This is a genomic window from Halalkalibacter alkaliphilus (genome assembly GCF_023555415.1).
In the GTDB taxonomy this organism is placed as follows: domain Bacteria; phylum Bacillota; class Bacilli; order Bacillales; family Bacillaceae_D; genus Halalkalibacter; species Halalkalibacter alkaliphilus.
On sequence record NZ_JAKRYL010000014.1, the window covers coordinates 57672 to 115342 of the forward strand.

General features: G+C 36.9%; 58 protein-coding genes and 1 other RNA gene (1 of these 59 only partly in view). 44 read left to right on the top strand and 15 right to left on the bottom strand.

The annotated features are described in order from the left end of the window. Positions 1-855, bottom strand: the 5' portion of a protein-coding gene (locus MF646_RS14080; RefSeq protein ID WP_250097145.1) for a LacI family DNA-binding transcriptional regulator. Its footprint begins 141 nt before the window's first position; only the first 855 of its 996 coding nucleotides appear in the window; it begins with the start codon at positions 853-855; its stop codon lies off the left edge, out of view. Between the two features lie 113 nt (positions 856-968). Between MF646_RS14080 and MF646_RS14085 the strand changes: the two genes are divergently transcribed. The 10 genes from MF646_RS14085 to MF646_RS14130 all read left to right on the top strand — a co-directional run bounded on the left by MF646_RS14085 (position 969) and on the right by MF646_RS14130 (position 10246). Further along, positions 969-1937 (top strand): bile acid:sodium symporter family protein, encoded by a 969-nt coding sequence (locus tag MF646_RS14085; protein WP_250097146.1) that lies wholly within the window; start codon positions 969-971, stop codon positions 1935-1937. 101 nt (positions 1938-2038) lie between these two features. Beyond that, on the top strand, positions 2039-3535 hold the full coding sequence (locus MF646_RS14090) for a UxaA family hydrolase (protein WP_250097147.1): 1497 nt from the start codon (positions 2039-2041) through the stop codon (positions 3533-3535). A gap of 38 nt (positions 3536-3573) precedes the next feature. After that, on the top strand, positions 3574-5100 hold the full coding sequence (locus tag MF646_RS14095) for a tagaturonate reductase (RefSeq protein WP_250097148.1): 1527 nt from the start codon (positions 3574-3576) through the stop codon (positions 5098-5100). A 59-nt stretch (positions 5101-5159) separates the two neighbouring features. After that, a complete protein-coding gene (locus MF646_RS14100; protein WP_250097149.1) occupies positions 5160-5795 on the top strand; it encodes a bifunctional 4-hydroxy-2-oxoglutarate aldolase/2-dehydro-3-deoxy-phosphogluconate aldolase in 636 nt (211 codons plus the stop codon). Positions 5796-5969: 174 nt separating this feature from the next. After that, positions 5970-6407, top strand: a complete 438-nt coding sequence (locus MF646_RS14105) for a peptidylprolyl isomerase (protein WP_250097150.1) — start codon at positions 5970-5972, stop codon at positions 6405-6407. A gap of 271 nt (positions 6408-6678) precedes the next feature. After that, the gene (locus tag MF646_RS14110) at positions 6679-7596 is read left to right on the top strand and encodes an NAD(P)/FAD-dependent oxidoreductase (protein ID WP_250097151.1); all 918 of its coding nucleotides are present in this window, start codon (positions 6679-6681) and stop codon (positions 7594-7596) included. Between the two features lie 120 nt (positions 7597-7716). Beyond that, complete coding sequence (locus MF646_RS14115) at positions 7717-8421, top strand: gamma-glutamyl-gamma-aminobutyrate hydrolase family protein (RefSeq protein WP_250097152.1); 705 nt, start codon at positions 7717-7719, stop codon at positions 8419-8421. Between the two features lie 343 nt (positions 8422-8764). Continuing rightward, positions 8765-9433, top strand: coding sequence for a hypothetical protein (locus tag MF646_RS14120; protein ID WP_250097153.1), 669 nt, complete (start codon positions 8765-8767; stop codon positions 9431-9433). A 108-nt stretch (positions 9434-9541) separates the two neighbouring features. Next, the gene (locus tag MF646_RS14125) at positions 9542-9874 is read left to right on the top strand and encodes a hypothetical protein (RefSeq protein WP_250097154.1); all 333 of its coding nucleotides are present in this window, start codon (positions 9542-9544) and stop codon (positions 9872-9874) included. A 273-nt stretch (positions 9875-10147) separates the two neighbouring features. After that, positions 10148-10246 (top strand): YjcZ family sporulation protein, encoded by a 99-nt coding sequence (locus MF646_RS14130; RefSeq protein WP_250097155.1) that lies wholly within the window; start codon positions 10148-10150, stop codon positions 10244-10246. Positions 10247-10583: 337 nt separating this feature from the next. On the opposite strand, the gene MF646_RS14135 is transcribed toward MF646_RS14130, so the two are convergent. Then, entirely contained in the window at positions 10584-11303 is a 720-nt protein-coding gene (locus MF646_RS14135) for a hypothetical protein (RefSeq protein ID WP_250097156.1), read from the bottom strand. 222 nt (positions 11304-11525) lie between these two features. Between MF646_RS14135 and MF646_RS14140 the strand changes: the two genes are divergently transcribed. The 4 genes from MF646_RS14140 to MF646_RS14155 all read left to right on the top strand — a co-directional run bounded on the left by MF646_RS14140 (position 11526) and on the right by MF646_RS14155 (position 18583). Further along, positions 11526-13259, top strand: a complete 1734-nt coding sequence (locus MF646_RS14140) for a sensor histidine kinase (RefSeq protein WP_250097157.1) — start codon at positions 11526-11528, stop codon at positions 13257-13259. A gap of 17 nt (positions 13260-13276) precedes the next feature. After that, positions 13277-14011, top strand: a complete 735-nt coding sequence (locus MF646_RS14145; protein WP_250097158.1) for a LytR/AlgR family response regulator transcription factor — start codon at positions 13277-13279, stop codon at positions 14009-14011. Between the two features lie 191 nt (positions 14012-14202). Continuing rightward, positions 14203-15645: a carbon starvation CstA family protein gene (locus MF646_RS14150; RefSeq protein WP_250097159.1), complete on the top strand. Its 1443-nt coding sequence runs from the start codon at positions 14203-14205 to the stop codon at positions 15643-15645. A gap of 238 nt (positions 15646-15883) precedes the next feature. After that, on the top strand, positions 15884-18583 hold the full coding sequence (locus tag MF646_RS14155; RefSeq protein ID WP_250097160.1) for a P-loop NTPase family protein: 2700 nt from the start codon (positions 15884-15886) through the stop codon (positions 18581-18583). A gap of 82 nt (positions 18584-18665) precedes the next feature. Here the strand turns inward: MF646_RS14155 and MF646_RS14160 are convergent, their stop codons facing one another. Further along, complete coding sequence (locus MF646_RS14160; RefSeq protein WP_250097161.1) at positions 18666-19016, bottom strand: hypothetical protein; 351 nt, start codon at positions 19014-19016, stop codon at positions 18666-18668. Positions 19017-19248: 232 nt separating this feature from the next. Between MF646_RS14160 and MF646_RS14165 the strand changes: the two genes are divergently transcribed. The 5 genes from MF646_RS14165 (at position 19249) to MF646_RS14185 (ending at position 25566) form a co-directional block, all read left to right on the top strand. Then, entirely contained in the window at positions 19249-19476 is a 228-nt protein-coding gene (locus tag MF646_RS14165; RefSeq protein WP_250097234.1) for a hypothetical protein, read from the top strand. 49 nt (positions 19477-19525) lie between these two features. Next, a complete protein-coding gene (adhE, locus tag MF646_RS14170; protein ID WP_250097162.1) occupies positions 19526-22129 on the top strand; it encodes a bifunctional acetaldehyde-CoA/alcohol dehydrogenase in 2604 nt (867 codons plus the stop codon). Between the two features lie 201 nt (positions 22130-22330). Beyond that, positions 22331-23653 carry a S8 family peptidase gene (locus MF646_RS14175; RefSeq protein WP_250097163.1) on the top strand — a complete coding sequence of 441 codons (1323 nt, stop codon included), beginning with the start codon at positions 22331-22333 and terminating at the stop codon, positions 23651-23653. A gap of 224 nt (positions 23654-23877) precedes the next feature. Next, positions 23878-25224 (top strand): flavin monoamine oxidase family protein, encoded by a 1347-nt coding sequence (locus MF646_RS14180; RefSeq protein ID WP_250097164.1) that lies wholly within the window; start codon positions 23878-23880, stop codon positions 25222-25224. Positions 25225-25317: 93 nt separating this feature from the next. Beyond that, positions 25318-25566, top strand: coding sequence for a hypothetical protein (locus MF646_RS14185; RefSeq protein WP_250097165.1), 249 nt, complete (start codon positions 25318-25320; stop codon positions 25564-25566). A 263-nt stretch (positions 25567-25829) separates the two neighbouring features. Here the strand turns inward: MF646_RS14185 and MF646_RS14190 are convergent, their stop codons facing one another. Continuing rightward, the gene (locus tag MF646_RS14190; RefSeq protein ID WP_250097166.1) at positions 25830-26075 is read right to left on the bottom strand and encodes an HPr family phosphocarrier protein; all 246 of its coding nucleotides are present in this window, start codon (positions 26073-26075) and stop codon (positions 25830-25832) included. 273 nt (positions 26076-26348) lie between these two features. On the opposite strand from MF646_RS14190, the gene MF646_RS14195 reads away from it, so the two are divergent. Then, entirely contained in the window at positions 26349-27095 is a 747-nt protein-coding gene (locus tag MF646_RS14195) for a Cof-type HAD-IIB family hydrolase (protein WP_250097167.1), read from the top strand. A 193-nt stretch (positions 27096-27288) separates the two neighbouring features. Next, entirely contained in the window at positions 27289-27978 is a 690-nt protein-coding gene (locus tag MF646_RS14200; protein WP_250097168.1) for a hypothetical protein, read from the top strand. Between the two features lie 88 nt (positions 27979-28066). On the opposite strand, the gene MF646_RS14205 is transcribed toward MF646_RS14200, so the two are convergent. Further along, complete coding sequence (locus MF646_RS14205) at positions 28067-28840, bottom strand: 3D domain-containing protein (protein WP_250097169.1); 774 nt, start codon at positions 28838-28840, stop codon at positions 28067-28069. A 477-nt stretch (positions 28841-29317) separates the two neighbouring features. Here MF646_RS14205 and MF646_RS14210 point away from each other — a divergent pair, with 477 nt between their 5' ends. After that, positions 29318-29506: a hypothetical protein gene (locus MF646_RS14210; RefSeq protein ID WP_250097170.1), complete on the top strand. Its 189-nt coding sequence runs from the start codon at positions 29318-29320 to the stop codon at positions 29504-29506. A gap of 115 nt (positions 29507-29621) precedes the next feature. Here MF646_RS14210 and MF646_RS14215 read toward each other — a convergent pair whose 3' ends face one another. Further along, positions 29622-30635 carry a DUF3231 family protein gene (locus tag MF646_RS14215; protein ID WP_250097171.1) on the bottom strand — a complete coding sequence of 338 codons (1014 nt, stop codon included), beginning with the start codon at positions 30633-30635 and terminating at the stop codon, positions 29622-29624. A gap of 160 nt (positions 30636-30795) precedes the next feature. Between MF646_RS14215 and MF646_RS14220 the strand changes: the two genes are divergently transcribed. Next, positions 30796-31152, top strand: a complete 357-nt coding sequence (locus tag MF646_RS14220) for a hypothetical protein (protein WP_250097172.1) — start codon at positions 30796-30798, stop codon at positions 31150-31152. 40 nt (positions 31153-31192) lie between these two features. On the opposite strand, the gene MF646_RS14225 is transcribed toward MF646_RS14220, so the two are convergent. Continuing rightward, the gene (locus tag MF646_RS14225) at positions 31193-31882 is read right to left on the bottom strand and encodes a sporulation protein (RefSeq protein WP_250097173.1); all 690 of its coding nucleotides are present in this window, start codon (positions 31880-31882) and stop codon (positions 31193-31195) included. 193 nt (positions 31883-32075) lie between these two features. Here MF646_RS14225 and MF646_RS14230 point away from each other — a divergent pair, with 193 nt between their 5' ends. Both MF646_RS14230 and MF646_RS14235 read left to right on the top strand, forming a co-directional pair. Continuing rightward, positions 32076-32714 (top strand): hypothetical protein, encoded by a 639-nt coding sequence (locus MF646_RS14230; RefSeq protein ID WP_250097174.1) that lies wholly within the window; start codon positions 32076-32078, stop codon positions 32712-32714. Positions 32715-33005: 291 nt separating this feature from the next. Beyond that, on the top strand, positions 33006-34205 hold the full coding sequence (locus MF646_RS14235) for an L-lactate MFS transporter (RefSeq protein WP_250097175.1): 1200 nt from the start codon (positions 33006-33008) through the stop codon (positions 34203-34205). Positions 34206-34249: 44 nt separating this feature from the next. Here MF646_RS14235 and MF646_RS14240 read toward each other — a convergent pair whose 3' ends face one another. Next, positions 34250-34336, bottom strand: a complete 87-nt coding sequence (locus MF646_RS14240) for a YjcZ family sporulation protein (protein WP_250097235.1) — start codon at positions 34334-34336, stop codon at positions 34250-34252. A 232-nt stretch (positions 34337-34568) separates the two neighbouring features. On the opposite strand from MF646_RS14240, the gene MF646_RS14245 reads away from it, so the two are divergent. From MF646_RS14245 to MF646_RS14255, 3 genes are all read left to right on the top strand, one after another. Beyond that, a complete protein-coding gene (locus MF646_RS14245) occupies positions 34569-35687 on the top strand; it encodes an NAD(P)/FAD-dependent oxidoreductase (RefSeq protein WP_250097176.1) in 1119 nt (372 codons plus the stop codon). Positions 35688-35955: 268 nt separating this feature from the next. After that, the gene (locus tag MF646_RS14250; protein WP_250097177.1) at positions 35956-36255 is read left to right on the top strand and encodes a hypothetical protein; all 300 of its coding nucleotides are present in this window, start codon (positions 35956-35958) and stop codon (positions 36253-36255) included. 187 nt (positions 36256-36442) lie between these two features. Continuing rightward, positions 36443-37132, top strand: coding sequence for a hypothetical protein (locus tag MF646_RS14255; protein WP_250097178.1), 690 nt, complete (start codon positions 36443-36445; stop codon positions 37130-37132). Positions 37133-37414: 282 nt separating this feature from the next. Here the strand turns inward: MF646_RS14255 and MF646_RS14260 are convergent, their stop codons facing one another. Beyond that, positions 37415-37858, bottom strand: coding sequence for a universal stress protein (locus tag MF646_RS14260; protein ID WP_250097179.1), 444 nt, complete (start codon positions 37856-37858; stop codon positions 37415-37417). 248 nt (positions 37859-38106) lie between these two features. Here MF646_RS14260 and MF646_RS14265 point away from each other — a divergent pair, with 248 nt between their 5' ends. From MF646_RS14265 to aroD, 7 genes are all read left to right on the top strand, one after another. Beyond that, on the top strand, positions 38107-38622 hold the full coding sequence (locus MF646_RS14265) for a hypothetical protein (protein ID WP_250097180.1): 516 nt from the start codon (positions 38107-38109) through the stop codon (positions 38620-38622). Between the two features lie 92 nt (positions 38623-38714). Next, a complete protein-coding gene (locus tag MF646_RS14270; protein ID WP_250097181.1) occupies positions 38715-39566 on the top strand; it encodes an alpha/beta fold hydrolase in 852 nt (283 codons plus the stop codon). Positions 39567-39638: 72 nt separating this feature from the next. Then, a non-coding RNA gene (ssrS, locus tag MF646_RS14275) (6S RNA) lies at positions 39639-39817 on the top strand. A gap of 136 nt (positions 39818-39953) precedes the next feature. Continuing rightward, complete coding sequence (locus MF646_RS14280; RefSeq protein ID WP_250097182.1) at positions 39954-40745, top strand: Cof-type HAD-IIB family hydrolase; 792 nt, start codon at positions 39954-39956, stop codon at positions 40743-40745. A 150-nt stretch (positions 40746-40895) separates the two neighbouring features. Further along, a complete protein-coding gene (locus MF646_RS14285; RefSeq protein WP_250097183.1) occupies positions 40896-41330 on the top strand; it encodes an SRPBCC family protein in 435 nt (144 codons plus the stop codon). Next, positions 41327-41689: an ArsR/SmtB family transcription factor gene (locus MF646_RS14290; RefSeq protein WP_250097236.1), complete on the top strand. Its 363-nt coding sequence runs from the start codon at positions 41327-41329 to the stop codon at positions 41687-41689. The genes MF646_RS14285 and MF646_RS14290 overlap by 4 nt, the downstream gene beginning before the upstream one ends. Positions 41690-41873: 184 nt before the next feature. Continuing rightward, positions 41874-42638, top strand: coding sequence for a type I 3-dehydroquinate dehydratase (gene aroD, locus MF646_RS14295; protein ID WP_250097184.1), 765 nt, complete (start codon positions 41874-41876; stop codon positions 42636-42638). A 63-nt stretch (positions 42639-42701) separates the two neighbouring features. Here aroD and MF646_RS14300 read toward each other — a convergent pair whose 3' ends face one another. After that, complete coding sequence (locus MF646_RS14300; RefSeq protein ID WP_250097185.1) at positions 42702-42872, bottom strand: hypothetical protein; 171 nt, start codon at positions 42870-42872, stop codon at positions 42702-42704. A gap of 205 nt (positions 42873-43077) precedes the next feature. On the opposite strand from MF646_RS14300, the gene MF646_RS14305 reads away from it, so the two are divergent. Further along, complete coding sequence (locus MF646_RS14305; RefSeq protein WP_250097186.1) at positions 43078-43839, top strand: DNA polymerase beta superfamily protein; 762 nt, start codon at positions 43078-43080, stop codon at positions 43837-43839. A 251-nt stretch (positions 43840-44090) separates the two neighbouring features. Here the strand turns inward: MF646_RS14305 and MF646_RS14310 are convergent, their stop codons facing one another. Continuing rightward, positions 44091-45353, bottom strand: coding sequence for an L-lactate MFS transporter (locus tag MF646_RS14310; protein ID WP_250097187.1), 1263 nt, complete (start codon positions 45351-45353; stop codon positions 44091-44093). A gap of 220 nt (positions 45354-45573) precedes the next feature. Between MF646_RS14310 and MF646_RS14315 the strand changes: the two genes are divergently transcribed. Together MF646_RS14315 and MF646_RS14320 are read left to right on the top strand one after the other, a co-directional pair. After that, positions 45574-46941: an MATE family efflux transporter gene (locus MF646_RS14315; RefSeq protein WP_250097188.1), complete on the top strand. Its 1368-nt coding sequence runs from the start codon at positions 45574-45576 to the stop codon at positions 46939-46941. A 532-nt stretch (positions 46942-47473) separates the two neighbouring features. After that, complete coding sequence (locus MF646_RS14320; protein WP_250097189.1) at positions 47474-48652, top strand: coiled-coil domain-containing protein; 1179 nt, start codon at positions 47474-47476, stop codon at positions 48650-48652. Between the two features lie 61 nt (positions 48653-48713). Here MF646_RS14320 and hxlB read toward each other — a convergent pair whose 3' ends face one another. The 3 genes from hxlB to MF646_RS14335 form a co-directional block, all read right to left on the bottom strand. After that, positions 48714-49271 (bottom strand): 6-phospho-3-hexuloisomerase, encoded by a 558-nt coding sequence (gene hxlB / locus MF646_RS14325; protein WP_250097190.1) that lies wholly within the window; start codon positions 49269-49271, stop codon positions 48714-48716. Positions 49272-49281: 10 nt separating this feature from the next. Beyond that, positions 49282-49923, bottom strand: coding sequence for a 3-hexulose-6-phosphate synthase (hxlA, locus tag MF646_RS14330; RefSeq protein WP_250097191.1), 642 nt, complete (start codon positions 49921-49923; stop codon positions 49282-49284). Positions 49924-50096: 173 nt separating this feature from the next. Next, a complete protein-coding gene (locus MF646_RS14335; protein ID WP_250097192.1) occupies positions 50097-50471 on the bottom strand; it encodes a winged helix-turn-helix transcriptional regulator in 375 nt (124 codons plus the stop codon). 230 nt (positions 50472-50701) lie between these two features. On the opposite strand from MF646_RS14335, the gene MF646_RS14340 reads away from it, so the two are divergent. The 3 genes from MF646_RS14340 (at position 50702) to MF646_RS14350 (ending at position 53071) form a co-directional block, all read left to right on the top strand. Continuing rightward, positions 50702-51103 carry a YusW family protein gene (locus MF646_RS14340; RefSeq protein WP_250097193.1) on the top strand — a complete coding sequence of 134 codons (402 nt, stop codon included), beginning with the start codon at positions 50702-50704 and terminating at the stop codon, positions 51101-51103. A gap of 169 nt (positions 51104-51272) precedes the next feature. Then, positions 51273-52250: an ATP-binding cassette domain-containing protein gene (locus MF646_RS14345; RefSeq protein WP_250097194.1), complete on the top strand. Its 978-nt coding sequence runs from the start codon at positions 51273-51275 to the stop codon at positions 52248-52250. Next, complete coding sequence (locus MF646_RS14350; protein ID WP_250097195.1) at positions 52247-53071, top strand: ABC transporter permease; 825 nt, start codon at positions 52247-52249, stop codon at positions 53069-53071. Before MF646_RS14345 ends, MF646_RS14350 begins: the two co-directional genes overlap by 4 nt. Before the next feature lie 4 nt (positions 53072-53075). On the opposite strand, the gene MF646_RS14355 is transcribed toward MF646_RS14350, so the two are convergent. Further along, entirely contained in the window at positions 53076-54287 is a 1212-nt protein-coding gene (locus tag MF646_RS14355; protein ID WP_250097196.1) for a DUF2515 family protein, read from the bottom strand. Positions 54288-54476: 189 nt separating this feature from the next. Between MF646_RS14355 and MF646_RS14360 the strand changes: the two genes are divergently transcribed. The 3 genes from MF646_RS14360 to MF646_RS14370 all read left to right on the top strand — a co-directional run bounded on the left by MF646_RS14360 (position 54477) and on the right by MF646_RS14370 (position 57644). Further along, positions 54477-55064, top strand: coding sequence for a hypothetical protein (locus MF646_RS14360; RefSeq protein WP_250097197.1), 588 nt, complete (start codon positions 54477-54479; stop codon positions 55062-55064). 215 nt (positions 55065-55279) lie between these two features. Beyond that, on the top strand, positions 55280-56716 hold the full coding sequence (locus MF646_RS14365; RefSeq protein ID WP_250097198.1) for a DHA2 family efflux MFS transporter permease subunit: 1437 nt from the start codon (positions 55280-55282) through the stop codon (positions 56714-56716). 208 nt (positions 56717-56924) lie between these two features. After that, the gene (locus MF646_RS14370; protein ID WP_250097199.1) at positions 56925-57644 is read left to right on the top strand and encodes an HAD family hydrolase; all 720 of its coding nucleotides are present in this window, start codon (positions 56925-56927) and stop codon (positions 57642-57644) included. The last annotated feature ends 27 nt before the right edge of the window (positions 57645-57671 follow it).

Below are 57671 nucleotides of genomic sequence, written 5' to 3' on the forward strand. Positions count from 1 at the left end.
ACCTACAGTAGATAACGTTACCTCTAAGTTGTCTGACTGTGGAATATTGTCATAGCTAATAATAGAGAGATCCTTTGGCACGTAAAGAGCTAGTTCGCTAGTTGCTCGAAGAATCCCGCGTGTTAAATCATAGCTCCCGCTAATTATGGCTGTTATATCCGTATTATTTGATAGTAAAGTTTTTGCAGCATGATATCCGTCATGAACTTCTAGACCATTAGTAGGGATTACTAAGTCAGGTAATTCGGAAGCTTGTTTAACGTTCATCGCTTCAAAAAAACCGATTGCTTTCTCTTTTTGAAGAGGATCAACGTCTGATAAGTCACCTATAAAAGCAATTTTCTTATGACCAATTTCTTGTAAGTAATTCACAGCTAATTTAATTGCCTTTCTTCGATTGACATCAATCGTTGGATACGTTGAGTTTTCTTTCAGTCCGTAATAAAGAATCGGAACGGTTGTCTGAATAGAAGAGTCACTAAGAACGGATTTATTTTCTCCGAAAACTAAGATAGCGTCTACTTGAAACCGGTTGAATGTAGCAATCGCTGATTCAACTTTGTTTATAGACAAAAGTGTTGTATAGGATTTTTCTTCTAAAAGGTCGTTGATTTTTGTAATCAAAATTGACGGGGCGATTCTTTCGACACTTGGCCAAACGACTCCGATTGTATACGACTTTTTTTGCACAAGGCTTCTTGCCGCTACGTTCGGTTGATACCCTAATTCTTCTGCTATTTTCATAATTTTTATTTTCGTCGGTTTTTTCACTAATGGACTGTCTCTTAAAGCCTTTGATACCGTTGAGTAGCTTACTCCTGCATGCTTGGCTATATCCTTTATTGTTACCCCCATAGTCCGCCTCCATTTAAAATTACAACGTTGTTAATCTATTTACTTATTATATCAAAGTAAAGTAAGATTTATAAGTGAAACGTACGAGTGGAATTAAAGTGAGGAGTATGAGTATGATTCAGACTATAAATCAGCATTTAGAAAAAGCGATGCCCTTTATAACACCAAGTAGTGTCGTGTTAGGTTTGGTTTTATCCAATTACATTCAGTCGTGGGTTGCTTTCGTGCCATGGGTTTTTGCCTTTATTACATTATCGAGTAGCATTGGGGTACGAATAGAAAAGATTAAGACTGCGATAATACATCCGAAACCAATTTTTCTCTCACTAGGGATCATTCAACTTCTAATGCCATTTATTGCATTTCTGTTAGGACATTTGTTTTTTCCAAATGATTATTTAACCGTTGTAGGATTAATTATTGCCTTTATCATTCCAACAGGGGTAATCAGTTTGATGTGGGTTTCAATTTATAAAGGAAATTCCTCTGTTTCTTTATTAATTGTCTTAGTGAACACACTTTTAGCCCCATTTGTTATCCCATTTTCTTTGCACCTGTTAGTTGGTGCGAGTATTGACATTAATACATGGAGTTTAATGTCAAATTTGTTTTTAATGATTGTAATTCCATCATTATTAGGAATTGCTTTAAATTATATTCCTGCGCTAAAGACGAAAGATGTGAAAGGGACACTCGCTCCTTTTTCAAAATTTGGCTTGTTTTTTGTTATTGCCGTTAATAGTTCCGTAGCAGCTCCTGTTTTAAGCTTTGATTGGAAACTTATCTCTATTGCAATAATCGTTTTTTGTATTGCATCACTAGGTTATTTACTTGGTGTCGTTTTAGGGAGACTCTTAAAATTTGAAAACGATGTAATCATAAGCTTATTGTTTAATAGCGGAATGAGAAATATAAGTGTAGGGGCGACTATAGCTATTTTATATTTTCCAGCTCCTGTGTCCGTACCTATTGTCCTCGGAACGCTTTTTCAACAAACGTTGGCAGCATTTTATGGTCGGATTCTTTCGAATTACTTACAGAAGAAAGAGCAAGATCAAAAGCAGTATAAGCTAGTAAATTAATTTTTTCTTAATTGACAATTACCGCTCCCTTTTATAAAATTAAAATAACAACGTTGTTATTTTTCTTTAAACTCTATGAAAATAATAAAAAGGAGGTCAATATGAGCTCAAATTATCTTTTAGTTAATAAGGCTGATAATGTAGTTGTCACACTTAAAAATTATGAAGCTGGGGAGACCCTGCAATTTGAAGATAGAAACATTCTTTTAAAGGTTGCTGTTCCAACCGGCCATAAAGTAGCGGTAGCACCAATTAAAAAGGGTCAAGATGTAAGGAAGTATGGATTTCCAATTGGGCATGCAACAGAAACGATTGAAGTGGGGGATTGGGTCCATACTCATAACACGAAAACGAATTTATCAGGAACATTAGAATATACGTATACTCCAAACAAAACCTCTCATTCAATTAGTCAAGCAGAGCAACGAACGTTTAAAGGTTATGTTCGAGCAAATGGCGAGATTGGAATTCGAAATGAAGTTTGGATTATAAACACAGTAGGCTGTATTAATAAAACGGCGGAGCTTTTGGCGAAGACGGCTGATAGTCAGTACAGGGGCGAGGGAATTGACGGTGTATATCATTACCCGCATCTGTTTGGCTGTTCTCAACTCGGGGATGACCTTCATAATACGCAGAAGATATTAAGTAATCTCGTACATCATCCTAATGCTGCAGGTATTCTAGTACTTGGTTTAGGGTGTGAGAACAATCATATTGCTGAATTCAAAAAAGTGATTGGTGATTTTGATGAGAACAAAGTGAGATTCTTAAGCGTACAAGAAGCTGATGATGAGTTAGAGGAAGGATTAGAACTACTTGATGAGATTGTTTCCTATGCGAAAACGTTCACACGTGAAGATGTGCCTGTATCAAAGTTAAAAGTCGGTTTGAAATGTGGAGGCTCTGACGGGTTTTCAGGAATTACAGCGAACCCACTTGTAGGGTCCTTTTCGGATAAATTAATCGAACATGGAGGTACATCGATTTTAACAGAAGTACCTGAAATGTTTGGAGCAGAAACACTTCTCATGAATCGGGCAAAAAATGAAAAGGTTTTCAGTATGATTGTTGATTTAGTCAATGACTTTAAAGAATACTTTATAAAGCATGACCAAGTAGTCTATGAAAATCCATCACCAGGTAATAAAAAAGGTGGTATTACAACGTTAGAAGAAAAGTCACTTGGCTGTGTTCAAAAAGGAGGATTCTCTCCTGTCAACGATGTATTGCCATACGGAGGACGCGTAACGGAGCCTGGGTTAAATTTAGTTCAAGGACCTGGGAATGATCTTGTATCGGTTACAGCGTTAGCAGCTTCAGGAGCACATATTGTCATTTTTACAACAGGAAGAGGAACTCCGTTTGGTGGACCTGTTCCAACAGTAAAAATGTCAACGAACAGTAAGCTCTTTGAGAAGAAGAAAAACTGGATTGACTTCAATGCTGGTGAACTTATTTATGGAAAAGAATTGGATGAATTGACAGATCAATTGTTTGATTACATCATTGAATTAGCTTCAGGAGACGTTCGTACAAATAATGAAAAGAACGGATTTAAAGAGATTTCCATCTTTAAAGATGGTGTCATTTTATAATTCTTTTTCGCAAACTCAACTAAGGAGTGATTTTTTAGATGGAACAATTAAGCCGTTCAATAAAATTAGAAAACCTTCCTGCTCAAGTTACGTATGAACATCAAGACCATTTGCCAGAAAAAATTGTTCAATTTGGTGAGGGGAACTTTTTAAGAGGATTTGTGGATTGGATGATTCATGAATTAAATAAACAAGGGTTGTTTAATGGGAAAGTGGTAGCGATACAGCCAACACCGCACGGGAAAGTTGTACCAAAGCTTAATGCTCAGGATGGGTTATACACTCTTGCACTACGAGGGATTGAAAATGGGCAGATCGTGGAACGTAATGAAATTATTTCATCGATCTCTAGAGGTATTAATCCATATAGCAATTGGGACGAAGTTTTAAAGGTAGCAGAATCACCCGACATTCAGTTTGTTTTTTCTAATACAACTGAAGCCGGTCTTACCTACTTAGAAGAAGCATATGATAAGCAAAAATCGCCTTTATCTTTTCCTGGAAAGGTAACAGCCTTTTTGTACCATCGATATAAGGTGATGAATGCAAAGCCTGAGGCAGGTTTAGTCTTAATCCCGTGCGAATTAGTAGAAGGAAATGGTGACGTACTAAAAGAGCTTGTTCTACGATATGCAAAAGAATGGAATATGCCTAAGGAGTTTACTACTTGGGTCAACAATCATAATCAATTTAGCAATACATTAGTCGACCGCATTGTGACAGGATATCCTAAAGACAATATTGAGGAATATAGAGACATTCTTGGGTATGAAGATGTTCTTTTAACAGCCGGAGAACCGTACCATTTATTTGCCATTGAGGCAGGGGAGGATGTGGCAGAGCGCTTACCGTTTCATCAAGCTGGTTTAAATGTGAAATGGGGTCCGATTACTCCATATCGTGAATTAAAAGTTCGGTTATTAAATGGCCCTCATACAATGATGTTTTCAATTTGTTATCTATCTGGTGTTGATACCGTCTTAGAAGCGATGCAGGATCCTGACTTAGGTGAATTTGTGAAAAACGGTATGATTGAGGAGATATTTCCTACTGTGAAGATGGATGAAAAGGAAAAGAGGTTATTTGTTGAATCAGTCATAGAAAGATTTGAAAACCCATATAACAAGCATTTTTTAACTGATATCGGTATGAATGCCGTTTATAAATACAAATCAAGACTCATTCCTTCTATGTTGGATTATATAGAGCAAACTAAGAAGTTGCCGCAGTCGATCTTGTTTTCACTAGCAGCTCTCATTGTCTATTATCATCCTGATAGAAATGATGGAGATTTTCTAATTGGACGACGGGGCAATAACGAATATACGATTCGTGATAATAAAGAAGCACTTTCGGCGTTAACAAAAGCGTGGGAGCTATTTGAGAATGACGGTGCAGATGTTTCCCGTTTAACAACGTCTGTATTAGAAGATGAAGAGCTTTGGGGTATAAATTTAAATGCAATAGACGGACTTAACGAATTGGTTGCAAGTAATGTATCAAGCATATTACTGCATGGCATGAAGGAAAGTGTAAGGAAACTTGCTAAAGCAGCTACAAAATAAGCAATTATTGACAAAAATAACAACGTTGGCATTGTGACGTTATTGAATTGGAGGAAGCGATGAATTTATTAGAACAGATTACAGAGAGTGGAATCGTTGCAGTAATACGTGGTTCAAAGCCTGAAAATATTGTTGCAATAGGGAAAGCGTTAAGGGAAGGGGGCGTTAAGGCCCTTGAAATTACAGTGGAAACACCAAGAGCCATGTCAATTATTGAGAAAGTAGCAGTAGAGCTTGAGAATGAAGATGTGATCGTAGGGGCAGGGACTGTCTTAGATCCAGAAACGGCACGAGCAGCCATTTTATCTGGAGCAAGATTTGTTTTTTCTCCAACGGTTAATGTAGAAACAATTAAGATGTCTAAGCGATATGGCGTACTAAGTATTCCTGGTGCCTTTACTCCGACAGAGATTTTGACTGCTTATGAAAATGGTGCTGATCTAATAAAAGTGTTCCCAGCAAATGCTGTTGGACCATCCTATATAAAAAATATTAAAGGTCCGTTACCTCATATTCCATTAATGGTGACAGGAGGCATTGATTTAGCGAATGCGGCCGATTACATTAAAGCGGGTGCAGTAGGCCTAGGTGTTGGGAGTACCCTTGTACCAGCTACGATTAATGAGGAGGCACTTCAATCTATTACGGATAAGGCTAAGAAATTTGTGGAAACTGTCAAGCTAGCAAGAGAGTAAGAGATATTTGGTAAAGCTGTTGAGAATATATTTTCAACAGCTTTTTGATTAGAGAATTAGACAATATCAAGCTCGAATTATTCATAAAATGTTTACGCTAATCATTTCAATTTCACATTGGAATCCGAATCGTGTACAATAAAGTGAATCTAAATCAAATTGGAGGCTATACATATGAAAAAAGGTTCTATTTCATTTGAAAATGGTGAAAAGCTTGTTATTGAATTTTACCCAGAAGCTGCACCAGGTCACGTTGAAAATTTTGAAAAGCTAGCGAATGAAGGATTCTATAACGGATTAACTTTCCACCGTGTCATTCCAGGGTTTGTTGCTCAAGGTGGCTGCCCAGTTGGAAATGGTACTGGAGGTCCTGGTTACACAATCAAATGTGAAACACAAGGTAACCCACATAAGCATGTTGCAGGTGCTCTTTCTATGGCACATGCAGGAAAAGATACGGGCGGTAGCCAATTCTTCATCGTACATGAGTCGCAACCTCATTTAGATGGTGTGCATACAGTATTTGGACAAGTTGTAGAAGGTCTTGATTCTGTATACCGTATTAAACAAGGCGATACGATGCAAGAAGTAAAAGTTTGGGATGAAGAGTAATACGTGAGAAATAGGGGCAGACTATGGAAGCCACAAAAAAGGTCAATTCAACCTTTTTCTGCGGCTCGATTTAGTAGCAATGGCTCCGCACGCTGCAAGCCTGCTATGAGAAGATCACTCATGGCAGGCTTTTTTTTAAAATAGCAGCCGTTCCGCACATTGCTTAGAGGGCACTGAAAAAGGGAAAACCACCCTTTTTCAGTGCCCTCCAGACTAGGTCTGCCTTTTTTAGTTTGCTTTTTTAGAAGAAAAGGAAGAAAGGAGATTAGGGATGGAACATCGAACGGTTGATGTGACAATTGTCGGCGGTGGACCTGGTGGTTTAAGCGCGGCATTAGTGCTTGGCAGATCGTGTAGAAGCGTTGTGTTGATTGATTCAGGACATCCTAGAAATGAAGTAACATATGAATCCCACGGATTCCTAACACGTGACGGAATTAAACCCTTTGAGCTGCGAGAAATAGCTCTTGAACAGATGAAAAAGTATGACAAAGTGACGATTATAGACGATCTAGTTGAAGATGTTAAAAATGAGGATGCTCGTTTTAAAACAACGACACGAACAGGAAGAATCATCTCTAGCCGAAAAATCATTTTTGCCACTGGATTAAAGGAACACTTACCAATGATTCGCGGGTTAAAACAAACGTATGGCAAATCCGTTTTTTCATGTCCTTATTGTGACGGGTGGGAGCATCGTGATTTACCTCTTGCTGTTATCGGAAATCAAAAAGATCTCATTCATTATATCCGATTAATCTATAATTGGAGTCAAGATTTACTCGTCGCCACGAATGGGCCGGCCGAACTTAAAGAAAAAGAAAAAAAAGAGGTTGCCGAACACGGTATCCGCTTAATTGAAACAGAGATAAAAGAAATAACTTCTACAGATGGTTTATTAAAGGAAATTGTCTTTGCGGACGGCGAAACAATTAACAGAAAAGCGGCTTTTATCGTTAATACCGGAGCTGAACAAGCGACAATGCTTCCAGAAAAACTAGGTGTAACTTTAGCAGAAAATGGAGCATTTGAAACAAAGGAACATGGCAAGACTAGTGTAAATGGCCTCTACATTATTGGTGATGCAGCGAAACGATTTACTGGGTTAATGGGAGCGGCAGCCGAAGGGTATGAAACAGGCGTGAATATGAATCATGAATTTGTTGAGGAAGATTGGCTGAAAAAGTAAATGAAGATTATGTGCCTGCATCTTGGTTGCAGGCTTATTTAAGTATAAAGATGAAAAAACGTAATAAATATTTGTTATATGCACCTTCGTTATCTACAAAACTGAAGGAGTTGGTACGAATTGAAACCTTTGATAGGAATCTCAACATCAGAAGATAATAAGAAAAGTATGCTTTCTCACCAATATGTAAAAGCAGTGACAAACGCAGGAGGAGTCCCGGTCGTTCTCCCAAATATTGTTGAACATAATGAACTAGAGCCACTTGTAGAGCTACTTGATGGACTTCTTCTTTCGGGTGGTGGTGACATTGATCCAACATTGTTTGGGGAAGAGCCTCATCCTAAACTTGGGTTAATACGTCCTGATCGAGATAAATTTGAAATGTACATGATAAAGGAGTTTTTAATAAGAGATAAACCAATTTTAGCGATTTGCAGAGGTTGTCAAATATTGAATATCGCTGTTGGTGGAGACATGTTCCAAGATATTTATAGTCAAATAAATAAGGACCTTCTTCAACACACACAACTTGCACCGATGACGCATGGTTCTCATTATGTCCATGTGAAGGATGGATCTTTGCTACACCAAATTACAGATGTGTTGAAGTTTAAAGTTAATAGCTACCATCATCAAGCAAATCGAAAAGTTGCAGCCAATTTTCAAGTTAGTGCAACCGCTAGTGATGGAGTAATTGAGGCAATTGAAAGTAAAGTTCACTCTTTTGTATTAGGGCTCCAATGGCATCCTGAAGGAATGTTACCAAATGGAGATAATTATGCACATGTAATCTTTGAATCTTTTTTAAATGTTTGTAAGAATTAAAAGGTGTACCCGGTTGGTCCTAAAAGCTTTGGAACCAACTTTTTGTTTTATAGCTCTGCTTTTTTAGGTAGTAGTTTTTATTCAATAATTTGTGCTACGTATAAAATTTGCATATTGTAGAGACGATAAAGCGTTTGATATAATTAATTAAAATTAGTAAGTAGTATTTGTAACCATATTCCTCTTTGCTTCAACATAAGCACCCCCCAATATGAGAAACGTATAAAATGACATATTTGGTTAATAATAAAAAGATCTATCAATTATTTGACAACGTTGGACAGTCCTAGTTATGAAGCAGGACTGTCTTTTTTCAGTGATACTTTTAGAAAGTTGGTGCAAGATGAGCAAATACCGATATGCTGAGTATTGGAAGGAAAAAGCAAAGAGTGGGGATAAATGGTTATCTCCGTCAACACAAATATATAAACAAAATGATTTAATCTTTGTAGGACAGATTTTAAATATTTATTCAGGACAACAGGAATCAATTCGACTACTGTTTCCAAACATTAAAGCTGTAACAGGATTCCTACAATATATCTTTTTGCCAACGGCCTTCATAGGCTATTTTATGATCCATGAAATGGATCCAAAGACAATTATGCTAGGTGATGGAACGTTCTCTTCGTTAATTGATCAATTACCACTACGGGAACAATTTGAACCTAATACAAAAGAAATGATGCAAGAAGTTTTATCTTCCGTACAAACGGCCTGGACAAAAGAGGATGAAGTAGCCTTTTTTCAATTAGAAAAAGCTTTAAGATTGCTTGAATCTATCAATGTAGAACATGTTGTTACATCTTTTAACATCCTTCGCTCTCCAAGTGGACTAGCTAGTTGGTTAGTGAATGAATATGAAAATGAGCCAGTTTTAGGAATCAACTCACTTGAAGAAGAAGTGAACATGAATGTCAGTGAGTTTCTTCAATTAAGTCGAGATGCCGAATCACAACCTTTTCAATCAAAGCGTTTTTTTCATACATTAGATAGTGTAATGATTTTGTAAGCTATAACTTTTATTGAAAATGTTAAAAAAGGTGCATATACCCAATCATTCCGTGTCATTTCTCCATATGGTAATACCATATCGAAAAACTTTGGAGGAGATTTGAAGATGACACAAAAGAAAAAGCCTTTAGAGCAATTACAGCCGTTAGCAGAGCGTAGAAGCCCTATGCCGCTACAGCCTCTACAAGACAGAAAAGAGCCAAAACCAACCAAGCCGATTGAGGATGTAAAAAAGCCAATTGATGATTGTAAGCCTGACGATAAGAAGAAAATGCCTGATAAAAAGAAACCTGAAAAGCCGGTTGAAGATAAGAAAGAAGAGCCAAAGAAAAAAGAAATAGTTGACCCTTGGGCAAGACTTTTGTTTGGGCCTCCTAGAAAAGTGGAATCAAGTCCTGATGAGGATGATAAGCCCCGTAGAGGATTTTCGTGGATTTAATGATGAATGGTACTAGTGCATCACTAAAGGTGTGCTTGCAGTTATCATACAAATAAATAGCAACCAGGAAATAGGGGTAGTGAGGTGCGAATACTATCCCTTCTTGGGTTGCTGTTTTAATGTGAAAATCCGTTTTAAATAGTCTGAAACACATTCAGCATAATTCTAAAAAAACAATGAATTAACCCAAACAAGTTGAAAGTAAATTGCATATAGTACCAAGAATAGCAGTTAAGTTTTGCTATTTGACCTAACGTAAAGGAGGTGTTACGCATGTCAGGATATGCACACGGAGGTGGCTTTGCGTTAATCGTTGTATTGTTCATCTTGTTAGTTATTATCGGATGTGCTTGCGCAGGGTACGGTTACTAAAATGAGTTTTAAATGATGAAAGAATGACTGTCCCAAATCGTTTTGAACGGTTTTGGGGCAGTTCTTCGTTACTATTATATATATACAATGTTCGGCTAAATGCCAAACCGAACATACATACAGTAATCCCTAATAAGGTTGGGGTGTTCATTAGAGGCACGTCATAAGGATGCAGAGGACATATCAGAGGTGGGGTGACATATCAGATCAGGCAAACGTGTACTTGAATCAGTATTAACTTTATTTTAATCGCTAATAGGATCTGATTTTGACTATATACTAGCAAAGTCAGACCCTTTTTAGCATAAATCTATACTATATGCATGGCTGTTATTTTTTAATCTAAAGATTTATGTGATATGCTCTCAATATCCTTACAACGGATTAGTGTTTTTTTGACACCTGGGTGTTCAAATACTAGGGTGTCAGATATTACAACACATTTCTTTTTCTTTTTGAATTTTTTTATGAATCCTTTTATTTCTTTTCCAGACTTTGTACAAATTGTAACCTCTTTTCCATTCATTTTAGAGAGAATAGAACAGATACAATCCTTATCACATGTTTGATCTTTTTTCTTTAAATGTTTAAGTTTCTTTAAATGCTTTAAATCATCAAGGTTATCAAGCTTTTTTAAATGCTTTAGCTTATTTAAATCTTTAACGTCCTTTGGCTGCTTTTCTTCAATTACACATGGAACATATGGAGGTTCGGCTGTTTGGTGTTCTTTCTCTTTCTTCTCTTCCTTAATTTCTTTTAAGTCTTTCTTTTCCTTATCATATTTGATTTCTTCTTCTTCTTTTTCTTTTGGTACCGTCTCGTTCGGCTCTTTATCAATCTCGCTAGGGATTTCTTCTTCCGTGTTGTCCTCGACTTCTTCAACAGCCTCTTTTTTCTTCTTCATTTTATTCCCACGTTTTTGTATTTTATCAAAACATAGCTCCATGAATTTGCTATGAAAATCAAAATCAGTTGTTTTCTTTTCATCGAGCTCTAAATTAATTTGATCAAGGTCAATCCCTAAATCATATTCAAATTCAAATTTTTTTTTGCTCATCTTTTTTCCTCTCCTTTTCTTGCATTCTGCTAATAGTCTATGGACTTTGGACTATTTGTGATAGGGTATTTGTCTATAACCGAATGGTTTTATTGAAATAGTAGCTTGTCAATAGAAGTTAGGATAACTGAAAAGTAAGTACGAGAAATTTGTTTCTAATCCGTTTCATGTTATTTTTATTACTGAGAAAGTTTTAATGACATAATCACAGGAGATATAATGATGTGGGAATTAATATTAGTCATGCTTGAGCGGTTAGGAATCATTGTTACAGTGGCTTTTGTTATGACTCGGTTTAAGTTTGTTCGTCACTTAATCGAAAGGCGTGAAATATCTAAAAGATCAAGAATAAGTGTCATTGCTATTTTTGGCTTATTTGGAATTATTGGTACATATACAGGACTGAAAATTAACCCCGAACAAGCTACGTATTTCCGCTGGGTAATCGATTTGGGAGATGGTGAAGCGATTGCTAATTCCCGTGTGATAGGAGTTGTTGTAGCAGGGCTATTAGGTGGGTGGAAAGTAGGAGTGGGAGCAGGAGTAATAGCAGGAGCTCATCGTTATTTACTAGGTGGCTTTACTGGTTTTGCCTGTGGAGTGTCGACAATTATTGCCGGGGCAATTGCAGGCTATTTTTATAAAAAGAAAAAAAACACTCGAATTATCTCCTTACAAACAGCATTAATTGTAGGAATGCTCGCAGAAGCAGTTCAAATGGGAGTCATTTTATTACTTGCACGCCCTTATGATCGTGCTTTGCTTTTAGTTCAGGATATCGGTGTTCCGATGATCGTTGCAAATGGGATTGGGACAGCTATCTTTATTTTAATTATACGTAATGTCATCCAAGAAGAAGAGAAAATGGGCTCCATTCAAGCTCAAAAGGCATTAAAATTAGCAGATTTAACATTGAAGTATTTACGGAAAGGATTAACGGAACAATCTGCTTACCCTACGTGTCAAATTTTATTAAAAGAAATCCGAGTTGATGCCGTTTCTATTACCAATCATGAAAAAATCCTTGCATTTACAGGTGTAGGGGAGGATCATCATCTACCTAACCAAAAGGTACAGACCGTTGCAACAAGGCGAGTCTTAAAAGAAGGAAAGCTCGTCATTGCCAAACAGGAGGAAATAGATTGCGGTGTAAATCACTGCTTATTACAAGCTGCAATTATTGCCCCTTTAAAAATCAAGGAACAAACGATTGGCACGTTAAAATTTCACTTTAAGAATGAGAAAGGTCCTTCCCCAACAACCATTGAATTAAGCAAAGGGTTGTCAACATTATTAAGTCATCAGCTTGAACTCTCTGAAGTAGATCGTCATTTGGAGCTCGCTAAGCAAGCTGAGATTAAAGCTTTACAGGCCCAGGTCAGTCCTCATTTTTTATTTAACGCTTTAAATACTATTGTTGCTTTAGTAAGGACGGATCCTATGAAAGCGAGAAAACTGTTAATTTCACTTTCACACTTTTTTCGACAAAATTTAGCTGGAACGACTGCGACTGAAACCTCTTTAGAAGAAGAAATTAAACATGTGAAAGCTTATTTAGAAATTGAGCAAACTCGATTTTCGGATAAATTGTCTGTTCAGTATGAGATTGATGATGAGGCATTAACTTGCAGGTTACCGCCAATGACGTTACAACCAATTGTAGAAAATGCCATTAAGCATGGATTAAAGCAACTGCAACAGGGGAGTCTTCTTTCTATTATTGTAAAGAAGCAGAAAGATGTAGTGTTCATCTCAATTTGTGATAACGGGACAGGAATAGAGGCAGAGCGAATACAAGAACTAGGCAATGAAAAGGTGCCGTCTAAAACAGGTACAGGAATAGGGTTAGCTAATATTAATAGAAGGCTAGAGATGATGTATGGAGTTGAGTCGACACTACGAATTGATAGTGAACTTGGAGAAGGCACAACCGTTTCATTCTCAATACCGAAATAATGTAGAGAGGTGCGCAAGTGAAAAAAACATTAAAAATTGTCATTATTGATGATGAACCCTATAGCCGTGATGAGTTAACCTTTCTCTTAAATCAATATGAGGAAGTGGAGATCGTTGGCGAAGCTGATTCCGGGGAGAAAGGGTTAGAGGTGGTCATGCGAAAAGAGCCCGATGTTGTATTTATAGATATAGAAATGCCACAAATGTCTGGCTTAGATTTAGCTAAAGCACTCCAAAATATGAAACACGTTCCATTAATTGTTTTTGCAACCGCATATGCTGATTATGCTGTAAAAGCGTTTCGTGTTCAGGCACTAGACTATTTAGTTAAACCGTTTGATGATGAACAAATAGATGAAGTGTTAAAGCGAATGAAGGAACGGCTGTCAGAATCCTCGAAAGGAGTAGACCTAACTGCAGGTGTAGGCAAATTAGCAGTAGAAGATGAAGGGCGAATTGTTTATCTTTCTCCTAAAGATATTGCTTATCTGTTTCGCGAAGATCGAGAAACAATGATCTGTGCCAATGAACGAAAATATAGCTCAAGGACGCCAATTAAAGATTTAGAAGAAAAATTAAAAGGGTACCCCTTTTTTCGAACTCACAAAAGTTACTTAGTGAATTTAGACAAAATTGAAGAGTTAATCCCCTGGTTCAATGGTGCCTATCAATTAAAAGTCGTTGGGCAAAAAGAAGAAATTCCAGTCAGTCGAAATTATGTAAAGGCGCTAAGAGAGCGTCTAGAGTTGTGATATCCATTAAGGTGAATGCATAATGTGGGGTGCATTCGCCTTTTTTTATTATTTGGAACAACTTTTATTGCATGTGGGACATTATTTTAAACATGTTAGTCACTATTTTGAACATGTTATCACAATTTCGACACAAAGAGGGTGTAAGAAGGTAAAATGAAAGCGTATTCAAAAGAAAGAGGTGTTATAAAATGATTACATTTCTAGTATCTATTGCACTATTAATAATAGCTTATTTTACGTATGGTAAATTGATTGAAAAAATGTTTGGGGTTAAGGAATCAAGACCTACTCCAGCTTATAGCATGAAAGACGGTGTCGATTATATTCCAATGGGAACAAATCGGAATTCGTTAATTCAGCTATTAAATATTGCGGGTGTAGGACCAATTTTCGGACCAATTATGGGAGCGCTTTACGGACCGGTGGCTTTTATCTGGATTGTTGTCGGTTGTATCTTTGCAGGGGCGGTTCATGACTATTTAACAGGTATGATCTCGATTCGTAACAAAGGGGCGCATTTACCTCAATTAGCTGGTAAGTTTTTAGGGAAATCAATGAAGCATATTGTCAATGCAATTGCTGTTCTTTTGTTACTTCTTGTTGGAACCGTTTTCGTGACAGCTCCAGCAGGACTATTGTTTAACTTAATGGATGGGTTAGTTGCACTAGGAATAATCACAGCGGTTATTTTCGCTTATTATATTTTAGCAACGATGCTGCCTGTTGATAAAATCATTGGAAAAGTTTATCCAATCTTAGGAGCACTATTAGTTATTAGTGCGATTGGAATTGGAGGAATGTTAATTTTCACTGGTGCACCAATTCCAGAATTAACATTTGAGAATATGCATCCAGCTGGAACAGCCGTATTTCCAATTCTTATGATTACCATTGCTTGTGGTGCAATTTCAGGATTTCATGCAACACAATCACCGATAATTTCAAGAACACTTCAAAATGAACAGAATGGTCGTAAAGTATTTTACGGCATGATGATAGTAGAGGGGATTATCGCAATGATTTGGGCAGCAGCTGCTATGAGTTTATTTTACGGAACGGATTTAGCTGCTTTAATTGATTCAGGTGGTGCTGGACTTGTTGTTAGTGAAGTTGCTTTCACATTGTTAGGAGCAATTGGTGGAACGTTAGCTGTACTTGGTGTCATTGTTCTTCCAATCACATCTGGTGACACAGCCTTCCGTTCGGCTCGAATGATTATTGCTGATTATATTAAAGTTCCACAGTTGAAGATTACTAGTCGTCTTTGGATTGCGTTACCATTATTCGTGATTTCGTTCATCCTGACTACAATGGACTTCACTTTATTATGGAGATACTTTGGTGTAACCAATGCAGCAATAAGTGCAATTGCCTTATTTGTTGGTGCTATGTATCTAGCTATTCAATTTAAATTTCATTGGGTTGCAACAATACCAGCAACATTTATGACGATGGTTTCTTTAACATTTATCTTCAGTGCACCAATCGGATTTGGCCTGCCAATGGGAACATCTTATGTTGCTGCAACGATTGGAACAATAATTATTCTAGCTTTATTTGCTTACAAAATTAAATTAAATCGCGCCGAAGCGAATTTTGAGTTAGACGAAGATGAGAGCAAGGCAGCGTAACAAATGAAACCTGTATCCGCTTGGAGGATGCAGGTTTTTTTCCTGTTTCTTAAGCTTATTAAAACGAAATATGTAAAAATAATGATTTTAGTTTGATATTTTACATAATATTGTCGTTCAAATGAAATCAAACGGACATTAGGAATCAAAAAAAATCTGTTATAATAACTGAAATATTGTTTTAAGTAAATTCATAGTATTGATTAGACATATCTACAGCAAGGGAAGGATGCGACATATGAGAAAAGAGAATGAACTGATCAAAAAGCATTATTATAAACATTTTGTAGAAGAAAGAACCAATCAACCAATCGCCGTTCTTGCTGAAGCGATGTTAAAAGAGAATGAGGAAGAAACTAATTCCTCAATTCGCTATGCTCAAGGAGAAGTCTATTATCATAACAAAGACTACGAAACAGCCATTTTTAAGTGGGAGAAGGTTCAATGTGACTTAAAGTCATGGGCAATGAAAAACATTGCTGACAGTTATTATGAGGTAGGGGCACTCTCACAAGCTGAAGAAGGGTATTTAGCCATACATACAGAGAACTTGATTTTAAGAACTGAAATAGAATTACAACTATTTTCCCTATATATGGATCAACAACAATTAGATCAAGCTGCAAAAGTAATCAAAAACGTTGTGTCGTTAAATCCAGATTATTTGGATGTTACAGAAATTGCTCGTTCATTTTTTGAAGAGTATAGAGATTGGGATAGTGCAATTGATTTAGCGATTAATGAAGCAATCCGAACAGAGTCTATTGAATGGTTTGAAATCGTTCAAAAATATATTGATAGAGAATTAACTAAAACAATAGAACCTTCTTATTTTTTGCAGGCTCTAAAAACGTTATATTCAATTGATGTTAAGAAATTTGAACAAATAGTTGTAGTACTTTGGAAAAGCTACAGAAGTGAAGGAGAAGTATATTTCAAGTGGTTGACTGAGTTTAATGACCTTTTATTACAGCTTAATATTGACAAAACTGTATCTTGGCTTGATTTATCAAAATTATATGAACAAACTTATTTTGATCTAACAGCCGGTAAATATTTCATTAAAGAGATTGAACATATTGTCCCTAACCTTTTAAGCAATTGGATTCATACTGCGAAAAAATCTCAAGCAGTAGCTGCCGCTGGAGCTGTTCTTTCGTGGAATCAACTTGTATCAAATCTTAATACAAATACTGTTAATGAAGCAGAAATAATCTTAAGTCATGACCGTTCGGCAACAACTGACTCGATTGTACAAAGTTTGGAGCTATATGAATCTATCATTCGTTGGGCACAGGAACATGATTTAGAAATAGGGGATCGCATAGAGTGGAAGGTTCAACAACTGGTAGATTTTGATCGAAATTACTTAGTTGTAGCAGGGTCAGATACAAAAGGTAAAACAGCAATGATCAATCATTTATTAGGACATGAAGTTTTAAGTGAAGAATTACCTGCAACGTTTATGTTTAGAAATGGTAGTGAAACGATACTTCAAGAAATTAATGAAGAAGGTCATATTCATCCCGTTAACGAAGAATTGAGCGACATAGATCTTAAAGATAAAATGTTTGAATATGTGTTGCCAGCTTCATTTTTAGAAAAGAATAAGCTAACTATTTTATCGACAGAGCGGAATGAAGAATTAAATAACTACGCAGGTATGGCTGATGTGTTATTGTTTATCATAGATGCTAACTCAAGAATAACAAAATCTGATTATAATGTTCTTACAAAGATCCAGGATGAGTTTCCGAGCCTATCTATTCATTTTGTTATTAATAAGATGAATGTCATTTATAATGAACAAGAGGTTCAACGAATTGTTGAGGAAACAGAAGCAGCTATTAACGAGAACTTTCCAAATGCACAGATATACACAACTGAATCACGATTTGACGGCCTGAATCCAGTAATAAGTGGTCTATTTAAAAATAGAATGATAGAGAAAGAACGAAATGAAAGAATGTTAAAGGTAATACAAGAAACCATCGGTCATCTTCTAGAAAAGCGAGTGAAAATGGAAAAGAACTTAATGAATTCTGTTACTTGGAATGAAGAAGCTGTTCTAAAGCTGACAGGTGCCAATAATCAACTAATAGATATAGAAAAAGAAAAGATACAAGAAATAAAAGAGTCATATGTAGTCATTACTGATGAAATGAAAAAGAATTTAAGAGTGAACATCCCGAAAATATTGCGTGAGTGCTCAAGTTTTATTAAGGAAGATAGTGATTTTAGAAATATTCATGTTGAACTTAATAGAAAAATGAATGAGCAAATTTCTACTTATTTAGAACAAACATTTTTACCGAAATTTTCTAATGTCTTGCAGGAATGGTTAGAAGTTTGTAATGTCGAATTCATTCAAAGTCAGTCATATTTAAAGGAAATGACTGAAGGGTTTAATCGGTTATATGAAAAAGAACGTTTTAAATTGCAATGTGATTTCCGTGTACTTGACGATTGGTACAGAGATGTTGACCGAATGACAAATGGTGTGCACTTAGAAAACGTCAATATATTGTTGAGATTAACACCTTCACAGCTTCTATTAAAGAGTTCAGGGAAATTTTTTGGAGTACTTCCTACAAATAAAGCACTAGTATTTAAAATGTACAAAAAATTTATTGAAAATGAAGAGTATAAGCAGGTTACCGAAACGATTATGAATCAGTACATGCTCCAGTTTGACTTATTTGGAAAGTCAATAGAGCGAGATATGAACTTGTTCTATAGAAGTCCGTTTAGTGTACTAAACGAAGCAATTGCAGAAGCACAATCAGAAATTGAAGGGCATAATGATGCGCTAGATTCGTTACGAGCTAATCCGGAAATTTATAAAGATCCGTTAACCTTATTTAAGGTTCGAGTTCATCAATATGAGTTAATGGAGCTTAGGGATTTGAACAAAAGTCAAAGCTTGGCAGTAAAGTAAGTGACCGCTGATCTCTCTCATAATGCCAAACAGCAGGGGCTTTAAAAGCTCCTGCTGTTTCTTTATTGACTTTGTGTTCTTTTTAGAATCCATCTTCTCCTGCAGTGTATGGGATATTCAGATTGTTTTCGACTGTACGTAAACGTTGGTTTAACCGGGTCATTCGTTCAAAATGACGCTCATCATTTTGGTTTAAACGAATGATCTCTTCGTTTATTCGGCCAATCTCGGCATTTAATCTTTGAATTTCTTCGTTTTGGCGTGTTAATTCTGTTACTTGCTGTTGAATTTGGCTTTCTAATTGGGCCACTCTTGATTCGAGTGTTGGTTGCCTGAAATGAGATAGCGGTTGTTGACGAGGTTGATAATAGGCATAAGATGATGACTCGTTTGGTTGCTGAACAAATCGAGAGTTATATTGATATGGGTTCATACGGCAGCTCTCCTCTGTAGTTTATTAGTCTAGATGACACTTTTACAGCCTATGTAGAACCCCCTTAATTGACAGGGCTTATGCCTAAATTGATAAAGAATAAAAAAGTCAAAAATTTATTTTTGAATAAATTTAAATTTTGTGATAAAAATCACTTTCAATCTATAAGCCTGGGAGTATGATCAATTTAGAAAGAGAAACAACTTGTAAAGTGATAGGAGATGAGGAGGAAATGATATTATGTGAATGGAAAGATTTCCAGACTGATACTGAAACATATTCTCAGGCTGACTTTGAGGAGTTGGTCAATGATGAGTTTGAAGCAATGATGTTTGAGGATGATGAAGAGATTCCTGCTTACATTTGGACAGTCAACTATGTATGTATTATAAAAAAGGGTACGAGAATGATTGCTGATATTTCTATTACAAAGATTCCTCGAAATCCAGTTTGTGCATAATTTTTTTAAAAATAACATGTGAAATGTTTCACAAGTGGAGGGTTCTAACATGGTTGTAGATCAAAAACAATTGGTAGAAAAAACGGATGTATTAAAAGCGGTAGATCAGTTAGTTAGCAATGGAAAAAAAGCATTAAAAGAATTCTTAACGTGTAATCAAGAGCAAGTTGATGAGGTTGTTAAAAGAATGGCTTTGGCTGGACTTGAACATCATATGGAATTAGCGAAGCTTGCTTTTGAAGAAACAAATCGTGGTGTATATGAGGATAAGATTATTAAGAATTTGTTTTCTACAGAATATGTGTACCATAACATTAAATATGACAAAACGGTCGGAATCATTCATGAAAACGAACATGATGGTTTGATTGAAATTGCTGAACCAGTTGGAGTCGTAGCCGGCGTTACACCTGTCACCAATCCAACATCTACAACAATGTTTAAAGCACTCATAGCAATTAAAACGAGAAACCCGATTATTTTTGCTTTTCATCCTTCTGCACAAAAATGTAGTAGCGAAGCGGCAAGAGTATTACGCGATGCAGCGATTTTAGCTGGTGCACCTGAACATTGTATCCAATGGATTGAAACACCTTCCATTGAAGCAACGAAGGCATTGATGAACCATGAAGGGACAGCATTGGTACTAGCCACAGGAGGCGCTGGAATGGTTAAATCAGCTTATAGTACAGGGAAGCCTGCGCTTGGGGTTGGCCCAGGTAACGTTCCTTGTTATATCGAAAAAACAGCGAATGTCAAGCGGGCAGTAAATGATTTGATCCTATCAAAAACATTTGATAATGGGATGATTTGTGCATCTGAGCAAGCGGTTATTATTGATGATGCCATCTATCAAGAAGTAAAACGGGAGTTAACGAATAATAAATGTTACTTCTTAAACGAAGAGGAGCGCGCAAAAGTAGAGAAGCTGGTGATTAATGAAACAACATGCGCTGTAAATCCAGATATCGTAGGAAAGCCAGCTGCATTTATTGCAAATTTAGCTGGTGTTACGGTCCCAGAGGATACCAAAATCTTGCTGGCGGAACTTAAAGGGGTTGGACCACAGTATCCATTATCTAGAGAGAAGCTTAGCCCAGTCCTTGCGTGTTATCGTGTGCGCTCTACAGCAGAAGGATTGAAACGAGCCGAAGAAATGCTTGAATTTGGTGGTCTAGGACACTCTGCTGTCATTCATACAAACAACGAAGATGTAATCCGACAATTTGGTATGAGAATGAAAGCATGCCGAATTATTGCCAATGCCCCTTCTTCTCAAGGTGCGATTGGTGACATCTATAACGCCTTTTTACCATCACTCACGCTTGGTTGTGGTTCTTATGGGAAGAACTCTGTATCTTCAAATGTGGGGACTGTTAACTTAGTAAATGTAAAAAAAGTAGCTCGGAGGAATGCAAATATGCAATGGTTTAAAATTCCACCGAAAGTGTATTTTGAGAAACATTCAACACAATATTTAGCGGTCATGCCTAATATTACAAAAGCGTTCATTGTTACTGATCCAGGTATGGTTAAACTTGGGTACGTTGATAAAGTGTTGCATTATTTACGTCAAAGACCAGACTATGTCCATTGCGAGATCTTTTCTGAAGTGGAGCCTGATCCATCTATCGAAACGGTAGAAAAAGGTGCAGCAATGATGAGAAGTTTTGAGCCGGATTGCATTATCGCACTTGGTGGAGGATCAGCAATGGATGCTGCAAAAGGAATGTGGTTATTTTACGAGCATCCAGATACAGATTTTCTTGGTTTGAAACAAAAGTTTCTTGATATTAGAAAACGCGTATTTAAATATCCAAAATTAGGAACACAGGCTCAATTTGTTGCGATTCCTACAACGTCTGGTACAGGTTCTGAAGTGACATCATTTTCTGTTATTACTGATAAAAACCAAAACATCAAGTATCCGTTAGCTGATTATGAGTTAACTCCTGATGTGGCCATTATCGATCCGCAATTTGTTATGACTGTTCCTAAACACGTAACGGCAGATACAGGAATGGATGTGTTAACCCATGCGATTGAAGCTTATGTGTCTATTATGGCGAATGACTATACAGATGGTTTAGCAATCAAAGCCATTCAGCTAGTGTTTGAATATTTACCTCGTGCTTATCGTAATGGCAGTGAAGAGGTAGCGCGTGAGAAAATGCATAATGCATCAACCATTGCAGGAATGGCCTTTGCGAATGCATTCCTTGGCATTAATCATAGTTTGGCTCATAAATTAGGAGCTGAGTTCCATATTGCTCACGGCCGTTCAAACACAATCTTAATGCCACATGTCATTCGTTATAACGCGAAAAAGCCAACGAAATTTGCAGCATTTCCAAAATACGAACACTTTGTGGCAGACAAGCGCTATGCAGAAATTGCTAGAATACTAGGCTTACCAGCAGCTACCACAGAAGAGGGAGTCGAGAGTCTCGTTCAAGCCATTATTAAGCTAGCAAAAGAAATGGATATTCCTATGAGCATTAAAGAAAATGGAGTAAATGAGAAGGAATTTGAAAGCAAAGTCGACTATCTGGCGGAGCGTGCATTTGAAGACCAATGTACAACGGCGAATCCGAAGCTGCCTCTAGTAAGTGAATTAGCTGAAGTCTATCGTTTAGCGTATAAGGGTGTGTAAGTACAAATAGTAACTAGGGTGTTCCAAAGGTCTAGAACGATCAGTGGAACACCCTCTTTTAGATTGGGAAATAGATTGTTTTATTGTTAACAGTTTCTTTATAGATACTAGCATATTTTTACTTGAGAGAGACAAGTACCGAGTCGAAACTTTTCAAACCTTCATAGATTAATATGATCTTAATCTAAGGAGGTTAGAACGTTGTTTGGTTTTCAAATGGTACAAATGGTGAGGAAGTATTCACATAAGCTGGATAAGCCATTACGTGATAAGGTTTTAAATTTGTATAAACCTTTTAAGTGGACACCTTGCTTCATGCATAACATGTTTGAAGGTGTTTTGAAAAGAACGAGGAGAATTAGGGTGATCATTGAATTTGACGAAGGCTGTTATAAAGAAGGTTGTCTGAATATGAATCAAATATTCAATAGCCGCCTTGGGTGTAAAATGAGAAACGAATTTCAGACTATCTCTTGTTGTAGTGCAGATCTTACACCTGCTGTTTTAGAAGAGTTGCTTATGAACTGTCCTCAGATTAAAAAGATTTCCTTAAATCGTGAAGTTCGCGCTTTGCTTGATACAGCAGTGATCTCTGCGAAGGCTAGAAATGTCATTCGAAATGGAACAGAACTGACAGGAAAAGGAATAACAGTTGCAGTCATTGATACAGGTATTTACCCTCATAATGACCTTTCGGGAAGGATTATTGATTTTGTTGACTTTATCAATCAAAGAAGCGAGCCGTATGATGACAACGGACATGGTACTCATTGTGCTGGAGATGCTGTTGGTGACGGGGCAGCCTCGTCAGGTGTCTATATGGGTCCTGCACCTGAAGCAAATGTAATTGGGGTAAAAGTATTAAATAAAATAGGTTCTGGGTCGTTGGAAACGGTCATGCAAGGAGTACAGTGGTGTATAGACTACAATGAAAGAAATCCTGAGCAGCCCATTCATGTCATTAACATGTCATTAGGTGCTCCGGCTCAGAGATATGCAAATGAACGTGAAGATCCGATGGTTCGTATCGTTGAGAGCGCTTGGGAAAGTGGAATTGTCGTTTGCGTAGCGGCTGGGAATGAAGGCCCTGAAGAAAGAACTATCGCAAGTCCGGGAATAAGTCAACAAGTTATCACGGTAGGAGCTCTTGATGATCGAAATACAATTGATCGAAGTGATGATGGTGTCGCCAGCTTTTCAAGTCGTGGGCCAACCATTTATGGAGCTCAAAAACCAGATTTGCTTGCTCCAGGAGTTAGCATTGTTTCATTACGCTCACCAAGATCTTATTTAGATAAATTACAGAAAGCGAGCAGAGTCAATTCTGAGTATTTCGTTTTGTCAGGAACATCAATGGCCACACCAATTTGTGCAGGTATTGTTGCACTAATGCTTGAGTCTAATCCAACATTGACACCTGCGGAAATAAAAGAACAGTTGCTTAACGGTACTGACTTATGGACAAACAGAGATCCAAATATTTATGGAGCAGGCTATATTAATGCAGAAGATTCAATTCAGTAAACTAACGCAGTAAAGGAGTAAAGAGGGGTCTGACCCTTACCTATAGGGGTATGAAGAATCGAAGGGGATTTCTGTTCGAGGGCACTGAATAGGTGAAAGTTGACCTTTCAGTGCTCTATTTCTGCATTTTCGAATAAGTACATGTCAGAGTGAATAAAAAGTATGAAAATGGCCCTATCCTTTTAAAGATCAGCTTTTTTCGATACAGAAAGTAGGGAGATCTCATGAAAGGGCTAAATGAAGTTAACGTCGTGATTGTCGGTGCTGGATTAGCAGGATTAACAGCAGCTCACGAGTTAAAGAAAAGAGATGTTTCTTTTATTATTTTGGAAGCGCGAAGCAGGGCAGGTGGTAGGGTTTATAGTACAATGTCAGATGAGAATCTTCCTATTGACTTAGGAGCACAATGGATTGGGCCAGGTCAAAAGAGAATGATGAGGCTTGCAGAAGAATATAATCTACAACTTACACCAACTTTTCAAAAAGGAAAAACACTTTTCCACTTAAGAGGAAAGAAGAATAAAACAAAAGGGAATATGCCTAAACTATCAGCTCTTGCCACTCTTAATATGATGATTCTAAAAAAGAAAATAGACAAGTTGAGTAAACAAATTCCGGCAAATGAACCATGGACTTCAGAGCTCGCTAAGCAGTTAGACAAAATGACGTTAGAGGAATTTATACAAGTTCATTCACATTCAAACTCTGCATCGGCTTATTATAGATTAATTATAGAAGAACTACTCTGTGCAAAATTATATGAAGTCTCGGCTCTTGACTTTTTATGGTGCATAAAGTCTGCTGGTTCAATAGATGACCTGTTAGCAGCAGAGAGTTTTTGGTTTAAAGATGGTGCAGGGAAGCTTATTGATAAATTAATAGAGCCACTTACAGAATTTATTTATTTTGATCACCCTGTCCAACGTATTATATACGAAGAGAAGAAAGCTGTTGTTTATGCCCGAAATCAGTCATGGACAACCTCAGAAGTAATCATAACCATTCCACCTAATTTTATTACAAACATTCACTTTGACCCACCTCTGCCATCAGATCGAGTGCAACTAAGTGAACGAGCAGGTTTACCTTCTGTCACAAAGTTAATTTTTATTTATGACCGACCTTTTTGGAGGGAGTTAGGACTAAATGGAACGGCTTATAGTGATCAACCTCCAGTAAACTTGACGATTGACAGCTCACCAGAAGATGGAAAAAGAGGAATATTAACAGTTTTAATAGGTAGCAAATCAGCTAGAGATTTAGCTAGTATGAAGGCTGAAGCGCGACATGATTTAGTAAAAAAGGCGTTAATTCGCTTCTTTGGAAAAGAAGCTGAATTACCTCTTCGGGTATTTGAGAAAGATTGGACAGCTGATATGTGGACCCATGGTGGATACGGGACTCACTTTCCAACAGGAGTAATTAGTCACTTTGGGCCATCTCTTATTGAGCCAGTTGGGCCAATACATTGGGCTGGAACAGAAACAGCTTTTGAGTGGAGGATGTATATGGAGGGGGCTGTTCAATCAGGAGAAAGAGTAGTTAGTGAGGTTTTAAATCGTTTGAAGTGAATAGGTATAGGTATGAGTGGAGGAATAAACAGTCATACTGTATAAAACATCCTTGTCGTAGAAGGAAGCTCTAAAAGGAAAGAGGAGAGACTAATGACTATAATAGCAGGTTCCGATTATCAAATTTCTCAAAATATTCAAGGGAATTTTAATTCAGCAGAGATTTTAACGGTTATTCGTCAAAGTGGAAACAGTGTGCAGTTTACCCTTGGTAATGGAAAAGGTCATGGCTCTATGCCACTTGACCATATGCAGTTTTTACTGAAGAAGAATGAATTGCGGTACGTTCCTAATAAACAAAAAATGTTAAAAGAAGAAAATAACGAGGAACAAATTAGTTAAAAGAAAAATCAAGAAGAGGGTTGTCTCAATAGGTCCAAAACAGGAAGCCACTGAAAAAGGTAAAAACCAACCTTTTTCAGTGGCTCTTATTTAAGTAGCAATGGCTTCGCACGTTGCAAGCCTGGTATGAGAAACCCACTCGTACCAGGCTTTTTATAAAGATTGCACCGGCTTCGCACATTGCTTCGAGGACATTGATAAAGGTAAAAATCGACCTTTCTCAGTGCCCGCCCAAAACAGACCGTTTGAGCCGCCCCCTTATTCTATATCTTTTTAAAAAATCCTGTTGAAAGCAAGGCATCAATGCCTTCTGTTTGACTACTGTCATGTACTTCCAATTCAATTTCTTGATTCGGTTGTAGGGAGATGGCTAGCAACCCTAATAAACTTTTTGCGTCAATCTCCCAGTGATCTTTTTTGATGAGAATGGTTTCAGGAAACTCGCTTGCTTTGTTTACAATTTGACTAGCTGTCTCCGCCACAATAGGTTGTAATACCTTTACACGCATGGTGTTCCACTCCCTTTATTGTTATAAAAATGACTAAGTAGCGATATATATTGATAATATATTTGCAAACCTAAGAAAAATGCTAAAAAACTTATAAAGAGTATGGGAGATAAGATCACATCATATCTATATGTACCCCAGAGAAAAGAGGGGGCCAATGAGGAGGGTGCTGAAAAAGTGATTTTCCTTTCAGTGGCCTCTAAATGAGTACGCCCTTTTTATCTGAAAATTTGTTAATATATAAATAAGTACAGTTTTAAGTAGGAGGCAGGAATGGAAAAACAGGACCATAAACCAATTAAATTGATCGCAATTGATATGGATGGCACTCTTTTAAATGAGCGTAAAGAAATTTCTTTGGAAAATCGGAAAGCAATTAAAGAAGCTGAAGAAAAAGGGGTACATGTCGTAATTAGTACAGGAAGAACGAGAATGACATGTGATGACTTAGTGAATTCTCTTTCTTTAAATTCTTATCTTATCACCGTTAATGGAAGTGAAATTTGGGATGAACATGGTGAATTGGTTGAAAGGAAATTGTTAAATACGTCATACATAGAACAAATGTGGAAGTTAAAGCAGACACACGAAACATTTTGTTGGGCTGCCTCTGTTGATAATGTATGGAGGGATTCATTTCCAGAGGATTTATCTAAACATCAATGGATGAAATTTGGCTTCGATATTAAAGATGACCAAGTGAGAAACATCGTTTTAGAGGAACTCTCCAAAAATCCTGATCTTGAGATTACCAATTCAAGTCCTACGAACCTAGAGATTAACGCTGCTGGGGTTAATAAAGCAAAAGCAATTGAGAAAGTGTGCAATCGGCTTGGAATTACAATGGATAATGTCCTTGCACTAGGTGATAGCTTAAATGACTTAGCAATGATAAAAGAAGCTGGAATAGGTGTAGCAATGGGGAATGCACAGCCATATGTGAAAGAGTCAGCTAATTGGGTTACTTCTACCAATGAGGAAGATGGTGTAGCAAAAGCAATACGAAGATGGGTGTTGTAAGAGGGGTTATCCTAAAGGTGAAAATATACCTTTGGGATAATCCCTTTCCATTATTGAGTACAAGATAGAACTAGAGGTGATTAAAAAAATGATTTTCGTCTAAGTAAATAAGCAGAGAAATTATCTAAAGGAAAAAGAGAGCATTAGTAGAATCTCACATACAATATGAAAATCCAAAAGAAAGGGAGAGACGATGAAAAAAAGAACGTTGGTATTTGTTGGAGTTGTCCTGGCAGCGGTCTTCCTTGCACTAATTATATTTGCTTCAACTGGTGATGAAAGTGTAAAGCATAATGAGGATAGTATAGAAGAACAACCACAGTATGATGAAAATATTGATAAGGAAGAGGAAAGCGAGCAAGTTGAACAAACAGAAAATGCAATTGAAACGTACCGAGTTTTCAATGATTACCAGCTTGATCATATTGGATATTTAAGTGAAGGGCGCACTTTTTACCATAGTGATGAGGATGTTTATGTACTCGGATATGGACACGAGGCACACGCAGTTACCCGATATGAGCTTTACGAAATAAACGAAGGTGAGGTTTCTATTATTAGAAGTTTGACCGAAGACAGCGAGCATTTTGAACATATTGAATCCATAATTTCAGAGGAGAATTGGGAAGAAGAAATGGTTAAGTATTTACTAGATAGTGTTGAACCACAAGATGAGTTATTTTTTTCATATGATCCAACAATTGACGAAGTAGATGTTGTCTTAGAACAAGGTTCATATGCACTATATCCTGTAACGGTAGGAGAAAAAACATTATATTTTAAACAAAGCGAAGGCTTGTGGGCAAAAGAATATCGGGATGATTTGACCATCGATATGTATGGAGAGAAACAGTTCGCTGTGCGCAAAAACGAAATGAACTAAGTTAGAAGGGGTATCCTAAAGATCGTTTATGACCTTTTTGGGATACCCCTTACTCTGTTCCTAACTTCCGGAGAAGAGTCGTTTGGAATTAATGGTAAACTTTCACATTTACTTCTTGTACACCCCAGTTGATTGCATCTTGCTTATTTGGGATGAACAAATCGATTTTGTTTCCTTTAATGGCTCCGCCAGTATCACCAGCTATTGCATGGCCGTATCCTTCAACATAGACTTTTGAACCTAATGGGATGACAGACGGATCAACGGAAATCACTTTTTTATCTGGATTATCAATTAGGTTCAAGCCTGTTGCAGTTATTCCAGAGCAACCATTACATGATGCTGTATACGCTGTTGCAGTCATCGTTAGCTCCTGGGCAACATCCTCATTAGTGTTGGAATGATTTGATGTTGTTGATTCTGTTTTTTGTGTTTGTCCACTTGTTTGAGTTGCCTCTTTAGCTGATCCATTAATAGTAAGAGTCTGACCAGCAATGATCACATTAGGGTTAGAGATTTGATTCCACTCTTGTATCTGACTAGTTGTTACTCCATTAAACTTTCGAGCAATTGAAGTAAGGGTATCTCCTCTTTTAACAGTATATGTCTCTTGCTTGTTCGTTGCCTCTGCTTTTTCTTTTCCAGAACGAGAAACTTGTAGGCGATCCCCTGGGAATATTAGATTACTAGAAAGACTGTTCCACTCTTTTAACTCATCTAGTTGAATATTATTATTATTGGCAATTGACCACAACGTATCTCCCTTATTGACGGTTACTTCTTCTGCTGACGCGCTCATTCCAAACCCTAAAGATCCAACGAGTGCCGCTGCTGTTACTAATGAAACGATGCTTTTTCTCATAAATAGAATACCTCCAAAATTCATTATGTAACTTACTGAACTGATTCTATCATGGATTTTCCAGAGACAAAGAACAAGCTAGTAACAATTAGATTACGAATGTAACAGAGGTATGGGAAATTATGTACAAATTTGGTGATATGCTGAGTAATTCTTGTCTGGAATATGGTGAATAAAATGGGTGTTATCATTTTTTAGCTATGGTGCATGTATTTTCAACTAGTAAATTTGTGAGGAAATCTATCTTCAATAGATAACCAAAGGTGGAATAAGTCACCATGTAATGATGGATAAGAATCTTAAGACAATTCTATTTATTTTTGTTATAATTTAAGTAGAAAGTACATGGTGATCGAATTTTTTTGAAAAAGAAATCATATGCCTATACATCTATGAATAAGCTGAATATAAATAGAAGTAAGTGCAAAAAAGTTGATGTAGAACGGTTTCAACAAAATGTGCTAAGGAGGGTAAGCAATGGATTATATTATGTTTTGTGATCATTGTGGGATGCCCAAGCCAATTGTAGAGCACATCATGAGGGAATACTTTTGGATAGCTCACCAAGTATATTGCAGTAATTGTGAGAAGCCTAATCAAATCCCAAAATATTTACAAGAACTAGCATTAGAAATGCATAAACAACATTATGGCAAAAATGAATAAATCGGGTAGACCTCATGTAGGACAAGCGCCTGCAGTAGGCGAGGGCTATTAATTAAAAAACATGTCCTGTTATATTTTTGGACATGTTTTTTAATATTGTTTAAAACTCATTCTCTTATGAATGAGTTCCTTTTTTTATTAATTGTTTTCGGTCACTTGATTGAGGAGGTTCTTCTAGCCAGTTGTTTTTTAACATAATATCTAACCCGTCTTTTGCGTAAACGGCAACTTCAACAGATAACTTCTGATAAAGACCGATTAAGTCATATCTCATACTCGCTGTTGAAGCAGTTGAATAATTTCCTTGCCCTGTTGCACTTAGGACACTTTTTAAAAACATCATTAGTTTATCGGAGAATACACGAGTTGTAGAATCAGTGACGCCCACATCAGAAGGAACCGGAGCTGGTACATCTGATTCAGTCAGTAAATTACTGAAGAGTTGTGCATGTTTTTCGCCAGTCTCTTTTCCTTTTATAAAGTAATTTTTAACATCTTTATTATCGGTCGTTTGTGCAAATCCAGTACAGATGGCTTTTCCGATGGAGTTTGTTTTAAGGTTTTCAAATAGGTGAGAGATTTCTACTACATTTAAAGATCTTTTGTGAAATGGGTTTAAGCCGCTTGTGAAATAGGATTTTCCTTCTATAAATTCCACTTCATCTGGCTTTGTAATAGAAGGAGGTCTAACGTACAAGCCTTTCTCTAAACTAATTTCAATCGTTTTATTTAATAATGTAGAATATTCAATTAGAATCTTCGTGAAAAGCCCCCGAATATCGCTTCTGGTAGAAACTGCTTGTGCTGCACTATAAGCTGGTGTTCCGGCTTTCCCCATTGTTTCTATGAATAACAACATTAAATCATCTGTAAACAATCTTGGTGCTTGTAAATTGACATCAGTATTAGAAAAAGCATAAGGAATTGGAAGTAGTTCTAAATGAAAGATTGATCTTATCTCACTTTTTACGTTCTCAGTTAGCATTAAGCTTTTTTCAACGAGGAATTTAATATCCTTGTCCTGAACAGTTGACTGGAAATGTTTCATGATCTGAATAGTCATGCTATTTTGTATGTAATGTGTCCAAAGCATTCCAATTTCTGAAGCTGTTAAGATGGGTTTGTCCATAGGGCACCTCTTTTGGAAAATAAATGATCTACTCATAACGTTCCCAACAAAAAGAAGAATTATGAGAGTGTGAAATTAAGATTGACGTAATAGTGCTGTAACCTTTTAAAGAATAGTTTCGTTTTTATAAAAACGATATTTTTGAGAGGAGATAGGTGAGATGGTGAAACAAGTATATCATTATGCAGTTGCCTTTATTACGTTAATTATGGTGATAAGTGGAGGGGTGTTTGCCTTCATGTCTATGGCCGATTATGTATCTCCAAATATTTATATAGAAACATTTGAAGACTACAAAAGCATGAGGGAGCATAAAAATGAAACAGAACACGAGGCTTCCATAAGCGAAAATGACCTGATAGCTCAGTACGATGCAATGCTGAAACAGCAGCTAGAATATCGAAAACAATCAGCTCTTAATGGTTTAATAAAAAGTTTAGGCTGGATTTTCATTCCTCTTCCCATTTTCGTCTTTTTCCAGCGAAAAATTAACAGAGAAAAGAATATCACTAAGTAACAAAAGAAATGCAGGAGCAACCATTTATCTGCTCCTGCAACTACAATTTAGACCTCTCGATCCCAAGTAATTGTTTGGGAATATCCCTCTTTCGATCCATAGCTATTTGCCTTACTTGATCCCCTTGAATAATGTTAATGATTATATCCTTTTCGTTGCCAACAAAATATATTTTTTTATCTTGTTCGTTAACTAATTCAAATACTTGTAAGCAATGAGTAGGGTTTGATTTCGTAGGGGCTTTACGATGACAAAGTCCACTGTTTACAGTATGGCGAAACCCGTTCTTTTTAAGATGATGCATTATCGCCTCAATAAAAGGGTCATAAACAATGAAGTCATGTTCGTCTACAGGGTGGTTAAAAAAATTAATATTCAATTCAGTGTGTAAGTGAATCTTTTGATCAGAAAAGGTAATGGGTGTATAGTGAGGCAAAGTAAAAGAAAATGGTATAACTTTTTCTTCATTGGGTTTGATAAGGAGGCGGTCAATAATTTTCACTTCATGAATGGGTTCGGTCATTTCGTGAATTTCTGTCATGACATCATCGTTTCTTTGAAACTCAGTATCGACATGAATATATACCTCTGAAATACTTTGTACTACCTTTCCTCCAAATATATGAACCTCTCCCGTTACTTCTTTTCCACGTTCAATTTCCCTCTGAAATAAAACCGTATTCACTTTTGCAGAACCTATTCCTATTGACGATAGCAGTTTCTTTAGCATGTAATTCACTCCCTATTTCACTATCAATCAGTTTTTGCTAATTTGAAGTATTGGCTCTATAACATATGCAGATAGTGATGGAAGTTCTTGTGCTTATACTTTTATAAGCTGTATAAAATCGTAGGATCTGCGCATTAGACGCTTCTTTCCATCATAGTTATCAAGACAAGCATGAATAGGAAGGAGTACGAAAGTGTCCTATATACATGAAAATGGTTGGTTGTTATTTGTAGTGTCAGAGGGGATTACATGGGTTTTAGTTTTCTTGTTTTTGCTTAGTCGATATTGGCTACGTTTTGATCGATTAAGTCAGATGTGGTTAGTGTTTATAGTGGGAATTAATATTTTTCAAATTCTGCTTGGGGGAATTGACTTTTATTTTACGGGTGAAATTTCTTTTTTTCAAATTGTTATTGTCCTTTTTATTACATATGCTTGTACGTTAGGGAGTTCAGATTTTGCTCGGTTAGATCAATTTATAAAGCGGAAATTTGATCGAGGGCGAAATACAGATCAGCGAACTTCTGAAGGACATGCTGATAAGAAACATATAACCTATCGCTTTTCGTTATTTTTCTATCATACACTTGGATTTTGTCTCATTCATATTATTTGGTATATGTCAGATCGTTCTTATTTTAATCATTTTCAAGAATATGTGTATTTCATTACAAATGGTTGGTTTGATGTTGTTGATTACGACTTGTTAACAAGTCCAGCTTATTTCTTACTATCTTATATATGGAGCATGATTTATGTCTTTGAGGCAGTCGTTATTCTTGCGTATGTAATAGTAACAATTTTAAGAAAAGGGCAAAAAACAGTTTCATAGCTTCATTGACAGTAATAGAACTTTTCCCATATAATGAGTCAGGAATGATTTTTCGACAATTATTTAAGATAGCTTTGATCAATGTTTACGGTAAACAAGGGTATGAGAAATCTATAGTAATTTTCTAAGAATTATTTATTAGACACGTAATGTATATATTGGGTTGCTAAAGTAAACACAATGTGAGTACTGAAGAGACCAACGATGATAAGTTATCACCGTTGGTCTCTTTTGTTTTGTTTTCAAACAATTCTAATAATGAGGATTCTAAAATGTAAGGGAGGATATGAGATGAATAGATGGTTCGTCGTATTAGGAGCAGTTATTATTCAAATTAATTTAGGAGCTGTGTACGCGTGGAGCTTATTTAACCAACCATTAATGAATAAGTTTGGCTGGGCAAGGGAAGATGTTGTTGTGACATTCTCCATAACAATTGCAACGTTTGCGTTAGCAACGATCTTTGCTGGAAGGTTACAAGATAAAATTGGTCCAAGATGGGTTGCAACGATTGGTGGGATATTACTTGGGCTTGGGTTAATCCTAGCTAGTCAAGCAACAACTTTATTCCAATTGTATTTCTTTTATGGCGTAATTGGCGGAATTGGAATTGGAATGACTTATGTATGTCCCTTATCAGCATGTGTGAAGTGGTTTCCTGATAAGAGAGGTTTAATTAGTGGGGTAGCCGTAGCTGGCTTTGGATTAGGTGGATTAATTTTTAAACCTATTATTGAATGGCTAATTGAGGGGATGGGTGTTTCGTCAACATTCTTGTATCTAGGTTTTATTTATTTGACTTTAGTTGTTGCAGGTGCGCAGTTACTTAAAAATCCACCTGTTGAAGAGTTTACGAGACCTTCTTCTAAAGCAATACCAGAATTAAGTAACCATTTTTCACCGAAACAAATGCTAGGGACATATCAATTTTACTTATTATGGTTTATGTTCTTGTTTGGCAGCATGTCCGGGTTAATGGTTATAAGTTTTGCTGTTGATATTGGCGTTGATATTGTTAACTTGGATATCGAAAAAGCTGCAAATGCTGTTATGGTGATTGCGTTATTTAACGCAGCCGGACGAATTGTATTAGGAAGAGTATCAGATACACTTGGCCGTATAAATACGTTAATGATCATTTATGGAGTAACGGCCCTCATTATGTTCTATATGAGTACAGGAATGATGAACTATACAACCTTTTTACTTTCAGTTTCATTAATAGGTTTTTGCTTTGGGGGGTTTTTGGCACTATTTCCTTCGGTTACAGCTGATTATTATGGGACAAGAAATATGGGAAGTAATTACGGTCTTATGTATCAAGCGTACGGAATTTCTGCCTTTGCAGGACCGATTATTGTAAAAGCAATTCCGTTGACACAAGCATTTTTACTTTCAGCCTTGTTCTGTGTGCTGGCTCTTGTTATGGCAAAGTTAGTATCTATTCCGAAAAAGAAAGTTGTAAGTGAAATCGTTAAGCAAGCGTCTTAATTTAGAAAAAGGCAAGGGAATATTTTCCCTTGCCTCTTGTATTTTTAATATACGTACGCAGAACCTACAATAACTAATAAAATGAAAAGCACAACGATTAATGTGAAGCTGCTTCCTGTAACGTGACTCATAAGTGAATTCCTCCTTTTGAGTTGGTACACTCATACCTTATGTAGTGACGATCAAAATGGGTGGGCGGATATCATGCATTTGATAAGATTGGGCGAGAGGCCACTGAAAAAGGTACGGTTTTGACCTTTTTCAGTGGCCTTTAATGCGATTGAAATGAGACCATGTTTGAGGTTCGTGGAAGGATTCTGTAAAATTAAATAGATGTAGAAAAACAAAGAAAAGGTGTAGTAGATGAAAACATTTATTGTAGTTGGAGCGGGAATTTTAGGTGCTGCGACCGCTTATCATCTTGTGAAGGCGGGAGCTAATGTAACAATTGTTGATAGACATGATAAAGGCAAAGGAACAGATGCTGCTGCTGGAATTGTTTGTCCATGGTTATCTCAGCGTCGCAATCAAGCATGGTACCAGTTAGCAAAAGGTGGGGCAAAATATTATCCGGAGCTAATTAAACAATTAGAAGAAGATGGTGAAACAGAAACAGGTTATGCAAAAGTTGGTGCAATCAGCCTTCATACAGATGAACATAAATTAGATAAGATGGAAGAAAGGGTTAGAAAACGTCGTGAAGATGCACCTGAAATTGGTGAGATTACACGGTTGACTCCTGCTGAAACGAAATCACTCTTTCCACCTCTATCAGGTGAATATGGATCTGTTCATGTGAGTGGTGCAGCTCGTGTAAACGGGAAAGCACTATGTGATGCATTAATTCATGCTGCCAAAAAACGAGGTGCTACATATATAAAGGGTGATGCAAAGCTAACACGAAATGGAACTCAAGTGACAGGTGTTCAGGTTGAGGAAAAGATACATTTGGCTGATCAAGTTATTATTACAACGGGTGCTTGGGTAAAAGAATTATGTACGCCGTTAGGGATAGACTTCTTAATCAAACCCCAGAAAGCACAAATTGTTCATTTAGAATTACCTGAAACAAATACGGATTCGTGGCCCGTTGTCATGCCACCAACGAATCAGTACTTATTAGCTTTTGAAGGCAGTCGACTCGTTGTGGGAGCTACGCATGAAGATGACGTCGGTTATGATACACGTGTGACGGTTGCCGGAATGCATGAAATTTTTGAAAAGGCACTGATGGTTGCACCAGGGTTAGCAAATAGCACGGTGCTTGAAACAAAGGTAGGTTTTAGACCGGTAGCACCAGGGTTCCTGCCTGTTATTGGACCAATCCCAAATTTCCAAGGGATTTTGGTTGCGAACGGATTAGGAGCTTCTGGGTTAACAGTTGGTCCGTATGTTGGTGCCGAGCTTGCGAAGGCAGCACTTGGTAAAGAAACAAGCATTGATTTTAAGTTGTATGATGTTGCTGGAGCAATCAAAATATAAAAAGGTTGTTTTATCGTATTAGAGAACCGAGACAAACTCGGTTCTTTTATTCGTATTGATTCAAGCGACTATGGTACTTACTAAAAAAATCACAAAAACATGTGCGTAAATAAACAAATAGGAACAGAGAATTATCTAGCGATCTCGCAAAAGTTGTAAAAGTGTTCTTTAGAAATGAAAAAGCAGTGGATTGACTATACAGATACTTGCAAAGGGGCTAAGATAGGCATTGTAATAAAAACAAGTAATTCGCAGGAGGTTTTTCAAAATGAAAAAAAAGGTATTCCTTACAGCAGCTTCAGCGATCTTAACAGTAGGTATTCTAGCAGCTTGTGGTGATGCAGAGGTTGATGAACCTACATTAGGAGAAGAAACAGAATTTGAAACAGAAACAGATATGGATGGCTTTGATGATGCGCCAGCAGATGAAGGTGTAGAGGAGCTTCCAGAGGTTGATGAAGAAACTGAGGAGTTTGATACAGAGTTTGAAACTGAAGACGGTGAAGCAGAAGATTTTGATACAGAAGTAGAAATGGAATTTGATGAATCTGATGAAAGTGATTTTTAAAAACTAGGTATTTAGTACCTTTGGTATAGATTGATTTATGCTGCCCCATCATTTTAAAGTCTTTTTATGACTAATTGATGGGGTTTTTATTTTTTTGTAGGACGATTATAGTATGACATCAGCATCTTGATGGCTTTTCATTGTCTCACTATAATTAGAATGGAAATAAGAGAGTAATGGAGGAACTATGAACAAATTCGCATATATGTTAGTTGGAGCAATATTTACTGTTATCATTTCAATCGGTTATATAACATTTGCAGATACAACAGATTCTAGTCAATCTGAACAAATCACTCAAGAAGCACTAACCGTGTACAAGAGTGCAGCAAATGAGACCGAAGAAGTAGAAGTGTTTGAAGAGATTCAACCGTCAATTGCTGAGGAAAGTCCTATTTTGTTATCAACAGGTCGTGAAGAAGTAACTATAACAAAGGTTGATACTGAAAAAACAGATGAAAACAGCCATGCAGAGGAGAACACTCAAGTAGCAAAAGGTATTGCGATAGCGAAGGGCAATAGTCAAGCAAAGAACAATAATCAAAGAGGTGCGTCCTTTTTAGAGCAACTCAAAAAGCTAGAAATAGAACTAGAAGATGAACAATTTGAAATAGAGATTAAACAAGAACGTAAGAAGAATCGCGTGAAATCAGAAGTTGAAATTGAATGGAAAAATGAAAAAATAAAGTTGAAAAATAAGCGAGCTGATAATTTTATTGAGGAACTTTTTGCATTAACAGAAGTATATTCGGCCGAAGATTTACCTACTCTTGCTAACAAAATTCTTGCACAATACGAAGTGGAATGGGATTCAGCCGAAGTGAAGATAAAAGCTGAAAAAGCAGACGGAAAAAAATATGAATATGAAAACAAATAAAAGAGACCGCTGAAAAAGGTACGGTTTTGACCTTTTTCAGTGGCCTACCTCTACATCCCGCAGGAGTCGAGTGACTTCCGCTCCATTTCACTACGAGAAAACACATTTCTTCACAGCAACAATCTTTATGAAAACAGCCTTAAATAATAAGCTAAGCCGTCGCAATCTTTTGAAGCCTGTTATGAGTGGGTTTCTCATAACAGGCGCGCGACGAGTGTGCCATTGCAAATCTGTCTAAAGGTCCGTTCAATGACCTTTTCTTACTTTGTGCTTTTACATTAATTAATCTCGGTTACGTACGATCATTACATCGCATTTTGCACGTCTTGCAATACTTTCAGAGACGCTCCCTATAAGGAATCTTTCTACAGCATTTACTCCAGTTGCTCCAGCAATGATTAGATCAACATGATATTTCTCGGCTACTTCTTTTGGTATCCGGACTTTTGGTGAGCCATAGCCAAGGTCTGTTGTCACCTCTTCTATTCCAGCTTCTAGTGCAATAGTTTTATATCCTTCAAGGAGGTCAACACCGTAACCCTCTGCATGCTCTGCATAGGTACGGTCATAGTGTTCAATCGTGCCTGTTGTGCGATTATCTATTACATAAGAAATTACAAGTTTTGCTCCATCTTTTTTCGATAAATCAATGGCTTTCTCTAAAGCTAGTTTTGCTTCCTTCGATCCATCCACAGCAACAAGAATTGTCTTATAGTTTCCCGCCATCACGAATCACGCTCCTTATATGATGCTAATAATGTTTTCTTCTTAGTTAAAGCATAATAGAAATTCATATTTTCTAAAGTGATGTTCATCACATTTACAGAATATTTCAGGAGAATGTTGGTGATTTCTTCCACCCAATTTTTTTTATATAATTGGGGGAATATTGGGTGTGCAAAATTTCTGCTTTAAATTTTGTACTCACAGTTGGTAGGAATTCAAAACTTAAAAGAATGAGAGGGGATGCAACAATGTTTGATCCGACTATATTTGAAAATTTAAAAGTTGGGATAGAAAATTACGTGTATGATCTTGATACGATTGATCGCGTTGTACAGGTAATAAATCGTAAAGACCAATTAGACATGTCCATTATGTCTAGAACATTCGCTCTTGAGTTTCATTTAGCTAATCAGCAGAAGACAACTGCTGAAATTGAGCTGCAAGCTTCTTTAAAAGATTTAGCTGATGAGATTTTGGAAATTCCTGGTGAAAGCCCGGGGTGTCATTTGATTATTCACTTTACTATAGAAATTGAAGATATTAAAACTCAATGTGACCAAATTCAAGATATCCTTCTATCAATTTGGGATCCAGTTTTATCACCAGAACAAACGGTTAGCTTTGTTTACGGAAAAGATGAGAAGAAGTACCTGAATTCTACTAAGCTGATGTTCGACCATAAGATTAATGAGGAACATATGGCGGATGTTCCTGAATTTGTAGATCATGTGGTAGAGACCCTACGTAAGCTAAATAACGTATAATAAATCAGTTTCCTTTATGAAAGCTCCCCCTACACTTCATCTGTATGAGAATAACTCATGTAGAGAAAGCTAGGAAGCAGGAGGAAATATGAATGGAATTTCATTATATAAATACGAACCGAGTAACCTTACATACAGCTGTAGCAGGACCAAGTGATGGTCCTCTTGTGATTCTTTTACATGGGTTTCCTGAGTTTTGGTATGGTTGGAAAAAACAAATAACCCCTTTAGTAAAAGCTGGGTACCGTATCGTCATTCCAGACCAACGAGGCTATAATTTAAGTGATAAACCACATGAGATTAGTCAATATACACTTGATTTACTGCGTGATGATATTATTGGACTCATTAAGCATTTTAAAAGGGAAAAAGCCAGTATAGTTGGACATGATTGGGGAGGGGCAGTAGCTTGGCATATAGCTTCAACTAGGCCTAGTTATGTTGATACTCTTATCCCAATTAACATGCCTCACCCCGCTGTTTTTGGGAAAATGATCTTTCGATGTCCTACGCAGTTAGTGAGAAGTTTATATATATTGTTTTTTCAACTTCCTTTGATTCCTGAAGAAGCGTTATGTGTAAATGAATATAAATTGATGAAAAATATTCTTCTCTGTTCGTGCCAGGCTAATACATTTAAAAAAGAGGAAATTCGAAAGTATCAAGCTTCTTGGTCCCAAACAGGTGCACTTAGGGCAATGCTGCATTGGTACAGAGCAATTAGACTTGGGAGTTTGAATATGGTTCCTAACTCAAAAGTAGTAATACCGGTGAGGATGATTTGGGGGAAATATGACCCTTTTCTTTCATTAAATTTAGCTAAGGAAAGCATGAAGATGTGTACGGATGGACGACTGACTTTAATAGATGATGCAACTCACTGGGTCCAACATGAACAGCATGAGCTTGTAAATTTATTTCTTCTTAAATATTTGAAAAGCTAAAAAAGGGTTGTAAGTATCCCTTTTTTTGAAATTAACTATTGAAAGCGTTGTCATTTTTGTGTAATATACTTATAGAAGCTGCATTGTACGCAAATAATGGTTTCAACCTGTATACTTAATTAGGGAGTTTTAATCGAAATAGGAATGTCAAGCCTTCAATGTGTAGAGGACGACTGAACTATTTCTGCAAACACCCACTTCGAGAAGTGGTGGTTTGAAACTCAGTTAGTAGCGGCAATTGCGGCCCACCCATACTCACACAAAAAGCCAGTTCCAAATGAGGAACTGGTTTTTTCGTTTAATCATAGTTACAATGAACTGTAATATTTTGTTTACTAATAGGTGTTAGCGCTAATGATAATTCAGAAAACATAAAGGAGAGAGTACATGTCAAAACATAAAATTTTGTTTCTAGATATTGATGGGACAATCTTAAAACCAGATGATTCAATTGAACAATCGACAAAAGAAGCAGTGAGTCAGGTACAGGAAAAAGGGTTAGAAGTATTTCTTGCGACCGGACGACCATTACATGAGATTAAAGAAATTGGTGAAGAATTAAACATTGACTCTTTTATTGGCTATAATGGTGCTTATGCTGTACATAAGGGTTCTGACATTTTGTTAGAGAAAATGGATTCGAACACAATTCAATTTTTTTTAGAGCTAGCAAAAGAAAAAGGACACGAGGCAATTATGTATACGAATGAGAAAAATGTTCTTACTTCCTGCGATTCTCCCGTTTTAGATGAATTTATTCGTCATTTTCATTTGAGACATAATGTTCTCTATTCTCAGGAATTTTTGAATAATATTTTAGGGGTAACGCTAATTAATTTAGGTGAAAACGAGTCTTCTTTGTATGAAAAAGTGGGTAATGTCCATTTAGCTCCTGTAAATGTGGGAGAATTCAAAGAGCACGCTTATGATGTCATTCGTGATCAAGTGAATAAAGGTTTTGCTGTAAAGAAGGTGCTGGAAGTTCTTGCTATTAAAAAAGACGAAGCGATTGCCTTTGGTGATGGATTGAACGACAAAGAAATGCTCGCATCTGTTGGAGACGGGTTTGCGATGGGAAACGCCCATCAAGAGTTATTTTCGTATGCTAAACATAAAACAACGGAAGTGACCAATTCAGGTGTCTTTAATGGATTGAAAAAATTAGGATTGATTAAATAAATAATGTTAATGCATTTGTTTTTAATGAGACAGATGCATTTTTTTGTACAGTTTTATACAAAGTAAGGTAAATAAGCTATTGACATGAAACCAATTAGTTTCGTAATATTGATATGAAACCAATTGGTTTCATATTTGATATTTGGAGGAATGAAAATGAAATTGACCACACCGGAAATTCGTAAAAATACAGTTTTTCAAGCAAAGATAGACAAAGTCTGGCAGGCAGTTGCTACTTCAGAAGGAATTGAATCATGGTTTATGCCGAATGATTTTAAACAAGAACTAGGCTTTGAATTTACCATTCAGTCCCCTTTTGGACCGACCGCTTGTAAAGTAACCGAAATAGACCCACCAAACCGCTTAGTCTTTACATGGGGAGAAGATGGCTGGGTTATTACGTTTGAGTTAACAGATTTAGGAGATAAGACTGAATTTACCCTTATTCATTCAGGATGGGGAGAACCTCAGGAAATCGTTCCAGGTCCAGGTCCGGATCTATCGAATTCCGAAATCAGAAATCGAATGAATAATGGTTGGGATTCAATTGTTTACGATGATCTAAGAAAAGTAGTTGAGGTATAATGTCTGCTGCTTCAAAGTACGATGTGTTTCAAGCTATTGCTGATCCTACGCGACGTAAAATGTTACGATTACTAGCAGATAATGAAATGCCTGTAACCGTAATTAGCAACCATTTTCCAATGAGTAGAACGGCTGTATCCAAACACTTACGAATTCTCTCGGAATCAAACCTTGTAAGTGTCGAGAAGGTAGGGAGAGAAAAGAGATATAAATTACAAGCTGAAGCTCTACTTGAATTAAAACAATGGCTTTCGTTTTATGAACAATTTTGGGATAATAAATTGGCCAAGCTTAAATATATTGTTGAACATGATGAATCTGAAACGGTTCAAATTCAGGATGTAAATAAAAAGAGTTAGACCCTAGGTGGCTGCTGATACCGGAGATTATCCTCCAACTCAGCAGTCTCATTTTTTATGTAAGCAACGACTATTTATCGAAATATTTAAAAATTGACTGGTAACATGTATAATAGCAAAAAAAGGATTCTAGAGTTTAGAAATGAAAAACAAGTTTGATTTAAAAATGCAGGGAGAGTTATATATGAAGAATACAGTGAAGGTTAAAGGTGTGACAATCGGAGAAGGCATGCCAAAAATTTGTGTACCAATGGTAGGAAACACTTTATCGAATTTACTTGAAGAAGCAACTTATTTAAACACCTTAGATGCGGATCTTGTTGAGTGGAGAGTTGATTTCTTTGAAGACGTTTTAGAACTTGATAAAGTAAAAGAAGCCCTTAACAAGATACACGCTCTCTTACATAACAAACCTCTTATTTTCACATTCCGAAGTGCTAAAGAAGGTGGAGAAAGGGAAATTAGTTCAGAATATTATGTTTCGCTAAACATAGAAGCGGTAAAAACTGGATTAGTTGATCTGATTGATGTTGAGTTATTTAGTAATGAAAATGATGTGAAAACTCTTGTTGAAAAAGCACATCAATATGGAGTATATGTGATCATATCCAATCATGATTTTCATCAAACACCGCCTAAAGAAGAAATCGTATCTCGCTTGCGAAAAGCTCAAGATCTAAGTGGAGACATACCTAAAATCGCTGTTATGCCTAGGAATACAGCAGACGTACTAACGTTACTTGATGCAACAAATACGATGAAAGAGCAATATGCAACGCGACCAATTATTACGATGTCAATGGCAGGGGAGGGAGTTATTAGTCGTTTAGCTGGGGAGGTATTTGGTTCAGCTCTTACATTTGGGGCTGCTAAAAAAGCCTCAGCACCTGGACAAGTTGCCGTGGATGAATTGCGTCAAGTTTTGAACCTTTTACATAAGAGTCTCTAAGTCATTTAACACAGCCAAGAATCCAAGCAAATAGACGGTTTAAGATTCTTGGCTGTAACCTTTTTACTGGCCGCCTTGTGGACGTACATCTTTCTCTTCTTGTCCAATTCCTTCCATTCCAATTTCCTCTTGTACATTCAATTGAACTTTCTTGTTGGTAAGTTCTTCATTTTTAAAGCTTAAATCTGGTTGAATGTTATTGTTTTGACTTGCTTGCTTGTTCCAATCACCCATAATACTCACCTCCAAAACGTGTTATATAGTATGTGACTACTAAAGTCGTTTTATCAATTTCTTATGTTTTGTAATAGAAGATGAAAGGTGTAAAGATTGTTGAAGAGCTATAAAAAGAAGGTCAGTTGTCTATACTGGTTTAAGCTATGATAAAGGAACGATGACAATTAAGGAGCGAAATAAAGAAGCAGGAAGAGGGAACTCTATGGAAAGAATCGTTGTATTAAAAGCTTTAGTAGGGTCAGAAAACTATAACCTGTCAACTCCTGAGTCGGACAAGGATTATAAGTTCTTCGTCATACCAACTTTTGATGATTTGTACCGCAGTAAGCTCACTACTTCAAGTAAAGTAGGAGAAGGAGTAGACGAAGAATTTCACGATATTAGGAAGGTCTTAAGTCTTTGGTGGAAGTCAAACGTGAATTTTATGGAGGTCCTTTTTTCCGTTGATTATACAATTAACGATATAGATTGGATCAATAAGAAAATAACTTGTCTCTTATTAATGAGAGATGAGATTGCAAAAATGAATTTACCTTATTTATATAAAGCGTGCAGTGGGATGTACGTTAGTAAGTCAAAGTCCATCGAAACGGGGAATAGCAATACGAAACATCTTGTAAAACAGTTTGGTTATGATACTAAGTCGGCGATGCATGCATATAGAATTCTTGATTTCATTGAGAGATTCGCTAAGTATAATTTTACCAATTTTAAGGGTGCGATTCAGTACGATGATGCTGGGAGAAAATTTATGCTTTCAATTAAGTATGGTGACTATACATTAGAACAATTTAAAGAATTAGTAAATGACAAGCTCGTCTCTTTTAAGCAGTTGGAGGATGTATATATGACCCAACCTATACTAGAAGAAGTGAAAAGTGAAGTTGAAAACATAATCTATCAACTTGTATTAGACAGTACCTTAAATGAACTACTCATGAAAACAAAATTTCATTTACCTTAATATTTTTTCTCAAATGCCGTTTGACAGTATAGATTGATAAAATCAGAAAGAAGGTGTCCAGAAGCTTTTGACCTTTGGACACCCCGGAAGCAATGTGCGGAATCGCTACATCTTTTCATAGCCTTGAGAGGAATGGTTTACACCTCTCGACGGAGCCATTGCTACCTCTGTTCGGGGCTTTTGAAGCACCCCTTTTTCTTATTAAATATTACCGACTAGTCAGTTTGTGTAGCGAATAATAAAAAAGTTTATTATGAAACGGCATGTTCATGTTGTTGCGCTTCCTTCTCACTCTTCTTAATATCTAGACGAAGCAAGATTGAAATGACAAAAGCAAAAAGTATTAAAGTAGCAAAAACATAGAAGACAGGAATATAACTATCTGTTCTTTCCCTAATTTGAGTGACGAGAACGGGACCAAAAACCCCACCTAATGACCAAGTTGTTAATAAATAACCGTGAATGGAACCTAGTTGCTTTGTTCCGAAAAGGTCCCCAATAAAGGCTGGAAGGTTTGAGAATCCTCCACCATAACAACTAACAACTAACAAGATCATGATTGTAAATAAAATTGCATTTGTTGTAAATGGAAGTGTAAAAAAGGCAACGATCTGGATCGAGAAGAAAATAATAAACACAGTTGGACGACCAATATAATCAGAAGCAGCAGCCCAGCCGAGTCTTCCTCCGCCATTAAAAATCCCCATTATCCCAACCATTGTTGCTGCCGCTGCTGCACTTAACCCAACAACTTCTTGCGCCATCGGAGAGGCGACTGAAATCATCATAATCCCAGCTGTTGTATTAATAAGCATCATCGACCAGAGCATCCAAAACCGTTTTGTTTTCACCGCTTCTTTAGATGTTAATTGTGCTAAATCCTTTTTGATAATTTTCTTTCCAGAAGCCATGTTCTTCTTCATTGACTCTGGCATCCAGCCTTCCGGAGGAGGAGCGATATATAAGGCACCAAGGACCATAAAAGTAAAATAACAAATACCTAAGAGATAAAAAGTTGATGTGATCCCAATTGAATTAATTAAGCTCGCTGCAACAGGTGCTGTAATGAGAGCCCCCGTTCCAAATCCAAGTACAGCCATGCCGGTTGCTAAACCTCTTCGATCTGGGAACCATTTAATTAATGTAGATACCGGAGAAATGTACCCTATCCCAAGTCCTAACCCACTAAAGAAGCCATAAGTAAGCAAAAATAGAGGGAGTGATTCAAGAGCAATAGCAACTCCAGAACCAGCTTGCCCAATCCCAAATAAAACAGCAGCAACAATTGCTGATTTTCTTGGACCGCTTCGTTCAACAAACTTTCCGAAAAATGCGGCAGACGTTCCTGCAAGTGCCATCATAATGGTAAAAGCGATAGCAACCTGCGATCCAGCCCAGCCAAGTTGCGAACTAATTGGGTTCTGGTAAACACTATAAGCATACGCGGCCCCAATTGAGAGGTGGATGGCAATAGCTGATAAGGCAATTAGCCATCTGTTTTTCGTTGTCTTCATATTAATTCCTCCTCCTACCCACTTTTGTAAACCCTTACATATATAGTATAGTCCATTGTAGGAAAAAATCAAATAAATTGGAAAATTAATAAGATTTTGGAAGTGTTTTTTATTTTTTGTTCCGGTAGAATAACGATATCTCTCTATAGCTATTTGGCGTTAAGTTCTATATTATTGTTAGTGAATTGTTGGACTAGTTGAAGATGACGGGGGAAGAAATATGTATCATGCAAAGACCTGGAAAGAAAAGGTCACTTTATTTTTTGCGATCCTATGGCCAATTATGGTTACGCAAATAAGTTTTTATGCAATGAACCTTGTAGATACGATGATGTCAGGGCGGGTAGGAACAAATGATTTAGCGGGTGTCGCAATAGGTTCCAGCTTATGGTTGCCGATCTTTACAGGTATCAATGGAATACTACTAGCCGTAACTCCGATTGTTGCACAATATATGGGCAGTGGGAGACGTGATAAGATTTCGGAATCGGTTATACAGGCGCTTTACTTATCAGTTTTTCTAGCCATTATAGTTGTTATTGGTGGAATTTTCTTACTTGATCCGGTATTAATGCTTATGAACTTAGATTCTGCAGTCTATCACATTTCGTTTCATTATTTAGTTGGGTTATCAATAGGAATTATTCCATTGTTCGCAGCAAATGTTCTTCGTAATTTCTTTGATGCACAAGGATTTACACGCATAACGATGATCATTACCGTTTTGGCAGTACCATTTAATGTTCTGTTAAATTACGGATTTATTTTTGGGAAATTTGGCTTGCCAGCATTAGGTGGTATTGGAGCTGGATACGCAACAGCGATCACGTACTGGATTATTTTCCTTTTTAGTATTTGGATGACTTTTAAGGTAGAAGTAGTTAGACATTATCGGCTTTTTATTAAGTGGGTTATTCCGTCTTGGAGAGCTTGGAAAGAGCAGCTAGCAATCGGAATTCCGATTGGCCTTTCGATCTTTTTTGAGTCGAGTATTTTTGCTGTCGTAACTTTAATGATTGGGATGATGTTTACGACTGTCACGGTTGCCGCACACCAAATCGCACTTAGTTTTACTTCTCTTATCTTCATGATTCCTTTAAGCATCTCTATGGCTTTAACCATTGTTGTTGGTTTTTCAGTTGGAGGGAAGAAATATCAATCAGCCAAACAATATAGTCATCTGGGCGTATGGGGTGGAATTGGGATTTTAGCAGTAGGTGCTATTTTTCTCTATTTTTTCAGAGAGCAAATTGCCTATTTGTATACACAAGATCCTCAAGTCATTCAACTTGCAGGACAGTTTTTTATTATCGCGATTGTTTATCAGATTTCTGACGCTGCTCAATCAGGCTTACAAGGAGTATTGCGTGGGTACAAAGATGTGAAAATTCCTTTTATTACAGCATTTATTTCGTATTGGCTGATTGGAATTCCATCAGGATATGCTCTCGCATCCTTTACGTACCTTGGACCATTTGGATTTTGGATTGGAATTACATTAGGTTTAACGTGTGCTGCAATTGGATTTTTCGTACGCCTACGTATAGTTCTAAGAAGAATTTCCAATGAACCTGTTGAAGTGAATTAGTTCCATATATGGATAGTCGAGTAGGAAAACGGGTTTGTAAAAGAGGAAGAAATAAATACATTTTTAGACGGAATCTTACTGGTTTCGTCTCTTCTTTTTGCTTTTAATAACTGAGAAAAGATCGTTCATAGGTAAGATGAAGACCGAAAGAGGACTCAGAAAAGGAGGAAAGATCGATCATAGGCATAATGAAAGCCGAAAGAGAGCTCTTAAAAGGAGAAAAGTCATTCATAGGTAAGATGAAGACCAAAAGAAAACTCAGAAAAGGAGGAAAGATCGATCAAAGGCATAATGAAAGCCGAAAGAGAGCTCTTAAAAGGAAGAAAAGTCGTTCATTGTGAATTCTGTATTCGGCATAAAGAATGCCCATTTATTATATAAGATGAACTCGGTCTAACATATACTATTTAACCCCTGTGCTTTAGTAGTTTCTCTATCTTCCCAGCTTCAATAACAATGGATTAAAAAATAGGCACTTATCGACATGGGACATCATAGACTAACCATAACAGGTTAAAAAGGAGTGGAAAAATTGAGTTATTCAAATGAGCGGATAATTCCTAAGGTTTTTCTTCAAAGACCTACGGATACAATTAACCAGCAAGTCTTTTACTCTAATAAAGTGATGGAGAGTATTAGGTCACAATTTAGTGAGCTAGAAGATATATTAGGAACCCACGATCAGGTACACGAAAGATTATTGATACAATTAAACGCACAAGAAATAATGAACAAACAAATACATGAAAGCATATATAAACAATTAAATGAACAAGAAGTAGAAAACAAACAAGTACATGAGAGTTTGTCTCAACGATTGGATGAGCAAGAGGCGATGAACAAACAAGTACATGAGAGCTTGTCTAAACAATTGGGTGAGCAAGAGTCAATGAACAAACAAGTACATGAGAGCTTGTCTAAACAATTGGGTGAGCAAGAGTCAATGAACAAACAAGTACATGAGAGCCTGTCTAAACAATTGGGTGAGCAAGAAACGTTGAGTAAACAAGTTCATGAAGGCTTTTCTGAACAATTGAATGAGCAAGAGACAACAAATAAAAAGATACATGAAAGCTTGTGGAAACAATTGAATGAACAAGAGACAATGAACTTAGAATTACAGTCAATGCACGAAAATTTACAAAGAGTGGTAGAAGAGAAAGGGGAGGTTCAAAATCGTCTACAGCAAAGAATGGATGAAAATGAAGGAGAAAGAAAGAAACTAGAAAAGAAATTAGTCGAGCTTGTTAAGGAAAAAAACAATTTATTAGGCCAGTTACACACCCTAGAACAAGCAAAAAGTGATTTGCGTGCAGAAGTCGATAGTCATAACAATCGCTTACGTAAGCAAGCGGTTCATTATGAGACAATGCAAGAAGAGCAAGCTAATCAAATGCAAAATCACGATGAATTGGTTCAACAAATGAATCTACAAAAACTAGACCATGAAGAGCTAATGAAAAAAGTTAAAGACAATGAACAAGAACAAAAACAAATTCAAGACAGACTTCATGAGTTAGTCGAACAAATGAATGCACTATCTACACAACAATATGAACAAGAAAGTATGCATTTAGATTTGTATACTCAGTTAATTCAGTTGAAGACACTTCATACAGAAACCTCACAATATATGAAGGAATCCATTGAAAAATTAAGTGTAGAAATCAAGAAGCTAGAGAAAAGAGAAACCTATACTACGGAAGGGTAGGAACTAAAAAGGAAGAGGAGCATTCTTTCTTGCATCTCTTCCTCCACTTTTTAGTACATTACTACTCCAAATTTACATGTCTTCCAAACATCGTATTTGAATTCAAACTATTTTTCTCCATAAATCTCAAAATGATAGCATCATATAATAGTAAAAGACTTTGTTCAAATAACGAACCCATTGGTTGGATCGTTTCATTGCCAGCCTTTTCACCGGATTTTGCTTGAGCAGGAATTTGTATTGTTATATCAGCCAAGCTACCAATGGTAGAATTAGGAGAAATCGTTACGGCAGCAACTGTGGCCCCGAGACTTTTGGCTCTCTCCGTCATAGAGACAAGACTTTTTGTTTCCCCAGAGCCAGAGCTGACAATAAATAGGTCTCCTTCTTCAAGATTAGGAGTTACCGTTTCACCAACTACATACGGGTCAAGTCCAACATGCATCATCCTCATAGCAAAGGATTTGGCCATAAAACCAGATCTCCCTGCACCAGCAACAAAGATTTTGTTTGCTTCGAGAATCCTCTCAACTAACATCTCCACTTTCACCTCATTGATGAGGTTCGCTGTACGTTGTAATTCCTTAATAATTTCTAAAGTATACTCAGTTGTCTGCATAAAGCGTCACCTATGCTGTCACTTCTTCTCTAATTAGCCTTTGCATCTGAGATGCTGCAGCTTTTTTGTCCTCTTTACTAGTGATTCCTCCGCCTACTATAATTAGGTCCGGTTGTACTTTTATTACTTCAGGTAACGAATCGAGTTTTATTCCACCTGCGATGGCTGTTTTCGCATTCTTTACAACGCTTTTTATTGTTCGTAAATCCTCGAAAGAATTTTGGCCAACGGCTTGTAGGTCATATCCTGTGTGAACGCAAATATAATCAACACCTAATTCATCTAACTCAATGGCACGGGCTCTTTTATCTTTTACTGCAATCATATCAACAAGAATTTGTTTGCCTTGCTTTTTCGCTTCCTCAACAGCACCTTTAATAGATTCGTCCTCTGCTGCAGCGAGGATGGTAATAATGTCAGCTCCTGCTTCTGATGCTTTCATGACCTCATAGCCAGCTGCATCCATAATTTTCAAATCTGCTAAAACGGTCAGTTGAGGAAATGCTTCTTTCACTTCTTTGACTGCTTTTAGCCCTTCGTTAATCACAACGGGTGTTCCGATTTCTACTACATCGACAAAATCTTGAACCTCAGCTATTAATTCAATCGCTTCAGGAATATTTACTAAATCTAAGGCTAATTGTAATTTCATATCCATCGCTCCTTCATTCATTTTTTTTTTACAGCTTCATTCTAATTTCAAATATCTGAAATTAGAAGTACGCACTTTTTTTTCATCTAGTAACAAAAAGGATACTATGGACGAGGAGGGAAAGAATTAGATAAAAGAAAAACCATGTACGAGGCAGGTCTTGTACATGGTTTCTAGTCAAATGGACCAGTTTGAGGTTCAAAATCAGTTACATTTTCTTGGAGAAAAAGCTTGTAATCTTTTCCCCATGCATACATTGTTTCAAGAATTGGCATAAGTGTTTTTCCTTGTTCTGTTAATGAATATTCTACTTTGGGAGGGACTACTGGATATACTTCACGATGGATGATAAAGTCTGATTCTAATTCACGTAACTGATTCACTAGTATTCGTTGGGTAATTCCAGGCATGAGTGATTTTAGTTCGCCAAATCGTTTTGTTCCTTCTTTTCCAAGGTGCCATAGAATAAGCATTTTCCACTTCCCGCCTATGACAGCAAGGGTTAATTCCTTTTCACAATTAAATTCCTTTTTACAAACATGACCCATCGATTCCCCTCCATTCTATTTATTGTCACACTATCGTATTGGAGACTAGTAAACAATAGTCTCTACACATAGTTAGTGACATTATAAACGTTCTCGTAAGCTATATACAAAACATTTAACTTTTTACCCAAGAAAGGTATAACAAGCAAGTAAATCTCCCTTCTGGATTTGGAGTAAATTTCCTGTTGAAGGGAATAGTATTCATGACTACATTGGATGGAGGAAATAAAATGAAACTAAGGTTACTGGCTGCTGTTTGTGCAATATCCATGATCGTTTTTATTGGATTAGGGTTAGGAAGAGTGGAAGCTTCTCCAACCATTATTGATTTTGAATTAGAAATTGAGATGAAAAGTGGTGAAGAATATGAGATAGAATATGAAATGAAAAAGAATCAAATTGAAGCTAAGTATGCCGTTCCAAGCAGCGTAACGGTGTATGGACAAGAAGCTTTGCCGAGAATTGAAGCGTTTCTAAAGCAAATTAAATTAGTACCGGAAGCAGATAAAGATGAAATCATGAATCAAATCTTTGCAGCTTTTCAAATCGATAAAAAAGATATTGAAGAAATGGAAGTTGATGTGAAATTTGATGGTGGTAAAAGATTAAAGTTTGAACAAGCTTTTTCCTAAGCGATAAAATCTTGTTGTTATTCTGAACCTATTTTCCAATTGAGTTGGAGTTTAGGTTCTTTTTTATTTAAGTAGAGTTCGTCGGTCTAGAGACTGAAGATTTTTAAGGGAAAGTAATATACAGTTAAATTGAGCATATAAAAATTAAGATGTGGAAAGGGTGATTTGTATGGATAAGAAAGAACTTGCTATTGAAGCGACCGGTTTAGTGAAACGTTTTGGGCAACATCGTGCTGTAGATGGAGTTGATTTAGCGGTTCCTGCTGGGACGGTGTATGGCTTTTTAGGTCCAAATGGTGCAGGCAAAACAACGACCATACGTATGCTGGCAACTTTACTTAAACCTGACGAAGGTAGTGCTAAAATACTTGGTCATGACCTAGTTGATGAAGCAGAAGCTGTCCGCATGAGAGTAAGTTTAACGGGTCAATTTGCTTCCATTGACGAAGATTTATCGGGGATGGAAAATTTAGTTTTTATTGCTCGGTTATTGGGGTTTTCAAGAAGCGCGGCAAAAGAGAGGGCAACGGAGCTTCTTGATGCATTTGGACTTTTGGATGCCTCTGGACGCCAGGTGAAAAAATATTCTGGTGGAATGAGAAGGAGGATTGATATTGCTGCAAGTATCGTCGTAACTCCAGACCTTTTATTTTTGGATGAACCGACAACAGGCTTAGATCCTAGAAGCAGAAACCAAGTTTGGGATATCGTGCGAGCCCTTGTTAGCTCTGGTACGACGGTCCTGTTAACGACACAATATCTTGAAGAAGCAGATCAATTGGCGGATCGGATTGCTGTCATTGACCAAGGGAAAATCATTGCAGAAGGAACAAGTGGAGAGTTGAAAGCATCCGTAGGAACAGGTGCACTGCACGTTCGCTTAGTAGAAGAAGATAAACGAGAAAAGGCAGAAAAAATATTAGCAAACATTCTTGAGACAAATATTCATTTGGAGTCTGATCAGCTTTCTCTTACCGCAAGAGTAACCAATACAGACTTGGTGGTTGATGCACTAAATGAATTAAGAAAAGCTGGAATTAAAGTTAGTGATTTTTCATTAGGTCAACCGAGCCTAGATGAAGTCTTTCTTACTTTGACAGGACGTCCTACCGAGGAAGAGGAAACAAGCAAGGAGGTACAGTCATGACAGAAAAGAGTGAAGATGATAAGAAATTGCGCGTAGCACTAAGGAGCCGGACTCGTCCGAAAAAACCAAGCGGCGTCACCAATACATTAACCTTTGCTTGGCGCGCTCTATTAAAGTTGAAATATGTGCCCGAACAACTTTTGGATGTTACTGTTTTTCCGATTATGTTTCTCTTAATGTTCACGTACTTATTTGGTGGAGCGATTGCTGGCTCCACAGGAGACTACCTTCAGTTTCTCTTGCCAGGTATATTAGCAATGACTGTTGTTACGATTACGATGTATACAGGGATGGAGCTGAACAATGACATCACAAAAGGTATTTTTGATCGCTTTCGCTCTCTACCAATTTGGCGCCCGGCCGTCTTAGTTGGGGCACTTCTTATGGATGCAGTTCGATACACCATTGCCTCAACGATTATGATCGTACTTGGATTAATTATGGGATTTCGACCAGAAGGTGGCGCTCTTGGTGTGCTGTTAGCTGTGGCATTATTAGTTGTTTTCTCATTTAGTTTGTCGTGGATATGGACTACTCTTGGTTTAATCCTTCGTACGGAGAAATCGCTAATGGGTGTTAGCATGATGGTACTTTTTCCTTTAACATTTGTCAGCAACGTATTTGTTGATCCTAGTACATTACCAAGATGGCTTGAAGCCTTTGTCGATGTTAATCCAATCTCCCTTTTGGTAACAGCCGTACGTGGATTGATGCATGGAACCGTTACTTTTGAACAAGTTGGGTGGGTGCTTTTAGCATCTATTTTGCTTACTGCAATTTTCGCTCCATTAACGATGTACCTTTATCGAAACAAGAGCTGATAAGCTATCCGAACTTCTTCGCTTGCTTGTAAGTAAGGGCACCAACATAAAGCTTTTTTAAAATACGACAATAATTAGTCGTTATGTCAAATGAGTTAGGTGTCAAGACCTCGTTATAATACGAGAAAACCCTTGAATCAAAAGTTTGAAACCAATCTTTATGATTCGTAAATGTGTGAGGTGTGTCTTGCCAAACATCGGTTAAATAGGGACTATATATAGTTTGTTTAAATCCACAAGGGGACGTTCTTTTCGTCCTCTTCTTTTTTTGTGCAGTAAAAGTAGTCGACCAATAATCGGAACGTGAACCGGTATGTGGCGTTTCAGTCGCGAACCAATAAATGTTCTCATGAAGAGGAGTAAGCCCAAAAAGCATAGCATAAAGCTGTTTACCGACCATAATTCGCTCTGAAACAGATGCGAAGTTGGCAACAGATATACCGGCCAATCTTTTCTTTTTATTAGAGTATTTATATGGAAAAAGTACCTGAGTGAACTGAAATAATTCTTGTGCTTGAAAAAGAAGTGTATTTAAGACGTTGCTCTGAAAGTATTTGTTTTGAATCACTCTCATTTCAATGTAATGTTGTTCATTTATGATTAGTGAAACGGTAAGGAACTTGGAATCTTTTTTCTTATAAAAGTAATTCCACACAGGGATCATAAACCTAGAAACATGAAAATAAGGCAACAAGTGAAAGAGGTTTTTGTTTTGTTTTTTGCTCTCTTCGTACAGTAAAAGCTGTGGGTACGCATCATAAAAGATTAGAGCATTAGCTGACTCTAAAAATTGAAAAAAGTATTTCTTTCTATCGTTGCTAATAGCCTCAGTTAATTCCCCCTTAAGATCTGTCATATTCCAGCCACCATTTCTAGAAACTAGGTGAGCTAAAAGAGCCCATTGAACTTCAGGATGTTGATTATAGAAGTCTAAGTAAGCTTTTGTTCGCGTGATGTTGTTTCGATTATGGGTGATCATTTTTTGTTTAAGTTGTCGAATGAGAGTTTGTTCGGCTGGTTGAAGTGAGGAAACCGATTTTTTTTCTTCATGCTGCTCTGTTAATGTTTGCTTGAGTGTTTTTATGGCCGAAGGATGTATAGTTAACTTTTCCCATTCACGTGTCATGTTTGACTCCGATTTATATTTATCAAAAGCATTCATTGCATAATGGGCAATGACAGTTGGAATTTGAATGGCTTTCTTAAGAATACTCACGATCACAACCTCCTCTTCGTTATCGTATGTGTATGGAGGTCCATTCGTTTGGAAAATGGATAAAAACCTAACTAACAGATATTATTTATTTATGAAACTATAGCCCTATAAATATTAATTTATGGAACCATTCCAGTAACCGGAGCGTTTAATTACTGGAATTTAAGAATAATAAAGAGGGTGCGGGGTATGAAGAATTATAGAAATGGATGTACTTTTCTAATTACAATGTTGATCACTGTTAGTTTTACAACAGGCTGTGGGTATTTTAAAGTTAGTCAATTAGAACAAATCTCACCAGTGGGCGACTTTTCTACTAGTGAGGAAGTAATAGGAGAACGAGATTTAGTTAGTGAGCAAAAGATTACGATTGATCATTCCATTTTGGAACTAGATCAAGAGTTGCTTTTTGTATCAAGTAGCTTTCGAGATACATTTGATCAATCTTTTTTTAATGGGCTAACTCCCTTCCAGGTATTTCAATTGTACATGTATACACTAGCTGGTGAAGATTACGAGACTTTATATTATTTTTACAACAGTGAGTCTATGCAGATTTCAAAGGAGCAGTTTATTACAGAAGGAAGAAATGATGTTAATTCGGCCTATACTCGGGACTTTATGAAGAAATTTAATGAAGTTAGAAAATTCGACGTATGGACAAAACAAGATTCAGCTGGGGTGCAATTCGTGCTAGAGGCTGAACATGAACAGTTTACGTTCCAACTATTTAGAGAAGGAAATATGTGGCTTGTTAGCCCAAACCCGCTTCAATAATAGGTTAACTGAAGAAGATTTGAAAAGAATCCTCCAACTTAAAAGGAAGGATTCTTTTTTTATGTTAGTTTTACAAAAAATATGCAAAAATAGTAAGTTTGAACAATGGAATAAAAAGTCTGAATCGTGTACTCTGTATAAGTACTTGTTACGACAACTACTTGTACAAGAATTGAATAATACTATATTTGTAGTTTAGAGATGAGGGAACAAAAATGGGAGTACCGAGTTATAAGAGATCAACGATTGTGACATTGTTACTTGCAGGATCTTTTATTGCAATTTTAAATCAAACTCTCATGATTACGGCAATCCCGCCAATCATGAAGGAAATGAATGTTACGGCCAATAGTGCCCAGTGGCTTACGACTGTATTTATGCTTGTGAATGGAATTATGATTCCGGTAAGTGCCTTTTTATTAGAACGATTCACAACGAGGCAACTTTTTATTTCAGCGATGAGTATCTTTGCGTTTGGAACATTGATTGCTGGAATTGCTCCTAACTTTGAAGTGTTATTAGTTGGAAGAATGATTCAGTCAGCAGGAGCAGGAGTGATGCTTCCTTTAATGACGACCGTATTTTTAATGATTTTTCCAATCAATAAACGCGGAGCAGCAATGGGATTGATCGGACTTGTTATTTCTTTCGCACCAGCAATAGGGCCAGCTTTATCTGGATGGGTTACATCCAATTATTCGTGGAGACTATTGTTTTTTATCATTTTGCCAATTGCTATAATTGATATTATCATTGCGGTATTTGTATTAAAAAATGTGACAGAAGTGACAAAGCCAAAAATCGATGTTATTTCAATTATGTTCTCTTCATTTGGGTTTGGAGGACTACTCTATGGTTTCACGGCTGCAGGCAACTATGGCTGGTCAGACCCGATTACAATTATTTCGTTAGCAGTTGGTGGATTAGCACTAATCCTTTTTATAACAAGGCAGCTGCGATTAAAGCATCCAATGCTCGAGTTTCGGGTGTTCACGTTTTCCATTTTCCCTTATGCGGTTATTATCGGTATGGTCGCTTTCATGGGCTTAATTGGAGTAGAGACTTTAGTTCCATTATATATGCAAAATATGAGAGAGTTCACGGCATTTGAAGCAGGCCTTGCTCTTTTACCAGGAGCGTTAGTTAGTGGGATCATGTCACCGATTATTGGACGTATTTTTGATAAAATAGGGGCACGTTTTCTTGTGATGGTTGGATTAGCGATTATGACAGTAGCTTCGTTCGCTTTTATTAATTTAGGTCCAGAGACTTCATTTGCCTTTCTTACAATTATGTATGCAGTACGAATGTTAGGGCTTGTAATGGTTTTGATGCCGATCCAAACAGCCGCATTAAACCAGCTACCGAAACGATTAATTCCACACGGAGCAGCAATGGACAATACGATGAGAATGATTGCAGCGTCAGTTGGTACCGCTATACTTGTAACAGTTATGACAACGACATCGATGAATGCTGAAGCTCGACCTGACATCGCATATCCTGATATCCATGGGGCAAATGTGGCCTTTATTGTCGTTGCCGTTCTTTCTTTACTTGCCTTAATTGCTTCGTTCTTTGTTAAATACTCAAAAAATGACGATGAGATGAAAGAAAACGAGGATCAATTTGAGAAAGTAAGTGCTAACTAAAAAAATCAAACTCAAGAATAGACTAATATTAATACAGCGTTGAAAATCCTCACTGGACCCGAAGCCACTGAAGAAGGAAAGACCAAACCTTTCAGTAGTGTTTTCGAATACTAGTGGGGATTTGGTCGTTTTATTTAGGGGTATCGCCCAAATATGGTATAATTTGGGTTGTTGTATAATAAAAATTACGTATTGAGAGGCGTTAAAAATGGCAAAAGTAATCTTATTTGATTTAGATGGCACATTACTTCCAATGGATACACAACAATTCATTACTAATTACATAAAAGAATTAGCCCCACGTGTTGGACATATTATTGACCCAAATGAATTTGTAAAAGCTTTATTGGCTGGCACAGATGCAATGATTAGAAATTTAGAACGAGCAAAAACGAATGAGCAAGTATTTGAAGAAACATTTCTATCACTAACTTCATTAAGTCGTGAAGACATTTGGCCGACATTGGATGAATTTTATGAAAAGGTCTTCCCTACATTTTCTCATATGACAAGTCCATCAATAAAGGCAAAAGAAGTTGTGGAGGAATCACTGAAACAAGGTTTTCGTGTAGCGATTGCTACGAATCCAGTTTTCCCCAAATCAGCTATTTACCATCGTTTAAAATGGGCAGGAATTGATGATCAGCCGTTTGAGTTAGTTACAGTGTATGAAGAAATTTCATTTACTAAGCCAAATATTGAGTATTACCAGGATATATGCGCCCGTTTACATGTAGAGCCTTCGGAGTGCATTATGGTAGGAAATGATGTTCAGGAAGATATGGTTACTAGTACGTTAGGGATGAAAACTTTTTTAGTTGAAGGGAATGTTATCGATCGCGGGAAACCACGCTATCAAATTGATGACAGAGGGACATTAGAAGAGTTGTATGAAAAGTTATCAAAGAGACAAGGAATTTTTAAATAAATCGATATTTAAAGTTATAAAACACAA

Bases quoted from the DNA above. Each gene is read 5' to 3' on its own strand.
- MF646_RS14085 (WP_250097146.1), top strand. From the start codon at position 969: ATGATTCAGACTATAAATCAGCATTTAGAAAAAGCGATGCCCTTTATA.
- MF646_RS14090 (WP_250097147.1), top strand. From the start codon at position 2,039: ATGAGCTCAAATTATCTTTTAGTTAATAAGGCTGATAATGTAGTTGTC.
- MF646_RS14095 (WP_250097148.1), top strand. From the start codon at position 3,574: ATGGAACAATTAAGCCGTTCAATAAAATTAGAAAACCTTCCTGCTCAA.
- MF646_RS14100 (WP_250097149.1), top strand. From the start codon at position 5,160: ATGAATTTATTAGAACAGATTACAGAGAGTGGAATCGTTGCAGTAATA.
- MF646_RS14105 (WP_250097150.1), top strand. From the start codon at position 5,970: ATGAAAAAAGGTTCTATTTCATTTGAAAATGGTGAAAAGCTTGTTATT.
- MF646_RS14110 (WP_250097151.1), top strand. From the start codon at position 6,679: ATGGAACATCGAACGGTTGATGTGACAATTGTCGGCGGTGGACCTGGT.
- MF646_RS14120 (WP_250097153.1), top strand. From the start codon at position 8,765: ATGAGCAAATACCGATATGCTGAGTATTGGAAGGAAAAAGCAAAGAGT.
- MF646_RS14125 (WP_250097154.1), top strand. From the start codon at position 9,542: ATGACACAAAAGAAAAAGCCTTTAGAGCAATTACAGCCGTTAGCAGAG.
- MF646_RS14130 (WP_250097155.1), top strand. From the start codon at position 10,148: ATGTCAGGATATGCACACGGAGGTGGCTTTGCGTTAATCGTTGTATTG.
- MF646_RS14135 (WP_250097156.1), bottom strand. From the start codon at position 11,303: ATGAGCAAAAAAAAATTTGAATTTGAATATGATTTAGGGATTGACCTT.
- MF646_RS14140 (WP_250097157.1), top strand. From the start codon at position 11,526: ATGTGGGAATTAATATTAGTCATGCTTGAGCGGTTAGGAATCATTGTT.
- MF646_RS14150 (WP_250097159.1), top strand. From the start codon at position 14,203: ATGATTACATTTCTAGTATCTATTGCACTATTAATAATAGCTTATTTT.
- MF646_RS14155 (WP_250097160.1), top strand. From the start codon at position 15,884: ATGAGAAAAGAGAATGAACTGATCAAAAAGCATTATTATAAACATTTT.
- MF646_RS14160 (WP_250097161.1), bottom strand. From the start codon at position 19,016: ATGAACCCATATCAATATAACTCTCGATTTGTTCAGCAACCAAACGAG.
- MF646_RS14165 (WP_250097234.1), top strand. From the start codon at position 19,249: ATGATATTATGTGAATGGAAAGATTTCCAGACTGATACTGAAACATAT.
- adhE (WP_250097162.1), top strand. From the start codon at position 19,526: ATGGTTGTAGATCAAAAACAATTGGTAGAAAAAACGGATGTATTAAAA.
- MF646_RS14180 (WP_250097164.1), top strand. From the start codon at position 23,878: ATGAAAGGGCTAAATGAAGTTAACGTCGTGATTGTCGGTGCTGGATTA.
- MF646_RS14185 (WP_250097165.1), top strand. From the start codon at position 25,318: ATGACTATAATAGCAGGTTCCGATTATCAAATTTCTCAAAATATTCAA.
- MF646_RS14190 (WP_250097166.1), bottom strand. From the start codon at position 26,075: ATGCGTGTAAAGGTATTACAACCTATTGTGGCGGAGACAGCTAGTCAA.
- MF646_RS14195 (WP_250097167.1), top strand. From the start codon at position 26,349: ATGGAAAAACAGGACCATAAACCAATTAAATTGATCGCAATTGATATG.
- MF646_RS14200 (WP_250097168.1), top strand. From the start codon at position 27,289: ATGAAAAAAAGAACGTTGGTATTTGTTGGAGTTGTCCTGGCAGCGGTC.
- MF646_RS14205 (WP_250097169.1), bottom strand. From the start codon at position 28,840: ATGAGAAAAAGCATCGTTTCATTAGTAACAGCAGCGGCACTCGTTGGA.
- MF646_RS14210 (WP_250097170.1), top strand. From the start codon at position 29,318: ATGGATTATATTATGTTTTGTGATCATTGTGGGATGCCCAAGCCAATT.
- MF646_RS14215 (WP_250097171.1), bottom strand. From the start codon at position 30,635: ATGGACAAACCCATCTTAACAGCTTCAGAAATTGGAATGCTTTGGACA.
- MF646_RS14220 (WP_250097172.1), top strand. From the start codon at position 30,796: ATGGTGAAACAAGTATATCATTATGCAGTTGCCTTTATTACGTTAATT.
- MF646_RS14225 (WP_250097173.1), bottom strand. From the start codon at position 31,882: ATGCTAAAGAAACTGCTATCGTCAATAGGAATAGGTTCTGCAAAAGTG.
- MF646_RS14235 (WP_250097175.1), top strand. From the start codon at position 33,006: ATGAATAGATGGTTCGTCGTATTAGGAGCAGTTATTATTCAAATTAAT.
- MF646_RS14240 (WP_250097235.1), bottom strand. From the start codon at position 34,336: ATGAGTCACGTTACAGGAAGCAGCTTCACATTAATCGTTGTGCTTTTC.
- MF646_RS14245 (WP_250097176.1), top strand. From the start codon at position 34,569: ATGAAAACATTTATTGTAGTTGGAGCGGGAATTTTAGGTGCTGCGACC.
- MF646_RS14250 (WP_250097177.1), top strand. From the start codon at position 35,956: ATGAAAAAAAAGGTATTCCTTACAGCAGCTTCAGCGATCTTAACAGTA.
- MF646_RS14255 (WP_250097178.1), top strand. From the start codon at position 36,443: ATGAACAAATTCGCATATATGTTAGTTGGAGCAATATTTACTGTTATC.
- MF646_RS14260 (WP_250097179.1), bottom strand. From the start codon at position 37,858: ATGGCGGGAAACTATAAGACAATTCTTGTTGCTGTGGATGGATCGAAG.
- MF646_RS14265 (WP_250097180.1), top strand. From the start codon at position 38,107: ATGTTTGATCCGACTATATTTGAAAATTTAAAAGTTGGGATAGAAAAT.
- MF646_RS14270 (WP_250097181.1), top strand. From the start codon at position 38,715: ATGGAATTTCATTATATAAATACGAACCGAGTAACCTTACATACAGCT.
- MF646_RS14280 (WP_250097182.1), top strand. From the start codon at position 39,954: ATGTCAAAACATAAAATTTTGTTTCTAGATATTGATGGGACAATCTTA.
- MF646_RS14285 (WP_250097183.1), top strand. From the start codon at position 40,896: ATGAAAATGAAATTGACCACACCGGAAATTCGTAAAAATACAGTTTTT.
- aroD (WP_250097184.1), top strand. From the start codon at position 41,874: ATGAAGAATACAGTGAAGGTTAAAGGTGTGACAATCGGAGAAGGCATG.
- MF646_RS14300 (WP_250097185.1), bottom strand. From the start codon at position 42,872: ATGGGTGATTGGAACAAGCAAGCAAGTCAAAACAATAACATTCAACCA.
- MF646_RS14305 (WP_250097186.1), top strand. From the start codon at position 43,078: ATGGAAAGAATCGTTGTATTAAAAGCTTTAGTAGGGTCAGAAAACTAT.
- MF646_RS14310 (WP_250097187.1), bottom strand. From the start codon at position 45,353: ATGAAGACAACGAAAAACAGATGGCTAATTGCCTTATCAGCTATTGCC.
- MF646_RS14315 (WP_250097188.1), top strand. From the start codon at position 45,574: ATGTATCATGCAAAGACCTGGAAAGAAAAGGTCACTTTATTTTTTGCG.
- hxlB (WP_250097190.1), bottom strand. From the start codon at position 49,271: ATGCAGACAACTGAGTATACTTTAGAAATTATTAAGGAATTACAACGT.
- hxlA (WP_250097191.1), bottom strand. From the start codon at position 49,923: ATGAAATTACAATTAGCCTTAGATTTAGTAAATATTCCTGAAGCGATT.
- MF646_RS14335 (WP_250097192.1), bottom strand. From the start codon at position 50,471: ATGGGTCATGTTTGTAAAAAGGAATTTAATTGTGAAAAGGAATTAACC.
- MF646_RS14340 (WP_250097193.1), top strand. From the start codon at position 50,702: ATGAAACTAAGGTTACTGGCTGCTGTTTGTGCAATATCCATGATCGTT.
- MF646_RS14345 (WP_250097194.1), top strand. From the start codon at position 51,273: ATGGATAAGAAAGAACTTGCTATTGAAGCGACCGGTTTAGTGAAACGT.
- MF646_RS14350 (WP_250097195.1), top strand. From the start codon at position 52,247: ATGACAGAAAAGAGTGAAGATGATAAGAAATTGCGCGTAGCACTAAGG.
- MF646_RS14360 (WP_250097197.1), top strand. From the start codon at position 54,477: ATGAAGAATTATAGAAATGGATGTACTTTTCTAATTACAATGTTGATC.
- MF646_RS14365 (WP_250097198.1), top strand. From the start codon at position 55,280: ATGGGAGTACCGAGTTATAAGAGATCAACGATTGTGACATTGTTACTT.
- MF646_RS14370 (WP_250097199.1), top strand. From the start codon at position 56,925: ATGGCAAAAGTAATCTTATTTGATTTAGATGGCACATTACTTCCAATG.